Source organism: Paraburkholderia aspalathi, assembly GCF_900116445.1.
Lineage (GTDB): Bacteria > Pseudomonadota > Gammaproteobacteria > Burkholderiales > Burkholderiaceae > Paraburkholderia > Paraburkholderia aspalathi.
Map to the genome: position 1 here is coordinate 115,343 of NZ_FPBH01000019.1, position 57,671 is coordinate 173,013.

The window sequence follows — 57,671 nt, forward strand, 5'->3', positions numbered from 1 at the left end:
TAGTCACGAGCAACGCACATTGGGTGTATCGGTTGCCGATCAGTTGGGTGTACTCGCAGCGGGTGTCTTTGATCGAGCTGCCATGCACGTACCGGTCGAACTGGTCACGGAGGTACGCACGGTTGCCACGTCGCTGGATGCCGACTGCCTCATCGCCGTGGGCGGCGGCTCCGCAATCGGCCTCGCGAAGGGCCTTGCTCTCGAGACAGGTCTGCCCATTCTCGCCGTGCCGACCACTTACGCCGGCAGTGAGATGACGCCCATTTTCGGGTTGACCGAATCGGGCCTGAAACGGACCGGCACCGATCTGCGCGTATTACCGAAGACGGTTGTCTACGATCCGGACCTGACCCTGACGCTGCCAGTCAGCATGTCCGTAACCAGCGGCATCAACGCAATCGCACACGCGGCAGAAGGTCTGTATTCACGCGATGCCAATCCGCTTACCAGCCTGATGGCCGAAGAAGGCATCGCAGCGCTCGCGCGCAGCTTACCCAAAATCGTCGCACAGCCGAACGACCCATCCGCACGCGCCGATGCGCTTTATGGCGCCTGGCTTTGCGGCGCCGTGCTCGGAAGCGTCGGCATGGCATTGCACCACAAGCTATGTCATACGCTCGGCGGCAGTTTCAATCTGCCGCATGCGCCCACCCATACAATCGTGCTGCCGCACGCCCTGGCGTACAACGCAGGCGCAGTGCCGGATGCGATGAAACGGATCGCACGGGCGCTCGGGCACGACAGCGCGGCGCAAGGTCTGTACGAACTCGCGCGCGCAAACGGTGCACCCGTTGCACTCAAGGAGATCGGCATGCGCGAAGAGCAACTCGACCAGGCCGCCGACATTGCGTGCAACAACGCCTACTGGAATCCCCGTCCGCTAGAACGCGAAGCAATTCGCGCTTTACTGCAGCGGGCATTCGACGGTAGCGCACCCATTGATGGCTTGTAGAACGAGTTTCTTTTCAACGTGCCGCAAGGTATTCGCACATGGCGTCACCTACCCTTCCTGAGGCAAGAGATATCCGGGCACGTCGACCGGTTGAACTGAAGCGTACTGAACAGTTGCGCGCGCAGGAAACGCGTTCGGCCATCCTGAATGCGGCTCTTACGGAATTTTCATCGAAGGGTTTCGAGGCCGCGAGCATTCGTAGCATTGCAGACCGGATTGGGATGCAACACCCGCTCGTCACCTACCACTTTCGTTCCAAAGAAATTCTGTGGCAGGCGGTGGCCGAATATGTATTCGAGCGCGTCCGGCAAGAACGCGATGCAAGTCTGTCTGGTTTCGGTCCAGCTAGCGCAGTCGATCGGCTCAAGCTGGCATATAGGGCGCTATTTCGCTTCACGGTAGCGTTTCCCGAGTTCCACCGTTTCATACTTCAGGAATCGCTAGGTTCCAGCTCGCGGCTGCAATGGCTCGCCGATGCTTTTCTGAAACCGTTAATCGGCTGGTTGCTACCGCAAATCCGCGCCGCCCAGGAGGAACACGCGTTACCCAACGTCGAGCCGATTGTTTTCCACTACATGCTGATTAGTCTGACGTCGACCCTCTCGGGCTTCGGTCCGGAATTTTCGGCGACCAGCGATCTATCACCATCCGATCCGGCGCTGGCCGAAGAATATTGGCGCACCGTCGAGCAGCTCGTGTTCGGAGCATTTGCATCACGCTAGAGGGGCCGTATCCCGCAACGCGATATTTGCCGACGCCCACTCAAACGGTCGATCTCCGCTGACACAACAACATCAGTTGAGTGCCTTGCGCGCTGTCAATGCCTTACCCGCGCGCGCACCATTCTCCCTGCCCATTTGCTGACTCACCCAATCGCCAATCGAAACGACGGCGTCCAGATCAATGCCTGTTTCGATGCCGAGGCCATCCAGAAGGTAGAGCAGATCTTCGGTCGCAACATTGCCGGTGGCGCCTTTGGCATAGGGGCAACCGCCCAGTCCACCAACAGACGCGTGGAACGTTGTCATTCCAACCTGAAGGGCGCCGAAGATATTGGCCAACGCCTGTCCATAGGTATCGTGAAAGTGACCAGCGAGACTCGCCAACGGAAACTCCCTGGAAGCGGCCTCAACCACTCGCTGAACCTGGCGCGCCGTACCCACCCCAATGGTGTCGGCAATGTCGATTTCGTCACACCCCAGATCGCGAAAACGCCTGACCATATCGACGACGGCATCGACACTCACCGCCCCCTGATACGGACATCCGAACGAGCATGAAATGCTGGCGCGCAATCGCAATCCCGTTTCTTTCGCCGCACGCGCAACCGGCGCAAATCGTTCGAGCGACTCCGCGACAGAACAATTGATGTTGCGAATGGAAAATGCTTCGCTCGCCGCACCGAAAATGACGACCTCGTCGACCTTACTGTCAATCGCGGCCTCAAGCCCTCTCATGTTGGGTGTCAGCGCGGCATACGAGACCCCCGCTGCGCGATCGATCCCAGCCATAACTTCCGCACCGTCGGCCATTTGCGGAATCCATTTTGGCGAGACGAAGGACGCCGCTTCGATTCGTTGTACGCCGGCGCCAACGAGCCGATTGACCAGTTCAATCTTGGTGTCCGTTGGGATGAACGTGCTTTCCGCCTGCAGACCGTCTCTAGGCCCGACTTCGACAACGTGTACGCGCTTTGGAAGGCCGCTATTCATGCCCTCTCTCCAACGTTCCTGCTGATTCATTGAAAACTCCATTTCGTGGCGAGGGTCGCCTCTCCAGGCGAGACCCTCGTTTCCACTATTTACTTCGAGAGCACTTGCCCCAGTGCCCGGCGAAGTTCGACAACCGGATCACCAGGCAACGCAAGGCTACGCCAGGCAACATGATGGTCCGGGCGGGTCAATACGCAACCACTGTCGCCGATCTCACGCACGCGAGCCCAGTCGCCCGTGTGGTCCGCATAGGCCTGACGCGGACCAATAACGTGTACGTCAATCTTCAACCCCAGTTCCTCACCGACCTTCGCGGCAGCCTCAACCCAGGCTTCGCCGCCCAGACCTGTGAACAGTACGAATCGCCCATGTCCCGCGAGGTCAAGCGTCGAGTGTTGGCGTCCACGGGCGTCAAAAACCCAGGCATGCGGCAGACGCGCGCCGGGCCAGGTCGTCGCCTGGTAATACAGCTCACGGTCACGCGTGAATTCCGGTTCGGCTTGCCCATCGGTCACCGCAGCGCTCGATTGGTAGCGTTGATTCATCTCCACGCCCTGGGCGTCCAGTTCATATCGCTTGAACGCCAATGCTTCCCGAATTTCGTCCCGCTGTTTTTCGGCGGCCGCCGTGGATCCGCTTCGAGCATGCATATTCGCTTGCAGGACTTCCCCGTCATTCGATTTGTCGATGCCAAGCGCGCTATAAAGCGGAGCAAATTCGGCAATCGACTGGTTCGCGCGGGTGACGACCTGCTTGGCGATCGGTGCGCGCTCGACCGAATAGGTATCCAGAAGCGCTGCACCCGCGCGCCCCTTGATGACTTCCGCGAGCTTCCATGCGAGGTTGAACGCGTCCTGAATCGACGTGTTGGAGCCCAGGCCGCCGGATGGCGGGTGCCGGTGGGTCGCGTCGCCCATGCAGAACACTCGCCCCTCCTGCATGCGGGTCGCGTACATGTTGTTCACTGTCCACGTATTCGCGCCCAGCAGTTCGATCTCGAGATCCGGCTTACCCACGAGTTGGCGTGCGATCGTGGTGGCCTTTGCCTCGTCCACAACCGGCGCAGGCTCGTTGATGTCATAGCCCCAAACGATCAACCACTCGTGCCACGGCCGAACCATCCGGATCAGGCCCATTCCGATACCGCCCACTTCCGCGCCCGGTTGCATGATTGGGTACAACACTGCCGGGCGATGCGCGACGAATTCAGACAGGTCCGCGCGGAACCAGATGTTCATCGATCCCCGCACCCCCATCTGCCCTTCGAAAGGCAGACCTGCATCTTTTGCGACCTTGGAGTTCCCGCCGTCCGCGCCGATCAGGTACTTGGATTTGACCGTAAACTCCTCGCCCGACAATCGGTCACGGCAGCGCGTGAGAACACCCTCGTCGGTTTGCGTATGACTCAGATATTCCGTGCTCATCCGCGCTTCAGTGCCTCGCGAGCAAGCCGTTTTAAAAAGCAGCGGCTCCATGAACGTCTGCGGCAAATCGTTCATCTTCGTCGGACTCGACAATTGACGCTCCGCTCTGGAGAGCGGATGCAGTCCCCAACTGGGCACCCGGCCAATCTCCTCACCGGTCAGGCTTTCGCAGAAAACCGTTCCGCCCATCAGATCCTGATCCGTCGCGTGCAGGTAGGCTTCCTGCTCCACCTGCTGGCCGAGGTCACGCAGGACCTCCATGGTGCGCAGGTTCGTGATGTGCGCTCGCGGCGTGTTGGCCAGCCAACGATACTGGTTGACGACCATGTTGTTGATACCGTACGTCGAAAGCAGCGCGGCGCTGGCGGAGCCGGCAGGCCCCGTTCCGACGATGAGTACGTCTGTGGTTATTTCATACATTCGACACCTCCAATTGTCATGCCTTCGTGCCTCGCCGCTTCCATATACTTTGGATAACTAACTCAAGGCGAGTGTACGAGTCTCTGTTTTTACGATCCCGTCCGGTTTTCGCTAACCTGTCAGGCGGTCTTGTGCTCGGTCAGATTGAGATAGCGGATCATCTCCTCACGCATTGCGAACTTCTGTACTTTTCCCGTAACCGTCATGGGCAGTTCGCTCACGAAGCGAATATATTTGGGCACCTTATAGTGCGCGATCTGCCCTCGGCAAAAGTCTCTGATGTCCTCCTCAGTCGAACCTTCGCCTTTTCGGAGCACGATCCAGGCGCACAACTCCTCGCCGTTTTTCTCATCCGGTACGCCAAACACCTGCACATTCTGGATTTTTGGATGCCTGAAAAGGTATTCCTCGACTTCGCGGGGATAGATGTTCTCTCCTCCTCGAATCACCATGTCCTTCAGCCTTCCCACGATGTTGCAATATCCATCGGCGTCGATCGTGGCGAGATCGCCTGTATGCATCCATCCGTCAACGATGCTTTCGCGTGTTTTTGTCTCGTCTTCCCAGTACCCCTGCATCACCGAGTACCCTCGTGTGCAGAGTTCTCCCGTCTCGCCGACAGATACAGTCTTACCGTCGAAATCAACGATCTTCACTTCGAGATGAGGCTGGATCCGCCCGACCGTTGTCGTGCGCTTATCGAGCGGATCCGTGGTTCCGCTCTGAAACGACACAGGGCTGGTCTCCGTCATGCCGTACGCAATGGTGACCTCTCGCATATTCATCTTTGTCACGACCTGATTCATTGTCTCGACCGGGCAAGGCGATCCGGCCATGATGCCGGTGCGCAGACTGCTCAGATCAAACGATGAAAAGTCCGCATGCCCCAGTTCAGCGATAAACATGGTCGGCACGCCGTGAAGTGCCGTGCAACGCTCTTCCGAGACAGCTGCGAGAGTCGCGCCGGCGTCGAATCCTTCGCCCGGGAATACCATCTGAGCGCCAACCGACACGCACGCCAGTACGCCGAGCACCATGCCGAAACAGTGATACAGCGGCACAGGAATACACAGCGAGTCGGCTTCGGACAGCTTCATGGCCATACCGACAAAGCGTGCGTTGTTGACAATGTTCCGGTGCGTCAGCGTTGCACCCTTGGGGCTGCCGGTGGTGCCGCTCGTGAACTGGATATTGATCGGATCCTGGGAAAAAAGTGTTTGCTCGACGGCTTCGATTACCTCACGCCCTTCGTCACGAAGCATCCCCTCTCCGCGCTGCATGACCGCGTGGAACGACATGACACCGGATACGCGCCAGTCACCCACGGAGATCACCGTGCGAAGGTCCGGCAGACGTTCGACCTTCAACTCGTCCGGCTGCTGCGACGCGAGTTCAGGCGCAATGTCGAGCAACATCGAAATGTAGTTCGACGTTTTGAAGCTCTCGGCGGTGACGAGCGCCTTGCATTTCACTTTCCGCAGGGCGTACTCGAGTTCCGACACACGATAGGCGGGATTGATGTTGACCAGCACAGCACCGATGCGCGCTGTCGCGAACTGCGTGAGCAACCATTCGAACCGGTTGGGAGACCAGATGCCGACGCGATCCCCTTTTCCTATGCCCAACGACAGAAGCCCAGCGGCAAGCTGATCGACGTGATCATCAAATTCGCTCCACGTCCACCGTACACCTTGCTCCCGGAATACCACAGCTTGCTGATCAGGAAATCTGCGCGCGGTTTCCCTCAGAAACTGGCCGACTGTAGACTCGCTCAACGGAACGTCCGTCGAACCCCGTACGTAGGCAACGCCATCGGCAGGCGCTTCGAGCGTAAGGGAACCGGGTAAAGTGTGCATGAAGCCCTCCTCCATCGTTACTGCGCGTTTCCGCCAAAAATTCCGCTGTATGGCGTTATGTAGCGGTTGCAATGCCGCCGGCCTCTGTCGCAGGCCGACATCGAAAACGCTTTATTTCCCGTGAAAAACCATCTCGCCCGGTTCTTCATCGCGATCGAACGCCTCGGCTGTGTTCGCGAAACCTCGCGTGGCGTCCTCCGTGTTGTACAGGTCCATGCACACATCCAGCATGACGGCATCGGCGCCGGGGATACCGCCGCTTGACCACACCTTGAGCAAGGTGCGCGTCGCTGCGTACGACAGCGTCGGACCGTCGGAGAGCTGCGCGACCAGCTCGGCAGCAACACCTTCGAGCGCATCGGGTTCGGCCACGTGCGTCACAATCCCGAGGTCACGGGCCACGCTGCCGGGAATCCCTTCACCCAGCATCGCGAAACGGGACGCGTTGCTACGCCCCACGCGCTCGGCCAGCCGCTGCAGCGCTCCCGCAATGGGAAGCATCGCCGTCGTGACCTCGACGCACCGGAACACGGCGTCGGTTGACGCCACAATGAAGTCGCAGTTCAACGCGAGTTCAAAGCCGCCGCCAAAAGCCAGACCTTGCACCACCGCCACCGTCGGGACGCGGAGCGCTTCGATGGCGCGATACGAAGTGTTGACCTCTGCGACGAAGGTGCGAAACCAGTTCAGGTCCTTTCCTGGCCATTCGCGCACTTCGCCACCGAGACTGAAATTCGGCCCTTCCGCACGAACGACCAGTACCCGGATGTCGCTTTCGCTAGCTTCGTGAACCGCCTGCCGGAGACACTCTGCAAACCGTGCATCGAGACGGTTGTACGGCGGATTCGCCAGAACGATATTCCCGACCTTCCCGTCGCGCTCAAAACGTATGCTTTTCATCGCCTAACCTCACTATTCAGTCAGATTCACCAAGCGTCCGTGACGCTCGGGAATGTTTCGCAATTCAGGAGTTTTCTTGATTCAACGGAATGATTGGAAGAAGCAGATGTGAAGGACGATCCGCGTCACGGTAAATCTTGTGAGTAACCGTGTTGCTGCTGGTGACGTGATACGGAATGTATTCAACGTCGGTCATCGCGCCCGTTCCTGTCGGTGCATCCATGCTGCAGATCTCGATACAGATGCGATGGCCGGCCTTGAACTGGTTTGCCGTTGCGAGCACCTGGATTTCATACTTGACGATCTCGCCCGGCGTGACCGGCGCGATCGACTCTTTCGTCAACTTGTGGAACGGCTCCGCAGGCGTGGATCGGGCAGGATCCGTTGCGCGGTATGACGCTTTCAGCCAGCCACGGGTGAGTTCGCGCTCAGGCAGTGTGTCGGGAACCGACCGTTCGCCGACACGTGCAGTAACCACCGATACGTCCGGGCCCACGTCCTTGAGTACGACAATCCAGTTCGTGTCGGTCTGGTCGATCTCAGCGTAGAGCGTCAGTGAAATGGGACCCGCCACCAGTACGTCCTGCGCAAGCGGCTCAGTCATGTAACGCAGGCGCTCAACTTTGGAGGTCTTCTTGAGCGGCATTTGCGTGAAGACATCGGGTTCCCGATGCGCGTCACCAACTTCCGCCGCAGGACGAGGGACGTCTGTGGATAGCTGCTCCCAGCCTGACAGGTAGTACTTCGCCCATTGCGTCTCAGGTAAAGGCCAGTCACTCCCCGTGCGCCATTCGTTGGCGCCCATCACCCAGTAACGAACCGGCGCTTCGTTCATGATGCCGGTATCGATACCCTTCAACCAGTAGTCGTACCAGCGAATAACTTCGTCGTGGTACTGATGGAATGGCCGCTCCAGATGCGCCGGGCCTGTAAAGATCAGCTTGCGCGGCTGTTTGACGTTGCTGAAGTAATGCTGCGCGCCAAGCCAGTGCAATTTGTACGTGTAAGCGTAGGCGCCAGAGCCGGTATAGAACGGCACCTTGATCGACTTGAAAATCTCCTCGGCTCGCTCGACCGTCCCTTCCGGCTCCCAGGGGTTCGTCATGATGTGATACATCACCCCTGTGCGCTGCCCCTTCTGCGTCAGGATGTTGTACAGGTTGATGTACATCTTGTAGTCGGGATTGCGCATGGCTGCGCGCCAGAGTTCCTCTTGTGCTTCAGGCAACGTACCCGGCACGCCGCGCGGCTCATGCACCGTGCTGAAAACGTCAAGCAGGTACGGAAACGTGTGAATAACGCCACCGGGATTGAAGTCCCGGAACCCGAACATCCCGCCGTATGCGCTACAGGCGTCGTACGGAAAGATTGCCTTGAGCGCGGGGTGGCCCTGCGCCGCCGCACGCCATTGTTCGCCGGCAAAACCCGAGATCCCTACCATGCCGACCTTGCCGTCGGACCACGGTTGCTGCGTGATCCATTCGATCATGTCGTAGTGGTCGGTATTCTCCTCGCCGTAGTGGCCTTCCGACTTTGCGGAGCCGCGCGGTTGCGCAATGACGTGCACATAACCATTGGCGATGAAACGGCGAGTGTCCCCGGCTTCTATCGGCCCGAACCAGAGCGGCGCATGCGCGGGCTGTGGGGGCAAGACGTCCGCAATATCCGGACCCTGAAGATCCTTGTTGTGCAGCGCCGAAGCGTACAGCACGGGATACTTGCCATCCGCATCCGGTCGATAGACGTCTACCGCAAGACGGGTTCCGTCCCGCATCGTTACGACGATGTCGCGTTCTTCAATCATGTCTCCTCCTTCGTTGGCCTGTTCGGCGTCAACAGACGGCCGTCTCAAAGCCGAAAATTTGCTTTACCCACCGACATGCGCATTTGCGTTCACTCATCAAGAGCCGCACGACCAGGCAGATTCCGTAATTCACTATACTTCACGTCCGTAAAGTATGCAAGACGAACGACGTGCCAAAAAATAAAAGTTTGAATCCCAAATGAATTGCGAGCCTGGAGCGACTACCTACCCATAACCTCGGGTGCTAATGCCATACCGTCACTGCGTGGTGCTGTTCGGCAACGGTGGATCATCTGTCGATCCAGCACTGATGTCCGCCACGTGCTCGGTCAGCAATCGCCGTTGTGCAGAGAGCACTCGGGCCATGACGGTCATGCATACGCAAGCCATCAGAAGCGGTATCGACAACAACGCACATGTGAGCAGGTACGGAAAACCCGATATGACGATCAGGCCAATCAACGACGAACCGACAATAGACCCCAGCCGTCCAATCGCAACGTTCCAGCCACCGCCGGACGCACGCAGCGCAGTTGGATAGAAGATGCCTGGAATGGTGTTGACACAGATAAGCGGTCCGCCAACGGCTATACCGGACAGGAAGACCACGCCCGCGTGCCACTGAGTGGTTTCGGAGATGCCCAACGCGATGACAAGCAGCGAGCCCGCGCCGAATGCCACAGAAACGACTGACGCCACGTTAAAGCGACGAACAAGGATGGCGAAAAGAACCGCGCCGCCAAGCGCACCGAACTGGAACATTGACGATACTTGCGAGGCGTCGTGCATCGATAGCCCCGCCTGCTTCAGATGGGTCGGCATCCAGCTTCCAATCAGAAAGAACACCAGATAACCTGCAAACTCCGCAAGCCACGTCAACACGGTACCGAGCCGGTATTTCGCGCTCAACAGCGCCCTGCTTCCGCTTATCGATTCACGCGTTTCCGCGATGAATAGATGCATTCCGGTGCAGTCTAAAGACGGAAACACTTTGGCAAGAATTCGCTGCGCCTCATCATTGGACCTTCGACTGGCCACGACGTAGAGCGGCGACTCGGGCACTTGCCATGCAAATAGAGCAACGACCCCAAGCGGCAAAAGACCGCTCAGTACCAGCATGCCTCGCCACCCCAGTGTCCCGATAGCGAGAGACGTCACCAAACCAGCGGCTGCCGCACCGAAGAGAAATCCACAGTAAGTCGACGCGAGCATCGCTGAGCGTGAACGGTCGGGGCTATATTCCGCGACGATCGCCGACGTAGCCGGCATGGCTGCTCCGATGCCGAGGCCGGTTATGAAACGCAACGCAATGAGCTGAAATATCGACTGTGCTTCGCTCGACATCGCACCCGCGATTCCAAACCATGCGATTGCCACGATGCTCACGGTTCGACGGCCGACACGGTCGGCCAGCGTTCCTCCAACAATCGATCCAATCAGTAAGCCGGTGAGTCCGAAAGCCACCAGAGGTGAAAGAGCAGCGCTCGATAGATGCCAATGCTGACTTATCGCAGGCGCGATAAAACTGATCACAATGGTATCGAAACCTTCGATCGCTGTTGCTGCGAAGCAGATGAGGAACACAGTCCACTGCTTACGCCCCATCGGCATATCGTTGAAAATCTCGCGCACGTCCCGCTGGGCATAGCCTGTGCTATTCATCGCATTGTCCTTGATGATCGATCACCTGATTCCGGTGTCAATCTGGGTTCACCTGCTTCTCGACACCACCGACATCACACATTCGTTAAAACCGGTGACGAATCCCAACTCTCAACAAGCCCTGAGTCTGTCCACTCGACGGTGATGGAATCAACGTGATCTGCGCCTGAGTCGCCGAACCCGCGGCCTTCAGCAGTTCGGCCGCAAAGTAAACGTCCGTTCGCTTCGAGAGGAAATAGTTGGTGTAGAGATCGATTGCCCGATAGATGGGCGTCGAGGAAGTTGCATCCACTTTGCCGTGCGTGTAGATGTACGCCGCACCGGCGAACAGAAACGGTGTAATGAAGTAGCCGACGCTGGCCTCGTAGTTGTCGAAGCGCACGTTACTGGCAAGAAAACCTTTCTTGAAATGCGTCGACGTGTACTGGAAAGCAATGGAAGCGCTGCCGAGCTTGTACGATGCACCTACCCCTGCGATGGATTCGCTTTCCGCGCTCTGAACGTACCGGGAATAAATGATGTTTCGCGGTGCGATGCTATCGAATGCGGCCGCATACGGATTCTTGATGATCGTATAGGCAGCTGCAACATACAGCGGGAAGCTGATTCCGTTGTAACTCAGTCCCACCGACGTCACGCTATTCGTTGAGAATTGTCCGGGCTGCCCACCAAAGCTATAGAGCGCACCCAATGTGAAGCCTGCAATTTTCGGGCTGGCGTACTTGACCGAATTGTTGATGCGTATGCTTCCGCCAACGTTGTCGACGTCGCCGGCGTGAGCGAAGTAGACCGCCCAGTTCAAACCGGCCGCGATGGGAGAGAGCATTTCGGCTACTTCTTCGTATTGACGTCCAACCGTGAACGTTCCATACGGGCTCGAGATTCCAACGTACGCCTGACGGCCGAACAAACGTCCATTGTTCGACAGGTTTCCGCTCGACACGTCAAAGCCGTTTTCCAACGTGAAGACCGCTTTGTAACCGCCACCCAGATCTTCAGCGCCACGCAGCCCCCATCTGGACAGTGATCCACCTCCGCTCTGAACCAACCAGGCTGAATGTCCGTTCTGATTGCTCGTGTAAGTCAGGCCTTCATCCAGCAGACCGTACAGCGTCACTGAACTTTGCGCATACACCACCGCGGGCGTGGCACAACACAGCGCCGCGGCCAAGGACAATCTCTTCATCTCCAGTCTCCTATGTCGTTTTTAACGCACTGCTAACTGGCACATCAGGGTTACTGGAAAGAAGGATATGTCTAAATTTTCCGTTCGTATAGTTTAATTTGGATAGGAGTATCCCCAGGTATGTTCACCTGACGAATGAAGGGAACGGGTCCCTGAATTCGCGCGGAGGTGTGAATGGGATTGAACGAGGCAGTCGATGGGGACGCCGCGCAGTAGCGACTTTACGAAGACGCCAACTGGCAAAGAAGATGGGGATGTGTGGACCGTGCGAAATAACAGCGTCTCAGTTCAGGACTTTTTGGACCTTCCTTGAGATGAGATTTTTATCTTCAGGTCGATGTGCTTCTTCGGGGCGACTCAGAGTTTGCGATGAACTGTGCGACTCGCTCGGAAAACTCCTTCGTCGACGCGCATCGCAGGAACGCTTGTTTTTCCTGTTCAAGATGGCGCTCGAGGTTATCTTCGGCCACCATCCCCACAAGCGATTTCATTTCTCTAACCGCTGCGACGGGTACGTCGATGACTTTCCGCGCAAGCGCCAGCGTGGCGTCCTGCAAGGAAGCGGGTTCGGCAATAGTCTGGATGAGCCCTAACTGCCTGGCCTCGTCCGCAGTCAACGAGTCACGCGTCAACAGGATCTCTAGTGCCCTCGCCGCTCCCAATCGACGCGCGAGATGAAACGACAGACCACCGTCGCTGGATGTCCCCAGCTTGGCGTAGCCGACAACAAAGCGCGCCGTGTTCGATGCGACCACCAGGTCGCACGCCATTGCCAGCGAAAAGCCCGCGCCTGCTGCCGCCCCTTGAACGCTGGCGATCACAGGGATCGGCAGGCGCCGCATCGTCACAATCGCGGCGTGCAGTGCGGTAATTAGCGATTCGAGGTAGGAATCGGAACGCTGCACGCCGTCGAAGATCTGGCGAAGCTCTCCGCCCGCTGAAAATATCCTGCCCCTGGCTTGAAGTATCACCGCGCGATACTTCGACGCCCCCTCAACCTCGCGGAGGACGCCCAGCAGTTCATCGCAGAACGTCTTGTCGATCGAGTTCGCGCGTGCTTCATTCACCATCGTAACGAAGGCGATGTCGTCACTTGATGTCAGCGTGATTTTGCTTTCCATCTGTCCTTGATCCGTGAATTGCATTTGAACCCCTGGACCAACCAGGTCATCTTCATTATACTTTACGATATGTCAATTTAAAAGGAAATTGAACGGCAGAGGGCAACGGATCGACTGAGCACGCGGCATGCGCGACGCAATTTTTGTCTGACGATTTGGAACCGCTTTAGTCTTGTGATTTTTCGCCGAACCAACGGCATGCCTTGCTTCGCTCGAAGCTGTCGGCGCATCAAGCCGGCGGTCGTTAGATAGTGTGTTACTGTGCCGGCCAAATCGACTGTGCTCAGCGGGTTCAGCGCAGCCAGGCTTCGGCGGTGAGTGTGTGATACCGTTGTGGCGCCTGCCTTCGTTGACGGTCGCGGCCTGCCAGGCCTACTCGGCGTTGGTCGGTCTGAAGGCGGAAGGCACCGGAGCACAGAAGCAACGCAATAACGAATTTCCCAATCGAGAAACCAAATGGCGGACAGCGCAGGTTCCAAGAACGTTGGTAACAAAAGCAGACCAACCGAGCTCAAACGTGCAGAGCAGCAGCGGGCGCAGGAAACCCGCTCCGCGATCCTGAACGCGGCACTTGCCGAATTCGCCACGAAGGGCTTTGAGGCTGCGAGTATTCGTAGCATCGCGGATCGCATCGGCCTGCAACATCCGCTTATCACCTACCACTACCGATCCAAAGACGTTCTCTGGCAGGCGGTGGCGGAGTTTGTGTTCGAACGCATTCGCCAGGAATGGGACATCAATCTGACGGATACGCCCCCTGCCATGGCGGCGGACCGGGTAAAACTCGTGTATCGCTCGTTGTTCCGGTTCACGGTGGATTTTCCCCAGTTTCACCGCTTCATGCTGCAAGAGTTCCTCGTGTACAGCCCGCGTTTGCAGTGGCTCGCGGACACAGTGCTCAAGCCGTTGATCAACTGGCTCATTCCACAGATTCGCGCGGCGCAAGATGAAAACACCTTGCCCAAAGTCGAACCGATCCTCCTGCATTACCTCATGATCAGCCTGACATCCACGCTCTCCGGATTCGGCCCGGAGATGCTTGCGACCAGCAATGTCTCGGCGTCCGATCCAGCCGTTGTCGATGCGTATTGGCAGATGGTCGAGACACTCGTCTTCAGCAAACAGCCGGAGACGCCCTGTGCGGACAAGGCCGAACCACGTTCGGGCAAGTCCGGTAGTCAGCCCCGCGCATCCACGCGCGTGAAGAGTAGCTAAGGTATCTCGCGCTACTGCCGGGTTACCCCTCTCACTGGCAACGACTCGCGCATCCACGAGTCGTTCGCGCCCTCAACTGATCTGTCGTCACGCCGTCAGGCATACATCTACTTAAACGATGGGTTTCATCTGAAAATATAGGCTATCCAGATTGCAGGTCGGAGCCTATCGTGCGGATTTCCGGCAGACGCTTCGTCTGCCACTTCGGAGATCACTTTCATGAAACTGCTACACGTAGATTCCAGCATCCTCGGACAAGGCTCTGTCAGCCGCGATCTGTCTGCGGAGGTTGTTGCGACCTTCCAGGCCAGCCGTTCCGACCTTACCGTCACTCGTCTTGACCTCGCCGCCACGCCGATCGGCCATCTGACGGGAGCCCACCTTGCGGCCGCGCAAGGCGCTCCGGTCGACGAGGCATTGAAGGCCGACGTCGCCCTGGGACAGGTCGCGCTCGAGGAGTTCCTGGCCGCCGACATCGTGGTCATCGGCTCGCCGATGTACAACTTTGGTGTGCCCTCCCAACTGAAGGCCTGGATTGACCGCATCTCGGTCGCTGGGAAGACGTTCAGCTACGGTGAGCACGGCCCGGTCGGACTGGCCGGCGGCAAGAAGCTGGTCATCGCCTCGTCGCGCGGTGGTGTTTACAGCGAAGGCTCGCCCGCCGCTTTCTTCGATCATCAGGAAACCTATCTGAAGGCAGCGTTCGGCTTCCTCGGCATCACGGATATCACCTTCATTCGCGCGGAAGGCGTGGCGATGGGTGAAGAGGCACGCAGTGGGGCCATTGCCTCGGCGAAGAAAGAAACCGCAGCGCTTGCCGCGTGAGGTAGCTGCGCCATCGACGGGTTGCCAGTCGGGTTTCCGAACAGCGCCGGCTGATGGCGCGTCCGGTATCCGCTTGCACCCGCTTGGTCAAAAGCACACGCAGCCCCTGCATGACCCACTCCATCCACAACAAAAGCGCATTCATCAGCAACACGCTCACCCACACCGCACCCGCGTAACAGTTACGGATTGAGATCGCCGACACTGGCTGCCCGCAAACGATCGAAATCGAGAATCGTAATTTCCCCCGATTTCAGGCTCACTATGCGTTGACTTTCGAGGTTCCTGAGCAATTGATTGATGGTCTGCCGCGACAGCGAAACCATCGAAGCCAGGCTGTCTTGCGAGACCCTGATCCTGCTCTGCGAGGCGTTGAGACCGCCATAACCGCTGGCGATCATCAGCAAACGGTTCGCCACGCGCTGTGCCGCGGGTAAGAGCGTCATCGCTTCGGCGTTCTCGAACGAAACCCGAAGTCTTTGCGCCATCAACAAAGCAAAATCGCGCCAGTAACGCGGCGTGGAATCGAGCAGGTCCTGCAGGGCGGCCCCGGGCACGTGCAGCAGCAAGGTCCTGCTGACGGCCGTGGCGTCGTTCGGCCGCGGCAGCCCGTCGAACATTGATATCTCCCCCACCCATGCGGTCGGTCCTAGCACCGCGAGCAACGCCTCTTTCCCATCCATCCCGACTGTCCCGATAGCGAGCGCGCCGCCTAACACGGCGTACAGGCCATAAGACTGTTCGCCACGCCGATACAGGGATTGGCCCTTTTCCAGCGTGAGCAGGCTGGCATGGCCGATCAGATAGTCCCGCAACTCGACAGGCAGGCCCCGGAACCATGGGGTCGTTTCGAGTTGTGACCGGTAGCGGTGCAGGCTGGATTCCATGGGCGCGTCGACCTGTCGGGTATCCGACAGATTTTAGGCGGGTTCGCGAACATCATGTGGATTCGCATCTGACGACGCAATGACTTTGGTCTCTGCTGCATCTGCAGCACCTGCTGCGTCGCAGGCGCAAAATGAACGAATTCGCAGGGTGCTATTCAGTGCTGTTCCGGGTTATTCCAGGTTGTTCCATTGCTTGAACCATCGAATAAGGAGTGTCGACGTGGCCTCATCTGCTGTCAGTCTGAAGAACGACGTTTCGCCCGCCGAATGGGAAGCGCGAGTCAATCTCGCGGCCGCGTACCGTCTCACGGCGCTGTTCGGGTGGGACGATCTGGTGTTTACCCATATCTCGGCGCGAGTGCCGGGCCCCGAACACCATTTCCTGATCAACCCGTACGGCATGATGTTCGACGAAATCACCGCGTCTTCGCTGGTCAAGATCGACCTCGACGGCCGCAAGGTCGTCGAATCGCCGTACGACGTCAACCCGGCCGGCTTCACGATCCACAGCGCCGTGCATGCGGCACGCGAGGACGCCCATTGCGTGATGCACACTCACTCGGTCAACGGCGTTGCCGTGTCGGCGCAGGAGGCGGGATTGCTGCCGCTCTCCCAGCAGTCACTTGGTGTGCTGGCGTCGCTCGGCTACCACGACTATGAAGGCATTGCCCTCAATGAAGCCGAGAAGCCCCGCCTCGTTCAAGACCTCGGAAGCAACACTTACCTGATGCTGCGCAACCACGGCCTGCTGACGGTTGGCGCGGCGCCGGCGGACGCCTTCGTCGCCATGTACTTCTTTGAAGCAGCCTGCATGATTCAGGTGCGCGCCCAGTCAGGTGGCGGCAAGCTCACGCCCATCCCGCAGCAGATTCTCGCCGGCATCAAGGAACAGATCCGGATGGCCACGCGGGGCCTTACACCCGGAGCGCTGGTATGGCCTGGGCTGTTGCGTCGGCTCGACCGCCGCAACCCTGGATATGCGGACTAACATGGTCCGCTCGCAAGATGTCCGGCGCACGATGGCCTATGCCGGGCAAACAGCGTAAGCATGTATTAAGCGTCATAGGCCGCGTTTGCCGATTCAACGCAACGCGGATGTAATCTGGTAAGTCACGTGAGAACCTGTATGGCAAAGATTTTTATCTACGGTGCCGGCTCAATTGGTTGCTATGTCGGCGGACGGCTTCTTGCCGGAGGGAGCGACGTCAGTTTCATTGGACGTGCACGCGTGGCCGACCAGTTGCGCAATCAAGGCATCACGCTGTCGCGGCACGACGATAGCCGCTGGCATGCTCCGTCGGAACGCATCGACGTATCGACGGACGCGGCCAGCGCCGCTGCAGCCGATCTCGTGCTCGTCACCGTCAAGTCGGCAGCGACGCCCGCCGCCGCTGCCGAACTGGCGAACGTGTTACGGCCCGGCACGATCGTCGTGAGCTTCCAGAACGGCATTGGCAATGCGGACGTGCTGCGCGCCGCGCTGCCGCAGCACACGGTTCTGGAAGGGATGGTGCCATTCAATGTCGTCGAACGCGGTCCGGGTGCGTTTCACCAAGGTTCAGCGGGAGAGTTGGAGATCCGACATGCGCCGGCCATGCAGCCGTTCGTCGACGAGTTCAGGAGAGCGGGTCTGCCGCTGATCCAGCACGCCGATATGTTGCCGGTGCAGTGGGCGAAGCTGTTGCTCAACCTCAACAACGCCATCAATGCGCTGGCGAACCGGCCTTTGAAGGAGGAGCTCTCGCAACGCGCCTACCGGCTTTGTCTCGCGATGGCGCAGAAAGAAGCGCTCGCGCTTCTGAAGCAGGCCGGCATACGGCCAGCCAGAGTGACACCGCTTCCAAGCACCTGGATACCACGTGTTCTCAGCGTACCCGATGCGTTGTTCGAACGGCTGGGCCGCGCGATGCTGACGATCGATCCGCTCGCGCGCTCGTCGATGTCCGACGACCTGGCGGCCGGGCGCGCCACGGAAATCGACTGGATCAACGGCGAAGTCGTGCGCCTCGCCCAACGCCTTGGACAAACGGCGCCGGTCAACGCACGGCTATGCGAACTCGTGCGGCAAGCCGAGCGAGCCGACGTGCGCCCTTCATGGTCCGGCAAAGCATTGCTGGGTGAGATGCGGGCTGCAGCGCATATCGCTTTGCCATTGCCCGCAAAAATCTGAACATCACCTAACGCAGCCGCACGATCGTCGACTTCAACTCCGTATACTTCTCGAGCGCGTGCAGAGACTTGTCGCGACCATTACCCGACTGCTTGTAACCGCCGAACGGAAAATTCATGTCGTCGGCCCCTTCGTTGTAGCCGTTGATCCAGACTGTTCCGGCCCGCAGACGCCTCGCCACCTCGTACGCAGTCGCCAGATCGCCAGACCATACGGCAGCCGCGAGGCCGTATTCGGTGTCGTTCGCGATGTGCACCGCTTCGTCGACGTGATCGAACTCGATCACGGAAAGAACCGGCCCAAAGATTTCTTCGCGGGCAATCTGCGCATCCGGCTTGACCTCGAACACGGTCGGTTCGACATAGAAGCCGCCGGTTTCCTCCCTGACTCGCGCGCCGCCCGTCACAAGCCGGCCTTCCCGGCGACCTGCATCGATATAAGCCGCCACGCGCTCGAACTGGATACGATCCACGATGGGCCCCATCGTCACAGACGGATCGAGCGGATGACCGGGTTCATAGGCACGCGCAGCGGCAGCCACCTTTGCGACGAATGCGTCCTTGATATCCCTGTGCACGAGAAGCCGCGAACCCGCCGTGCACACCTCGCCCATGTTGAAGAAAATCCCATCGGCGGCCGCCTTCGCTGCGCGATCGAGATTGGGGTAATCAGGCAGCACGATGTTCGCTGACTTACCGCCGAGTTCGAGCCACACGCGCTTCAGGTTGGATTGCGCCGCGCATTCCATGATCTGCCTTCCGGTCCTCGTCGAGCCGGTGAACGCGATGCAGTCGACGCCGTGATGCAGCGCAAGCAACCTGCCCGGTTCTGCGCCACCCGGCACGACGTTGAACACACCGGGTGGCAGGCCTGCTTCGTGCGCCAGGCGGGCGACGCGAATCGCGGTGAGAGACGATTTCTCCGATGGCTTGAGAACCACACTGTTACCGACAGCAAGCGCCGGGGCAAATTTCCACGCCGCCATCAGCAGCGGGAAGTTCCACGGCACCACCGCAGCGACGACACCCACGGGCTCGCGTGTCACGAGACCAAGCAGATGATGGTCGGCCGGCACGACCTCGCCGCCCATCTTGTCGATCGCCTCGGCATACCATTCGACGCAATGCGCTGCAGCCGGTATGTCGATGGTCGTCGTGTCGCCGATCGGCTTGCCCGCGTCGAGCGTTTCGAGCAAAGCCAGTTCCTCGAGGTGCTCGCGCATCAATGCTGCCCAGCGCAATAGCACAGCCTTGCGATTGCGCGGATTCATGCCTGCCCATACCTGCGTATCGAAGGCCCGCCGGGCCGCCGTCACGGCCGCGTCGACATCTGCTTCACCGCAATCAGCGACCTGGACCAGAACGCGGCCATCAATCGGACTGACACAGGCAAATGTCCTTTCGCTTTGCGCGTCGCGCAGCGCGCCGTCGATGAATGCACGCCCTTCGATTTCAACGGCAGCGGCTTTATCTTGCCAATCTGAGAAAGTTTGCTTATTCATCAGGATGCCTATATTCAATATTGTTTGATAGACACGCCATGTCTCTCGTCGCTTACTCTCGGCTCAACCCGCGCGGCGCACAGCAGAACCGACCGGATCAATTGGCGTACAAGTTCCCGCACGTGCCTCGATCGCTTCACCCGCAGCGAGACACAGCGCCTCCTGAAAGCGGCCGGCGACAAGCTGAACGCCCATCGGCACGCCATCGCGCACGCCTGTCGGCACGGAGAGCCCCGGCAATCCGAGCAACGCAGTCGCGAGCAGGGGACTTTGCATGTCGATGATGTGCCGCATCGCCTCGTCGCCACGCTGGTCCTCATCGATCGGGAACGGCTGCGCGCATGAGACCGGCATCAGCAGCAACGGATAGCGCTCGAAGAAACGCTGCCATTCCCGTAACAGGCCGGTGCGCCGCGCCAGGCCATTCATGTAGCCGGCCAGGTCGAGCGGCGCGGCAAGGCGGCGCTGGCTGCCGAACGCCGTACGAATCGTGTCGTCGCCATGCTGCATGATGACGTCGCCGAGCCCACTCCTCGCTTCGTTGGTGACGAGATCCAGCCACAGCGCGCTCGCTTCGGCCATCTGCGGCGGCACGGCTTCTTCGACGATGCAACCCGCCTCCTCGAGCCAGCCTGCCGCCTGCCGGATCGCGTCGACGACCGCGGCATCGGAACGAACGCCCGGCAGTTCCGCACAGACGGCGACACGCGCAGGAAACGCCGCGCGCTGGCCGAGTGGCTCTACCGGCATCCACCATGCGTCGCGCGGATCGCCGCCCGCCATCGCCGCAAGAGCAATGCGCAGGTCGCCGACAGTTCGTGCCAGCGGCCCCTGCACCGACGCGAGCTGGACTGCAAGCGTCCGGTCCTTTACCTGCGTCGGGTTGTACGCGGATACACGGCCAGTGCTCGGCCGCAGTCCCGCGACGCCGCACGCGTAGGCCGGATAGCGGATCGAGCCGCCCAGGTCGTTGCCGTGCGCGATCGCGCCGATGCCGGCGGCGACCGCAGCCGATGCCCCACCACTTGAGCCCCCGGGTGTCAGCTGCGAATTCCACGGATTCAGCGTGCGGCCATGCAGGTCGTTGTCGGTGAACCAGCGATAGGAAAACGCCGGTGCGTTACTGCGGCCGATCACGATCGCGCCGGCTTTGCGCAGGTTCGCGACCACGGGGCTGTCCTCGCTTGCGACGAGATCCTTGAACGCGCTCACACCGTTGGTGGTCGCGTAGCCGGCCATGTCGACATTGATCTTGACCGTCACCGGCACGCCGTGGAGCGGTCCGACCGGTTCGCGCCGCGCGATCGCCGCGTCGGCCTGCGACGCCGCATGCAGCGCGCTGTCAGCCAGTACGTCGACAATCGCGTTGATGCGCGGATTCACATCCTCGAGCCGCTGCAGACAACTCTGCGTGAGTTCCGTCGACGACACGTCGCGACGCGCGACGCGTTCCACCATTTCCGTAGCGCTCAGACGCCACAAATCCTGACTCATGCCCTGCTCCTGGTTGATTCCGATGATTGACGTTGCAAGTCGAACGGTCGCGCTATGCGTCGGATAGCTCGACTTGCGGGGCGTGCGACGCGTAGATCTTCCTGCACGCCTCCACGACCTCCCATGTGCCGCGAAAGCCGGAAGGAATCACGAAGCGATCCCCGGCGCGCAGCACCTTTTCGCTCCCCTGCATGTCACGCACGATCACCACGCCACTTAACATCTCACAGTACTCGGATTCGTCGTACTCGATCGTCCAATGGCCGGGCGTGCTCTCCCAGATGCCGGAGCTGAACTGTCCGCACGGACTGATGTAGTGATGCGTGAGCGTCTGCATCGGATTGCCGGCCAGCAGCAGCCCGCGCGGCACGCGGGATTGGGTGAGCTCCGCGGGGTCCCGCATCAGGTCTACGATATGGGTGATGTCTGTCATAAGCGCCTCGAAGGTGTGCAATGTTCGATTCAGGTGAGTTGTCGCGCGGCCGGACGCGCGTTAGGCCAACGCGGCTCAAAACGCGTCCATCATCCGGTGCCAGGTCATCGCGAGCATCAGCATCGGCGAGCGCAGCAGCCGTCCGCCCGGAAAGTCGCGGTGCCGGATCTTGCCGAACAGGTCGAAGCGGGCGGCCTGCGCATCGATCGCTTCCGCGATGAGCCGTCCCGCGAGCCCCGTGACGTTCACGCCGTGCCCGGAGAACCCCTGCGCGAAATACACGGTCGGCTCGAGTCGGCCGAAATGTGGCGCGCGATTCATCGTCGCGTCGACGAAGCCGCCCCACGCGTAGTCGATCTTTGCGTCGGCAAGTTGCGGAAACGTCTTCAACATATCCCGCCGCATGGCCGCGGCGAGCTCGCGCGGCGTACGCGTCGAGCTACTCGCCTTGCCGCCCCACAGCATGCGGCGATCCTTCGTCAAGCGGAAATAGTCGAGCGCCGCGTTGCAGTCGCTGATCGCCGCGTCCGTTGGCATCGTGTCACTCGCCCTCGCCTCACCGAGCGGCTCGGTCGCAATCAGGTAGGTCGCCACCGGCATGATCTTGCGCGCAAGCGCCGGCGCGAGACGGCCAAGGTAGGCGTTACCCGCGAGCACGACGTAGCGCGCGTCCAGCTGTCCGCGCGCGCTCGTCACGCGATGGCCTTGCGCGGTCTTGCCGATTGCCTGCGCGCTCGTGTCCTCGTGGATCGACACCCCGGCGTCGCGTGCCGCGCGCGCCAGACCGAGCGTGTAGTTGAGCGGATGCAGATGACCGCTGCCGTCATAGTGGAGCCCACCCAGGTAGCGATCCGAAGCGACGACCTGGCGCATCTCGTCACGCTCGACATACCGGTACCCCTGATAGCCGAAGCGCGACTCGGCGGCTTCCCGCCAGGCGCGCAGCGCGTCGACATGGCGCGGCTTGTTTGCCGCGGTTAGATAGCCCAACGTCAGGTCGCAATCGATCCGATGCTTCGCGACCCGCTCCTTGACGAGCTCCACCGACTCGAGCCCCATCGCCCAGATACGCCGCACGTCCTCTTCCGGCATGCAGGACGAGAACGTATCGATGTCACACGAATACCCCGCGATAAGCTGGCCGCCGTTGCGTCCGCTCGCACCCCAGCCGATCTTCGACGCCTCGAGCAGCACGACCGAGTAGCCGCGTTCGGCGAGATTGAGCGCGGTGGAAAGGCCGGTGAGTCCACCGCCGATCACGCAGACGTCGGCAGACACCGATGCATCGAGCGGTTGATGACACGTCCGGTCGTTCGCGGTAGCCGCGTAATACGATGGGACGTGTGCCTGATTTTCAAACTTGAGCATGACAAAGCCTCGCGGTCGGCGGCGCCCCTGTTTCCTCGGGCGAGTGCCGGCATCGCATCAGAAAGAGTAGAGGAATTGCGCGGCAAGCAGGTCGTTCGACTTCGCATACGTACCGTCATTGCGCAGGAACACCTGACGATTTGCCCAATCGTGCCGGTATTCGACCTTCACCGTGATCTGTTGGGTCGGATAGAACAGCAGGTCGAGCGCCACATCCTGGTGCGTCGCGCCCTTGCATTCGAAGCCGTGATTGCTCGATGCCGCGAGGCAATTCACGTCGATGCCGAAGCCGTTATACGGATCCATCCCGTTGCCGTTGAGGGCGATCCCACCGCCCCCGCCGCCGTTCTTGCTGTCGACCAGAAGGTCGTAGCGGGCCGTCACGCCCATCCGTCCCACCACCGGCAGCCTGAACTTCCGGTGCGCGAGCAGTGACAGTCCGTACCACTGCGCCTGGCCGCCGTTCCACGCGGCATTCTGCTGCTGGCCGTAGTCGATTTCGGCGTTGTACTGGACGTCGGCCAGCGCATATGTCATATCGGCTTCCGTGAAGAAGAACGTGCCGTAGCCATTTGGCGCCACGCCACCCCAGCCGTAGCTGACCGAGCCTGTCGACGGGTCGATCGCGCTCGGCAGCGTCTGCCGGCCGATGGCGAACGAGCCGCCGACGTCGAGCTGACTGCCACGGAAATAGTCGACCCGCGCGCTGAACGTCGGCATGCGGTTGCTCGTCGTGATCGGATCCCCAAACGCGTTTGTGCCGGTCTGCGTCACCGAGCCGGCGGTGCGGAACTGCTCATTGCCGAGCAGGAACTTCCATGCCCACTGGTCGCCGGTGTAGTTAACGCCAGCGCCGATCGAGCTACCCGGATCCGAGAAGTCATACAGCAGGTTGTGCGTGAGCGTCAGCATCTGGTTCGACTGCTGCATCTCGTAGCCGCTCAGCCCCGGCATCAGGCCGGCGACGACGGACGTCGTCGGCGTCAACGGCACCGTCGCGATCGCCGTGTTCAGAATGTTGAGCCCGCTGTCGCCGTGTTCGTTCATCAGATACATGCCGGCGCCACGGTTCGGCGCCAGGGTCACCTCGACGGAGGGCGCCATCGGACCGACGCCGAACATCTTCTTGATGTCGAGGTACAGATCGCCGAACGTGCTGTTGTAGTACTGGTACGCGTTTTCGTGGTTCGCAAACTGGAACGACGACGAGCTCGCCGCACGGTTATACAGATAGGTGGGATCGATGTAGCCGGTCACCGACAGTCCCGCAATCGGGCCGGTCTGAGCGGCGTCGGTCAGCGCGTCGACTTTCAGCTGCTGGTTCGCGGTCTGCTGCTTCAACTCGGCAAGGTCGTCGTTAGTCAGCACCGCTGGCGCCTGGCCGTAGTCCGCCGACGACGGATCTGCAGCGGCCGCATTCGCCGGCGCCGGCTTGGACACGGGCTTCGCGGCAAGCTGCGACTGCAGCCCCTTTACCTCCTGCTGCAGCGCGGCGAGTTGCTGCTGTAGCGCCTTGATCTGATCGCCGGTCGGACTCGCTGCGGCCAGCCCCGGCAGCACCCCGGCCACCAGCACGCTGATTAACCTCTTCCTCATGAAACGTCTCCCTGTTGTTATTTGATTTGGAATCCTTAACCGCCTGATTTCAAGCGCAACCACAAACGGTTCTGTAGCCGCGTGAGCTCCGCGCTTATCGGCATCGCGAGCGACATTCTGGCGAGCACGCTGTCAGACAGGTAGACGTCCGGATCCTGGGAGATCTCCGGCTTCACGAACGGGCGCGCGGCCTTGTTCGCGCTCGGGTAGGCAATCTCGTTCGTGATTGCCGCGTTGGTCTTCGGGTCCTCGATGTAGTTGATCCACTTCAACGCCGCCTCGGGATTCGGCGCATCCTTCGGAATCGCCATCGCATCGAACCACAGCAGGCCGCCTTCCTTCGGATTCACGTAGCGGATCTGATATGCGTGTTTCGCCTCCGCCGAACGCCGCCCCGCGAGGCTGACGTCGCCGGACCAGCCGAGCACCACGCACACGTCGCCATTCGCGAGATCGTCCGCGTAGCCCACTGAATTGAATTGCGTGATGTACGGACGAATCGTCTTCAGCAACTCGTAGGCCGCCTGATAGTCCGCCGGGTTCTTGCTCTCCGGATCCCGGCCCATGTACTGGAGCACCGCTGCGAATGCCGCATCAGGCGCGTCGAGCAGCGACACGCCACAGCCCTTCAGCTTCGACACATTCGCCGGATCGAACAGCAACGCCCAGCTGTCGGTCGGTGCATTGTCGCCAAGCCGCTTCCTGACGGCCTCAACGTTGTAGCCAACCCCTGTCGTGCCCCACGCCCACGGCACGCCGTACTGGTTGCCCGGATCGGCCTTCGCCATCATTTTCATCAGCGCCGGGTCGAGGTTCACGAGGTTCGGGATCTTCGATTTGTCGAGCTTCTGGTAGACGCCCGCCTGGATCTGCCGCGCGAGGTAGTTCGACGTCGGCACGACGATGTCGTAGCCGGAACTGCCGGTGAGCAGCTTGGTCTGCAGCGTGTCGTCGCTGTCATAACTGTCGTAGCGCACCTTGATGCCGCTCTGCTTCTCGAAGTTCGGCACCGTGTCCTTCGCGATGTACTCGGACCAGTTGTAAACGTTCAGATTGGTGTCGCCGGCCAGCGCGGACTGGCTAGCCGCGAACGCGAGGCTGGCTGAGGCGGCGAACACGATCCTGATGACCGGACAGCGACGGAAACGGGCACGCATAGGAATCTCCAGATAGTGTGAGTCGGCCGCTCCGATCCATGCGGATGCCGCCGGCAAGCAAACTCGTCAATGCCTCGCGAGGCGATCGTCGACGTTGGGACTGAACGCCGGGTCTCCTTCGTTTCAGCTTGTAGAGCACTGTAAAGATCGCCATACGGGTCGTCTGTCCCGGGAACAAAGGACAAGCGTCATCATCGATAACAGTGGTTTGGGTGCATTCCCGTGTAGGCACCGGGAATTTGTCGTGATACGAGTAACGCTACCCAGAATTAATCGAGAACAGAAGTGATGAACGCCGCGCCCTCTTCCCCGGATCTCCAGCTCAGTCAAGTCGCGTTCGTGACCGAGACCTTGGGCGACATCGCGCAGGCCGTCGGCGCTCCGCAGTTCATTGAGGTCGTGTATGACAGTCTCGTGCGCTTCGTCGACTTCGACGCGGTGCATCTGGACTACGAGCGTGTGTCGCCGTCCGGCCAGCGCAGCGTCGGCTGGATCGGGAGCTTCGGTCGCGATCGTGAGCTCGTCGAACAGGTGATGCGGGACTACTACCGCAGCTATGCGAGCGAGGACGCGACCTATGAGGGAATCGGCGACAAGCGCGATGTGCAGGTGATCCAGATCTCCGCGCAGAAAGTGGCGAGCGAGCTCCGGCATCTGTTCTTCGACATCGGCAACATCCACGATGAATGCGTGGTCTTCGGCGTGACGAACGGCACGCGATACTCGATATCGATGGCGCGCTCACGGCGCCTGCCGTCGTTTTCGCTGAAGGAGTTGAGCCTGCTGAAGCAGTTCGCGCACGTCGTGCTGCCGCTCGCGGCGGTGCACAAGCGGCTGATCGGCGCGATCTCGCCCGACGACGGCCGCCCGGATACGTCGGATAACAATCTGCTCGCGCAGTGGCTACCGCATTTGCACGGCAAACTGACGTCGCGCGAAACGCACGTGTGCTCGTCGTTTATTCAGGGAATGACGACACCGGCGATCGCGCAATCGATGGGACTGAAGCCTTCGACCGTCGAGACCTATGCGAAGCGGGCGTTTGCGAAGCTAGGTGTCGACTCGCGGCGGCAGTTGATGGCGCTCGTGCTGAAGAACGCACCACTGCGGTATGGCAGCGATGGGGCGTAATGGAGGCCTCCATAGGACCCTACCCCGCCTCGTCAAACGCAGTACTTCGTGAGAGCGTCTCCCACGCATCAAAATCCTTGCGCAGGGCAGCAAGCTGTTTGTGCGCAAGGTCAAGCGCGTCGGCGCCCAGCAGCAGATGCAAGGGTGGCCGCTCCGCCTTTAATGCTTCAATGATTGCGAGCGCGCCTTTCGCCGGATCATTGTGTTGCTTTCCATGCGAGTCGAGCAGCGCGTCACGTTGCTTGCCCAATGTCCCGGCAAACTCGGGAATGCGAATTCTGGATTGCCGCATCGAACGGCCGCGAAAATCAGTCCTGAACGCGCCGGGCTCGACCACCGTCACGCCGATGCCGAACGGCGCCATCTCTTTCGCGAGGGTCTCCGAAAGGCCCTCAAGCGCGTACTTGCTCGCATGGTAGTAGCCGACGTTCGGAAAAGTGGTGAGCCCACCGATCGAGCTCACGTTGACAATATGACCTTTGCCACGGTGACGCATCCCCGGTAGCACAGCCTGCATCAAGGCAATGACACCATGGACATTGGTATCGAACTGCGCGCGAATCTCGGCATCCTCGCCCTCTTCTATGGCTCCAATATAGCCATAGCCCGCATTGTTCACGAGTACGTCGATCCGCCCGAACCTCTCATGCGCCGCTTTCACCGAAGCGCTGACCTGTGCGGACTGGGTTACATCGAGGCCGACAGCCATCGCCCGGTCGCCGTAATGCTCGACAAGGTCGCGTACGGCAGCGGGCCTGCGAGCAGTAACAACAGCACGATAGCCGTGTTCAAGCACCTTTTCGGCCAGCGCCCGACCCAGACCGGAAGAGCTACCGGTAATCAGCCATACGGAATTATCGTTAATCATCCTTCCTCCGCTTCATTTCAGATTATCGACACCGCCTGGCGCACGATGTCTTGACCTCCAGAAAGGATAGATGCGACGATTCATTCAATCATCACGGATAATTCGCATGAGTCATGCAAGCAGATAAAACGATCTCGCATGGGGTCCTGGATGACCTCTCGGCCTTCGCCGTCGTCGCGCGGCTGCGCAGCTTTTCCCGTGCGGCCGCTGAACTGAACGTGTCCAATTCAATGCTGAGCTATACGATCAAGCGACTTGAAGACCGCCTCGGCTACCCACTCCTTCGACGAACCAGCCGCAGCGTTGCACCCACCGCTGAGGGGCAAACGCTCCTACTGACGCTCGAACCTGCTCTCGGTGCGATCGACGGCGCCTTGGGAGACCTCAGTCGAATCCGCGATCGCATTTCAGGCACACTCCGAGTCACCGCCACTCGGCAAGGGTATGAGGCCGTGATCCGTCCGGTGCTAGCCGACTTCTGCACGACCTATCCGGAAGCGACCGTCGAGGTCATCATCGACTATGCGTTCAGGGATCTTGTTGCCGGGTGTTTCGACGCCGGCATCCGGCTGGGCGAGAAACTCGAACAGGATATGGTGGCTCTGCCGGTCGGGCCGGCCCTCAGGATGGCTGCGGTCGCCTCACCGGAATATTTGTCGCGACACTCTGCTCCCAGTACGCCGGACGATCTTCAGCATCACCGATGCATCAACTACCGGATGGAAACGGCAGGCAGCCTCTATTCATGGGAGTTTGAAAACGGCGGCCGGAAATTGAAGGTAGCGCTGTCGGGACCGCTGACATTCAATGAGCCGGATCTGATGCTCGAGGCGGCGATAGATGGTCTTGGCGTAGCGTACGTGTTGGAGCACGAAGCAGCGGTCCATATCGGGACTGGGCGTCTGGTCCGGGTGTTGGAGGACTGGTGCCCTCCCTTCCCCGGATTCTTCCTCTACTACCCATCGCGCAAGCAGGTTTCTCCTGTGTTGGCGGCGTTGTTAAAGCACTTGCGTTACTCAGAGACACGGCATGGTCAGCAGGCGACATCCGCTTAGGCCGCGCGCGAATCGTCCAGACGCTCGCCGATTGCTCTTAGCCTCGCCCGATCCACTTTGCCTAACGAATTACGCGGCAACTGATCAACTACGATGAGCCGCTCCGGCATCTTGTAGCGCGCCACTCTGGTGGACAGATCGTGCAACACGTCCTCGACCTGAGTCGCGGCTTCGGTCAGTTTGACGAAACCGATCACGCGTTGACCGAGGACGGCATCCGGCACGCCGATAATCGCTGCCTCGCTCACGCCGCGATGGACAGTAAGGGCGTGTTCGATTTCGGTCGGCGAGATGTTCGACCCGCCGCGAATGATCAGGTTTTTCTTTCTGGCGACGTACCAGAAATCGCCGGCCTCATCCTGGCGCATCACATCGCCGGTAGCCCACCAGCCGTCCTTGCGCGCATCGTCGATGCGCCCCGGGCCGAGCCAATAGCCGATGAACACGTTCGGACCGCGCAGCAACAACTCGCCCGCTTCGCCGCGTCTGACGGTGTTGCCTTCTTCATCGACGAGGCGAACCCGGTCCATATCGACCGCGCGGCACACCGGCCCGGTATCGAATCCATAAGTGAACGTGCCCGCGCTTTCGCTCATCCCAAGGAAGTTGCGCATCCTGACGCCGAACACGCGCAAAAACGCCTCCTGCAAACTCGGCGGCGTCGTGTCGCCTCCGACGAGACAGGTGCCCAGTGACGCGACGTTGCGTGGCCGCGCAACCTGCTGGGCCATCGCTTCCGAATACATGAACGGCAGCCACATCAGCATCGTGCAGCGCTGCTGTTCTATCAGGTCAAGCGCGGCCGCAGGCTCGAATCGATCCATCAGGACGCAGGTGCCGTTAGTGGCAAGCGTCGCCAGCGTAGTGAACAGCCCCGCCCCGTGCATCATGGGCGTGGCAATCAACGCGACCTCGTACGGCTTTAGCGCGATGTCCTGGCATGCTTGCGTCATCGCGCACATCGTCCGCGGCGTATGCGTGACGAACTTCGGTTCGCCCGTCGTGCCGGACGTTGACAGCAGAAGCGCAGGTTCATCCAAGCGCACTGGTGCGAGCGGCACCTCGTCTGCATGGTGTTCGATCAACTCGCTCCATGCTCTGGCGCGTGTATCCAGCGACGAGCCGTCAACGAGAAAGCACTTGTCCGCATCGAGAATCGAAGCATCCATGCCGGCGATCGCGCCGTATAGTTCAATCTGGCCCAGGTACAGCGAAACCTGAAGCCGTCGCAGTTGCGGCTCGAGTTCCGCGCGTGTGAGCCGGGTGTTCAGCGGTACAGCAATCACGCCTGTCAACATGCACGCGTAAAACGCGGCGACGGTTTCAGGTCTGTTCGTCAGGTGCAGTGCGACTCGATCGCCCGGTTTCACACCCTGAATGAGCAGACCTTGCGAAAGTCTTCTGACGTACCGCGTCAGACGATCGTAGGTCCATGCATCATCGCCAGCGATCAGCGCGATGGCGTGAGGGCGCGCTGTGGCAGATTCGATCAGAAGTTCGTACAACGTAACGAGTTGCGGCGTACTTATTGATTTGGGGCGTGTTCCGGGACAAGACATGGCGCGTTCTCTAAAGGTCGATTGGCTGTCGACGACAGGCCTATCCTGACAACAGGTAACGCTGGCAAATTATTCCGGCAGCTGCGCTGCGGCCAATTACCTTTCCCGCACCATCCCCCCCACCAATCACAACAGCGTATCTATCCGTAGCGCCATCATCTAATCTAACGGCACTGTAATAACAGCACGCCCTGCGGCGCGTTTCACAAGCTCCGTGTGGTTGGATGGCTGGCTCCACCACCTTGCCAGTCCGCGCGGATTGCGGTGACCCAGCACAAGCAGGTCCGCGTTGAGCAAGCCTGCGTACCTGGCCATGCTATCGACCACGTTACCCGCTACAACATATCCGCGCGCAACCGTTCCGCTCTCTCTTAGATGGTCCAGCGCTTCCTCCAGAACCTGCTTCGCCGCGCCTTCCATTTGCGAACACGCCATGTCCGACAGGTATCCAACACTGCAGCCGACAGCCGAGCCAATATCCACCACAGAGAGGACATGAACAGTAGCGGTCAACGCACATCCCAAACGGGTCACGCGCAGTAAGGCCAATCTGGATTCCGGCGATCCGTCGTAGTAGACGAGCAGATTGAAGTGGTCAGGCATAGGGTCCTCGAATCGTGTGATGAAGGGCGTTGCGGCGGTTCTGCCTTTTCCACAACACCGTTGACCGATGAGGTATTCCAGAACAACGCAAGGTTTCTTCTCGCCTGAGAGACTGTTTTCCGTCGTGGAATAAAAACGCAAGCCCAGACGTTCGGAGAGGGACGATTCAGAGCCAACGAGATCGGGCAATTCAATCTGTGGAATTCCTATTCCCTGGTTGTACGCCCATTCCATTGCGCGCTCCCGGATCGTTCGTTCGCGTGCATCGCAGGTGGAGAGAGACGATTGCGGCGGGCGCCACTCCGAATACAAGAGGAATCCGCGAAAATGAAACTGCGTCAAAAGACATTTATTGCCTGGTCATTCGCCGCTTGCACGGCAACGCTCACCGCATGCGGTGGCAGCAGCGACAATTCCACGCCGCCGGCTCCGGTCACTGGGCCTTTCAAAGCCACCGTGCTGGTTTCCGACGGCAGTGTGAGCGCACCGAACACAGACGCCAATCTCAAGAACGGCTGGGGCATCGCCTTCAACCCAACCGGCGTCATGTGGGTATCCGACAACAATACGAAAAAGTCGACGCTCTATGACGGCAACGGCGTCGTGCAGTCGCTCGTCGTGACGATCCCGCCCGCGGCAAGTGGGCAAGCTGCCGGTCCGACGGGCATCGTGTTCAATACCAGCACCGACTTTGCAATTAGCGCAAACGGCGCCACAAGCAACGCGCTCTTCCTCTGGGCCACCGACGCGGGCACGATCGCCGGCTGGTCGCCGAAGGTGTTGCCGACGCAAGCGGTTAACGCGCACGACGACGGCACTGGCGGCGCGGTCTACAAGGGTCTCGCCATTGGCACGAATGCCGGTCAGAACCTGCTCTACGCGGCGGACTTCCATAACGGCAAGGTCGATGTGTTCGACAAGTCGTTCAACAAGATCCAACTCGATGGGCAATTCAAGGATCCCAGCCTGCCTGCCGGCTTGTCCCCTTTCGGAATACGTGTGGTCGGTACAACCGTATATGTGACGTTTGCGAAGCTCGGTCCCGATGGACACACGCAGGTGAACGGCCCGGGCAACGGCGCCGTCGACTCGTTCGACACGGCCGGGCATCTCACGAAGCGCATTGCCCAGGGCGGTTCGTTGAATTCGCCCTGGGGTCTTGCGGTGGCGCCGGCTAATTTCGGTGCACTGAGCAACGATCTGCTGGTCGGGAATTTTGGCGATGGCACCATCGACGCGTTCGACCCGAATTCCGGTTCGTTCATCGGCGCCATGACACAAACGGACGGATCGACATTCAAACAGCCGGGTATCTGGGGCATCTCGTTCGGCAACAACGCTGCCAATCAGCCGCTCAATACCTTGTTCTTCGCTGCCGGCCCGACACCGACGACTGGCGTCTATGGTCGGATCGACGTCAGCCAATAACGAACAGGCGGAGGCGGCGGACGCTCTGACCACCGACCTCAGCCGCGATCTTCTCATTGAAGCCGTTTTATTCCGCGACGAGGTGACAGGATCCACGGCTCACGGCGAATAGATTCCATTGGGCGGCCAGGCGGCGAAACGTACCCTGCTCTATACTCGTCAGCTTTCTGGATCGGCGAGTTTCGCTTTCACGCTGCATCATGTCCCGCCCCCAGCCATCGTGGCTTGTTCCCCGATACGCCCTCATCGTGATCGTCATTGCGGCTATCGCGGGAGCGTTCGCGTGGACCGCGGACTGGATTCAATGGCCGGGCAGCGAGCCCGCACTGACGCCCGCCCGGATGATCGACGCCTTCGAGGACAGCATGGGCAGGCATGCCGGCTTTCGCCGTAATCATGCCAAGGGAGTCTGCGTGAGGGGCTATTTCGACAGCAACGGAAACGGCGCCGCGCTCTCTCGCGCGAGCGTGTTCGAGCGCGGCCGCACCCCTGTGATCGGCCGCCTCTCCGCACCGGGCGGCAATCCCGCCCAGGACGACGCCAACACGTCCGTGCGCAGCTTTGCGCTGCTCCTCTCGCTGCGCAACGGAGAACAATGGCGCACCGCAATGAACTCCGTGCCGGTTTTCCAGGTCGCCACGCCACAGGCACTGTACGAGCAACTGGTGGCGCTGCGCCCGGATGCGCGGACCGGCCAGCCCGATCCCGCGAAATTGAGCGCGTTTTTTTCGCAGCATCCCGAAACGACGGCCTTTCGCGAGTGGGTCGATACCCATCCACCTTCCTCGGCTTTCTATAACGCAAGCTACTTCGGCATCGACGCGTTCCGTTTCGTCGATGCCAATGGCAACACGCGTTTCGTCCGCTGGAGCGTCGTTCCAGACACGCCCTATGCGGCGTCGAACGAGCGTACTAACCCGGCCCGCGACCCCGACTTTCTCGCGCACGATCTTGACCTGCGCCTGCAAGCCGGCCCCGTTTCCTGGCACCTCATGCTGACGCCGGCAGGCCCGGGCGACCCGGTCGACGACGCGACGCGCGCATGGCCATCCGAGCGCGAATTACAACGGGTGGACGCCGGCACGATCGTGATCGAGCGCGCCGAGAGCCAGATCGACGGCGCCTGCCGGGACATCAATTTCGATCCGCTGATCCTCCCCGATGGCATCGCGCCCTCAGACGATCCGCTGCTCGCCGCGCGCTCGGCGGCCTACTCGGTTTCGTTCGAACGGCGAACGCGCGAAGAGGTGGGAGCCGGCACGCGTCGCCGCTAGAAAAGACGGCATCGAGACTTTGTCGATGCATTAAGGACCACTTTCACGCGTTGTTCAGTCTCAAGTTAAACTAGGCTGTTCGAACTTCGTGGCGAAAAAACGGTGGCGAACGATAGTCCAAATATTGGTGCGAGGTTGACGTGCTCGCAGTGCTTTCGAACACGTCTCGGGGAACATGGGAGATTTTCGTTCAATGAACGCTGCAGATTTACCAGACATGCTTCCCGAAATGCTGCCGCGCTTGTGGGCGTTCGCGCTTCGCCTGTCGGGGGACCAGCATGATGCGGAAGACCTCGTGCAGCGCGCCTGCCTGCGCGGGCTCGAACGCGCTCATCAATTGCAGCCCGACACGGCTCCGTTGAGCTGGATGTTCTCGATTGTCCATTCGACCTGGATCAACGAGCTGCGCGCCCGCAGCGTGCGCAAACGCTCCAGTTTCGATTGGGACGACGACTTCCTCGAAAATCTTCCCGACCCCGTCGACAGGGGTCCTGAAACGCAATTGATGCATGGGCAGATCATCGAGGCCGTCGAACGCTTGCCGGAAGCGCAGCGCGTCGTGATGCTGCTCGTCGCCGTGGAAGGCCTGAGCTATCAGCAAGCCGCCGACGTGCTCGAGGTACCCATCGGCACGGTCATGAGCCGCCTGTCGCGCGCCCGCCAGGCGGTCGGCGCACTGCTTGGCGGCGAGACGCCGAAAGTGCGGCCCGCGAAGATACAAAAGGATTCAATCGCATGATGGCTGACGACGCTCAACTGCTCGCTTACGTGGATGGCGGCCTGTCGCCCGAGGATCGCAGCGCGGTCGAAGCGCAACTGCGCGAGTCCGCCGAAGCAAGGGCAAAGGTCGCGCTGTTGCGCGCTTCGCGGCTCGATTTCGAGGGTGCCTTCGCGCAACAGAAGCTCCCGCCGGTGCCCGATTCGCTGAAGCTCAAGGTCGACGAGATGGTCCGCGCGCATCGCGCCCGGGAATCGAACGACCCGGTCCTGCCTCCCGGCGAAAAAGCGCCCTCCGAACCCGTGCGCTCGCGCCTGCGCGCCATGCCGGTCTGGCTTGCCGCCGCTTGCGTCGCCGGCGCTTTCGCCTGCGGCCTGTTCGTGCGGCTCGGCCCGCTTGCAAGCGGCGGCACGCAGCTGACCGCCAACGCCGACGTGTCTCCGTGGGTGGCGGCGGCGGTCGGCTATCAGAAGCTGTACACGCGCGATACCGTCGCGTACACGCAGGAAGATCCGGAGGCCGCCGCAAAGGCCGTCAGGGATATTCGCAGCGACGACCGGCTCGCCCTGCGCGTTCCGGACCTGACAAGCGCCGGGCTGACCTTCAAGTCGGTGCAACGCCTGCGCTTCAACAACAAGCCACTCGTGCAGATCGTCTATCTGCCAAAAAATGGCCCGCCCATTGCGCTGTGCGTGATGAAAGACTCGAAACCGGACCAGCCGGTCGCGACGAAGACGGTCGATGCAATGGACGTCGCGACGTGGCGGCAAGCGGAGTTGAGCTATGCGCTGATCGGGAAGTCGGGCGACGTCGATCTCGGCGCGCTCGGCAAGCGCATCTCCAACCTCGACATGGCTCCGCTTTTCAGCGATGCCTCGCCGATCGCAGCCGCCACCTCCGGGTGACGGCATGCCCGATGGAATAGTCTCAAGCCACGAGTGTTGTGTTAATAGCCCTTAAGGCGTCATGCAGGTTTGGGCAAGGCGTCCCATTCCGCGAAGAGTGAAAGACAGGCCTTATGAATCCGGACGACATCGAACTGATGGCCTACGTGGACGGCACACTGCCCGCCCACGCACGCGAAGCCGTGGAGCGCGCGCTGAACGGCTCAGCCGACGCCATGCTACGCGTCGAGAGGCTCAGGGCGTCGCGTCTTCCCTACGCGGAAGCGTTCGCGCGGCAGACTCTGCCGCCGGTGCCCGAAAGCCTGAGCGCGCGGATTGCCGGGATGGCACGCGAGGCAAAACAGTCTGCGCAAGATGCCGCCCGGAACGACGAAGCGCCGGGCCGGCAGGACGCGGTCGCGCCGGCCGGACGCGATGCGAGCGTCAACGATGCCGTCGTGCCGCATCCTGCCGGCGCCGAGGCGTCCGCGGCGGTCCGCTCGCGCTTGCGCATCGCGCCAGCGTGGCTCGCCGTCGCGTTCGTCGCGGGGGCGTTCACCTGTGGGTTCGTGCTGCGCCTCGGAAGCGGCACCGGGCCTGCGTCGATGGCCGGCGCATCGGTGGCGTCAGTTGGAAGCGGAGTGTCGCCTTGGGTCATGGCCGCCGCCAGCTATCAACAACTCTATTCTCGTGACACGCTCGCAAACGTCGAAGCCGACCCTGCATTGGTGGCGAAAACCACCGCGCAGATTCGCGACGACGATGGCCTCGCCATTCGCATTCCGGACCTGAGCGCTTACGGCCTTACGTTCAAGCGCGTGCAGCGCCTGCGTTTCAACGACAAACCGCTCATTCAGATCGTCTATCTGCCCAAACAGGGCGCGCCCGTCGCCTTGTGCGTGACGAAGGAGGCCAAGCCCGACGCGGGCACGGCAACGCAGCGGGTTGCGTCGATGACGGTCGTCACCTGGCGTCAGTCCGAACTCGGCTACGCACTGATCGGGCCGCCCCGCGGTCTCGATCTGAATGCGCTGGGCAATAGCATTTCCACCCGCCGCACCGCGCCGCTCTTCGGGACCTAGCCCGCGCCCTTTTCGCGCGCTGTCCTCGATACGCCGTTCCTCCCTTCCCTGTTGTGTTGAAGAGGCCGGCGTTGACCGGCATCGTCAACATTCGAGCAACACACGTGGCTTGGCGCGGCGACAGATCTGACTGTGTCGCCGCGCCAAGGTGTCGTGCAGATTCAGGACGACAACGGCAAGCTCGTCGCTCTCGCTGTGCAGTCACGGATGCTGCAAGCAGATGAGCGACTAGTCACGCATCTTATGGGGTGCCGTCCGCCGCCGCTTACTACTTGAAAAAAGTATAGGTGGCGATATACGGCGAGCTGCCTGTCGCGTGTTCGACGGTGCAAGGCGCTGTCGGCGCAGCGCCACCTGCGGTCATCGTGCGTTGCACGTAGCGCACCTCGCTCAACAGGCCCTTCTCGCCTGTCGAGCGCGTCCCCAGCAGCAGTTGCAGCACGCCGTTCGGCGTTTCGCTCGGCGTCTGCGCGAGGACATGGCCTACGATCCGGCTGCCGTCGCGAGCTTCCCAGGAGGGTCCCGCCGAATGCTCGATCACCGCGGCCCCTGCCGTATCGAACAACGTGGCGCGCGGACTGCGAAACACCCAGCCGAGCGTGTGGTTCGCATCGTATTCGCAGGAATAAATCTGGACGCCGGATGCGGCGGTGCTTAATAGCACTCGCGCATCGGGCGGGTCGATCGGCGCAGCGCCAGCCGGCGTGCCGACTACTGCCAACAACCATACGGCGCTGATTGAATGGCGCATTTTGCGTGGCAAGCGAATCATGGCGATGCTCCTTTTGACCCGATACGATGAAAGCGTGAAACTGCCCCGCGTCCTGTCAGACACGGTCAAGATTGGCTGAGGCGAACGCCCAGTTCAGGTGACGCGAGACCGTCGCGACCAGATAGTCCGGTCGACGGTTCTGATAGTCCAGGTAGTACGCGTGCTCCCATACATCCACGGTTAGCAACGGTACGAGTCCACGCGTAAACGGCGTTTCCGCGTTGCTCGTCTTGACGACCGCGAGTTCTCCGCGATCGAGCACGAGCCATCCCCAGCCACTGCCGAACTGCGATGCCGACGTTGCGACGAGCGCCTTCGCGAGTGCGTCGACTGAACCGAACTTGCGGGTGATCGCCGCCTGAAGTTTCTCGCTCGGCGCGCTCGGCGCGCTCGGCGCCGGGCTCAGCGAGTTCCAGTAGAAGTTGTGGTTCCATGCCTGCGCGGCGTTGTTGAAAATGTCTGCGAGCGCGGGCTGGTCATGCGACTGCATGATGATCTGTTCGAGCGATGCCTGTTCGAGCGGCGTGCCGGCAAGAAGCTTGTGCAGATTGTCGAAATAGGCCCGGTGGTGCTTGCCATAATGAATGCCGATGGTGCGCGCCGAAATGGTCGGCTCAAGCGCATTGTCAGCCCATGGCAGCGGCGGCAGTGTTTGCGGCGACGAGCCGAGAAATGCCGGAACGACGCTCGTCGCCGTGCTTGCGGCGGGCCCGGCGTCGCCTGTGACCGCGCCGTAGGCAAGCTTCGAAAACAGTACGCTGAATGAGGCCATGGACCCCGCGGCCATCAGACGTCGCCGGGAAATAAGGGAATTGAGCATGTCCGAACCTGTTGTTGTGTGGGCGACCGGTTCACCCGGGCTGCTCATACAACAGTTCGTCCTTGCGATCTATTCCACTTCGCGTTGAAATTTCCCCCACGCGGCCAGCGCTCGTTGATCCGCCAGCACGGCCCGGAATTTCAACCGCACCTCCAACTGGAAAGCACGCAGCACGTTGTCAGTCAGGCGAACGTCTCGTCGAGCGCCGCCTCGATATCCGCAATCAGATCGGCTGGGTCTATGTTGAGGATGGGAAGGCAATCCCGGAAACGCTACGAAGGCAACACGCGGATCCTTGTCGAGGAATTCGGCGACCCTCTGCGCCGTAGCCACGTGCTGAGCCAAACGCAGTGGCAAGGTCACCGAACCCCGCATGATCAGCCACGCATTGAAAGGCGAGATTGAAGCGCCCACATCGACAAGCGCATCGGCCTTCAGACGGCGAATCAGCTCCGCGCGCCCGATCACGGCACCGCCCATCGCATCGCCATGCCCGTTGATGTACTTCGTCAGCGCATGAACCACGAAATCCGCGTCATGTTCAAGGCCGCGAAACATTGGCGGGGGCGTGAACGTTGCGTCGATCGACAGCATGGCGCCGGCATCGTGCGCGATCTTTGCAAGCGCCCGGACATCCGCCACCTTCGTGGGACGATCGGCGTACGGATCGCGCCCGTCGTGGCGTCAATGACGTTCCCGGCATGCACGGCCTGGCTGGCGAAAGAAAGGCTTGCCGGTTCGTCCTTATCAGGCCGTTTCTGACTGTTCATGGTTGTCATATACCGCCTTCCTGATGCACACGACCTTCGGTTGAGTCATTTCCTCGTACGCAAATCTGACACCTTCGCGGCCGAGGCTTCCGTACTTGAATCCCCCGAACGGCATGGCGTCGAATCGGTAGTCCGACGAGTCGTTGATCATGACGCCGCCGGCCTCCAGCCTGTCGGCTGCCTTGAGCGCGGCATGCAGATCATTGGTGAAGATGCCGGCATGCAGACTGTATTCGGAGCTGTTGGCGAGCGAAAGCGCCTCATCCAGTGTCTCAATCCGCTGAAGAACGACAACCGGGCTGAATATTTCCTGCTTCCACAGGTCGCATTCGAAGCTGACGTCCTCAAGTACCGTCGGCGAGTAAAGCGAACCGTCCTGAGTATTGCCGCACAGCAGTGTGGCTCCCTGACTGAGCGCGGCATCCACCACGCGTCTCGTGCGAGCCGCTGACTGAGCCGTGATCATCGGCCCGACGTCCGTATCAGGCAACGCGGGATTGCCCGTCTTGAGCACTTTGGTGCCGGCAACGAAACGCGTCCTGAACGCGTCATAGATGGACGACTGAACCAGAATGCGTTGCGTGCCAATACAGTTCTGGCCTGCGGCCCAGAACGCTCCTGACACACACGACGTAGCAGCGTCCTCAAGGTCGCAGTCGTTCAGAACGATGACGGGTGCATTACCGCCCAGATCCATCGCAAGCTTTTTGAGGCCTGCGGAGCTGGCTATTCTCTCTCCGGTTGCGAATCCACCGGTAAACGAAATCATTCTGACGTCCCGGGACGAGACGAGTGCTTCGCCGAGCGCTGCGCCACCTGTCGCAACCGACACGACGTTCGGCGGCATGCCGGCCGCCACCAGATATCCAACAAGCTTGATCGCCGACAGCGGCGTGAGTTCGGAGGGCTTGAGAACGACGGCATTGCCGCCGGCGATTGCCGGCCCGAGCTTATGCGCAACCAGGTTGAGTGGATCGTTGTACGGCGTGATCGCAACGATAATGCCGAGCGGTTCCCGAGTGAACCACCCCTGGCGGTTTTCCGATCCGCCGTACGCGTCGAACGGCACGACCTCACCTGCGTTTCGACGTGCCTCATCGGCGGATAGCTTGAGCGTGTTCACGCAACGTAGCACTTCTTTCCGGGCCTGCTTGATCGTCTTACCCGCTTCCGCGACGATGAGATTCGCAAAGGCGTCGCTATCGCGTTCCACGAGCGATGCGCAGGTTTCGAGCACGCGAGAGCGTTCGTGGCGGGACAGGTTACGGCAAACGCGCGCGCCCTCCTTCGCGGTCTGTATCAGCACTTGCGCGCCTTCCGGTGGAATGTTCACGACCGTGCCGACTTCGACGCCATCGAAGGGATTGGTGACCGAGATGAAGCCGGGCGATGAGTCAATGGGGAATGCGGAATTCATTTCGAAGCGCCTGCGTCCTTTCTTGCGAATGCGGAAAATTTCAGAAGCCAACGCGCAAGCTGTTTCAGCGCGTCTCGCGTCCGGTCCCTGTCTAGAGCGTAAGCGAGCCCTCCACAGATGTGACGCAGGAACCGCCCACGCGCACATTCCCGTTCGCATCCACGCTTACCTTGATTCGCCCGTCTCGACCGACACACCGTCCCTGAGCAGCCACGTAATCTGTTCCGCCTCGCGGCAACAGGCCGCGTTGCCACTGGAAGGCCGCCACGCTGCCGTTGCCGCTTCCGCAGACAGGATCCTCCTCCACCCCACAGGATGGCGCGAAGGTACGCACTTCGATTGCCGCATCGTCTCCATGCTCGCGCGTGCCGAATACGGTCAGGCCCGTGACACCGAGGCGGCGCTCGAGGTCCGCCAACCTCGCGAAATCCGGCTGAAGATTGAGCACGGAAGCGGCATCGTTCAGATGCGCCACAATCCAGATGGCGCCGACATTCACGACACCTGGCGCAGTCTTGAGGTCCACTTTGCACCCGAGGATCAGCTCCAGCTCCGCCACATCTTCCGCGTGCAACGGCTCCAGCTTCGCAGGTGGCAGGTTGAACGTGAGCAGGCGATCTTCGCCTCGCTCCTCGAGCGTCAATTCAACGAGGCCGATGCCGCATTGTTGAATCAATCGACCGCCTTCGCGCGGTGCGACACGCCCCGCTTCCACGATTGCGTGAGCACTACCCAGAGTCGGATGTCCCGCGAAGGGAAGCTCGCTACGCGGCGTGAAGATCCTCAAGAGATAGTCGGCCCCGGCTGTTGTGGGCGGAAGGACAAAGGTCGTTTCTGACAGGTTGGTCCAGCGCGCGACAGCTTGCATCGCGTCAGTGGTCAGGCCCTCAGCGTCCAATACCACGGCCACCGGATTGCCCAGAAGCGGCCTCGCGGTGAAGACGTCAACCACTTTATAAGATCGTTTCATGTTCGCCTCGTCTGACTCCAGTGGACATCTGGGCATTCTTTAGATGCAAGTGCAACACATGCATCGTAGCGCGTGCCGCCCAAGCGTAACAGTCACAGTTTTTCGCCTATGCAACCATTACAATTTCGCCTGACCAGAATGGCAAGCGCTCACCGGTTGACGACCCGCTTCGGCATTGCCAGCGCCAGCACGCAACCCAGCAGCAGGCAGATACCGAACGTGATGACACCCGTGCCCACGCTATGTGTCCGGTCTTTCAGCCAGCCAAGGAAATAGGTACTCGCGAAGCCTCCAAGATTGGCAATCGAGCACGCGAATGCAATACCGGCTGCTGCTGCCGTGCCGCGAAGAAACGTTGACGGAAGCGCCCAGATCACCGGCATCGCCGCCGCGGCCCCGGCGTTAGCCACCGAGAGAAGGATGACGATGGCGGGCACGCTGCCCGGGAAAAAGGCGCTTGCGATCAGGCCAAACGCTGAGCACAGCAAGGGCACGGCAACATGCCAGCGACGTTCCCGGAACCGGTCGGAACTGATCCCGGTTAGCAGAACCATGACAACCGCCAGGCCATTGGGGATTGCCATCAGCGCGCCAATCTCGATCGCACTTCTCGCGCCGGCATCGCGCAGCATCGTGGGCATCCAGAAACTGATCGAATAGAAGCAGAGCAGTACGCAGAGGTCGAGATAACCCACCACCCATACTTTCGGATTGGCAAAGGCCTGAGCCAGCCGATGCTCCTTCTTCTCCTCCCGATCGATTCCGATGTCCCGTTTTAGCCTCGCGAGTTCGGCAGCGCTGAGAAAACGCGCACCCTGGTGCGTTTTCGGCAGGAAGATATAAACGAGCACACCAAGCAGCACGGAAGGCATTGCTTCCAGCGCGAACAGCCACTGCCAGCCTCGCAAGCCATGCACGCCGTCAAAGACCGACAGTATCCAGCCTGAGAGCGGCGCGCCGATCAGACTCGACAGCGGCAAGCCCACCATGAAGAGTGCGACGATCCGGCCGCGCCGCGCGTCGGGAAACCAGTAGGTGAGGTAAAGCAGTGCGCCGGGCAGGAACCCGGCTTCCGCCACGCCCAGCAGGAAACGCACGAGATAGAACTGCCCGGGCGTCTTCACGAACATCGTCAGCCCTGAAAGCACGCCCCATGTAACCATGATGCGCGCGATCCAGAAGCGGGCGCCGACTTTCTCGAGTATCAGGTTGCTGGGCACTTCAAACAGGATATAGCCGACGAAAAACAGTCCGGCGCCGAGCCCGTACACCGTTTCGCTAAATCCAAGTGAATCGAGCATCTGCAGCTTGGCAATGCCTACATTCACGCGGTCCAGAAACGCGGCAAAGAAGCATAGACCCAGGAATGGGGCGAGCCGCCATGTGAGCTTGCGATAGAGACTGCGCCCGGTCGGGGCGTCATCTTCGAGGTCGCAGGAGGGGATGTTCAGGGGAGACGTCGACATGTTGGATCCTGGAAGAGGACATGGAAGACGCGTTTCGCAGCGTTCAGCGAAACGCGCGACCTGGCTTCACGAATAGTTGATCACGAGCAGCTTGATTTCCGACATCTCGTCCATCGCGTAACGTGTGCCCTCGCGGCCGGTGCCGGATTCCTTCCAGCCGCCGAAAGGCATGTTGTCGATGCGATAGATCGGCACGTCATTGATCATCAGGCCGCCCACATCCCATTTCTCCAGCGCCCGGAACGCGCGCTGCAGGTCCCGTGTGAACAGGCCGCCCTGCAAGCCATAGCGTGAATCGTTGGCACGCTCTACAGCTTCATCGAATGTGCGATAGCTATTGAGCGTGAGTACGGGTCCGAAGATTTCCTCGTCCTCGACCAGCATTCCGCGTTGGGTATCCGCCAGCACGGTCGGCTGCACGACTGCGCCGACACGCGGGCCACCGGCCAGCAGACGCGCGCCGCCGGTCAGCGCTGCGTCTATCCAGCCCTGAATGCGGATAGCCGACTTCTCGTCGATCACCGGACCCACGTCGACGCCCTCTTCCATCGGATCGCCGACCTTGCACGCACGCACCTTGTCAAGCAGCCTGGTCTCGAACTGGGCGCGTACATTCTCGTGTACGAGAATGCGCTGTACGCCAATGCAATACTGTCCACCGAACACCACGCCGCCGCGAACACACCGCGCCGCTGCAAGATCAAGGTCCGCGTCTTCCGCCACGATCACCGTGCCATTGCCACCAAGCTCAAGCGCGACTTTCTTGTGGCCTGCGATCGATTTGATATGCCAGCCGACCTTGGCGCTGCCGGTGAAGGTCACCATGGCGAAGCGGTCGTCACGGACCATCGACTCCGCAAGAGGAATACTGCAGTGACACACTTCCAGCGCGCCATCGGGCAGACCCGCATCGCGCATAACTTCCTGCAGCAGAAGGCTCGTGAGCGGTGTTTGCGGTGCAGGCTTCAGCACGACTGCATTGCCTACCGCAATCGCCGGCGCGACTTTGTGCAGGACAAGATTGAGCGGAAAATTGAACGGCGAGATCGCCAGGATGAGACCAATCGGAAAACGCCTTGCAATACCCACACGACGGCGCATGTCTGCCAGTTTGTCGAGATCGAGACGAGACAATTCCGTAGCGCTGCCGCTGGCATCGGTGGTCTGGTATTCGAAAACGCCCGCGTCGACATCGAGCGGTACTTCTTCACCATGACTGCGCCGTGCTTCGGCAGCCGCGTTATGCAAGTTGAAGATGCCACGCGAAACCTCGCCGCGCGCATCGTACAAGGGCTTGCCCGACTCCGCCGCGATCGTGCGCACGAACTCGTCGCGCCGTGATTCGATCAGGTCCGCCGCGCGTTGCAGAATATCCGCGCGGGTGAATCGAGGCAGTTGGCGCATGATCTCGAACGCGGCTTGTGCGCGTTCGATCGATCGTTCGACAGCGTCCGCATCGGCAATCGGCATATAACCGACCACAGCGCCGTCATAGGGGCTGCGCACGGCGTCGGTGGGTTGGGTTTGCGTCTCAATGTCATATTTCATTTGGCATCCTTATCTATGATCGGTGTTTTTATTTTTGGCCGCTCACTGCGAATCCTCGTGGGGATCCGACGAGAAGCGCTCTCGCCGGCTATGCGACGACCAGGGTCTGGTTGAGGTCTGCGATCGCACGTACGAGACTGCACGGCGCCAGCATCGAGGTTTTGGGATTGCTCGGCAGGGTCTTGCCCGTGACCGCAATATCGATGTGGCCAAAATCGCCTTCGGCCTTGATCCGGTGCGTGTTGCCGGTGGCAAGCGGATCGACATACAGCACCACCCTGGTCCGATCGAAGCCGACGCCGGCCAGCGCGACCGCAGCGGCCACGTTGGCGTTCTGTGGAAAGAGGCGCGCCGCATCTCGCGCCGTGCCTTCATAGAAGGCGGTCGGCCGCTCGATGTCGTCGAGCACAACCAGCGCTTCGGCGGGCGTGCCCCGCCAGGCGCCCGGCGCCTTGTGCGATTCGTAGCGCACCTCGCGCAGGCCGGCGAACTTCGCCGCGCCAAGCGCGTCGAGTCCGCCCAGCGCGCCGGAGGGAATGCGCAAACGCGCCCCTGCAGCGGTCGCGCTATCGATCAATAGCGTCTCGAGCGTCGGATCCGCCAACGCACCGACGGAGGCGACGAGCATGTCGTGCCCTGCCGCCAGGGCGGACGGCCCCAGGTTGCGCAACGCTTCGTGGCCTGCACATTCGACGACGAGGTCGAGATCACTCTCAAGGAAGTCGCCAACGCTATCGACAATCGGGGCGCCAGCGTCGAGCGCCTTGCGCGCGCCCTCGCGATGTGTGTCCCGTTCATAGATAGCCACGACACGGACGGCGGGCACGTACCGGCTCAACAAGTCGTACAGCAGGCTGCCGATGGCGCCGCATCCTATCAATCCAACATTCATCATGTCCCTCACTCGGTTCGTGGTGCCCGGGCTCGGCCCCACGTGATGAATGCATTAGATGGGATACAAATTTCCCGGGGAAGGCGTTCGAAGTGACGTCTATCGTCACAAAAACAGAACACTGGGGGGTGATTGGTCAGGGAGACTGGTGGCTTGTCCTGAGACGCCGGATAAGAAGGTCGAGAAAACGCTGTGCCGCGACCGACAGTTGCCGCCCGCGAAAGCTGATCACGTCGATGGTCGCCGACCCGGAATCGCGCTCGTCCAGCGGTACTGCCCGTAACCATCCGTGAGCCGTCTCCTGCTCGAGGGTGAGCGGCGGCATGAAGCTGACAAGATCCGATTGCCTGACGAGATTCTTGATAACCTGCAGTGAGTTGGCTTCGATCGCAACCTGAAGCGCGACGTTTGCCCGCTCGGCAGATTTTTCGATCAGATAGCGAATGCCGAATGTCCGCGTCGGCAACGCAACCCTCACGTTACCCAGTTCAGACATTGACACTGTTTTCCGGCCGGCGAGTGGATGCGCCGGCCGGCATATCATCTGCAGCGGCTGGATCGAGCGGCCATGAAGATTGATGTCGTCGCGATTGAGGACATTGAAGGCCATGCCGATCTCGGCACGATGATCGACGAGTGCGTCGACAATCTGAGCGGTTCCGCAAACCTCGAGATGCACCGCAATGCCCGGGTGGTCACGCGAGAACTCCGTGATCAGGTCGGGCATGAAGCTATGGACGGCAGCTTCGACCAGCGCAATCCGCACCACGCCATGGCGCAATGAGCTCAGGTCGTCCATTGCAGCGTGCAACTGCTCGACGTGGCGCGAGTTGGCGTTCACGTAGTTGAGCAGTAGCTGGCCGGCTGCGGTTAGCGTCGCGCCGCGCGGTGAGCGGTCGAACAACGCCGCGCCGAGTTCCTTTTCCAGATTGCTAATCTGTTTGCTGATCGCGCTGGGTGCAACGAAGAACGTCTCCGAAGCATGTCTTAGCGAACCCGTGCGCGCGACTTCGGCGAAATACCTGAGTGACTGGGGCTGGATCATTCCGCACAGGCTGCGCTGACGTTGCGTTCAGGTTGTGCTGACGCTGTCGAGCTCCGTCTGCGTGAGCCCGTACTTCGCCATGCGGGCACGGTGATCAGCCGAACCGAGGTACTTGCGAAGTTGCTCATTCACCGCCTGCAGAAGGTCAGGATTGCTCTTGCTGAACGAGAACGCGCCGACAGGTGCTCTACCATCCTTGCTCGATTCGTGCGCCACCACTTCCAGTTCCTGATTGGCATTGGCAAGGACACGGCTGCCCACTGCCGTACTCGCGTAGGCGTCGATTTTTCCCGCAAGCAGCGCGTCGATCGCTTCGGTTTGGCCCTTGAACGCCACTATCTGGCTATCCCTCACGCCGACCGACTTTGCAGAGTCGAGCTGAACCGTCCCGGCGACGATTCCAAGCCGCGCGTCGTTGCGCGCTGCAACGGCCGCATAGCTCGTCAGCGCTTTCGGATTGCCCTGACAAAGCAGGAAGCCGTCGCCCAGCGCCCAGACCGGCACGCTGAACGCAACGCGCTCGGCGCGCTCAGCGGTCACGAAAATGGGTACGTTCATGTCCCACCGGCCTTCCTGCACACCAGGCAGAAGTTCTTCGAACGAGGTCAACTGATGTTCGATGGAGGTCACACCGATCGCCCGAAGCACCACCTCGGCCAGTTCGATGTCGGCGCCCGTCGCCGAATGATCTTCACCCGTCCAGTAGAACGGCGGTTCCTCGAGATATGCGATTCTTACTTTCATAGCTGTGCTCCACATGTCCAGTAGTTAAGATTCCGCTCGCCCGCCCTTGGGCGTGGCGATTCATTCCAGCCTATGCCGACAAGTCACGCCGTAGCGGCGTCCATGACCGTTGAAAGTGCCGACAGTGCGGGTCCGAGACGCGCGGGCGGCAGGTAGCCAAAACCCAGCCGGAATACACGGCTGCTTTCGCCAAACCACGCGCCGGATGCGAGTTGCAAATCATGACCCGGCAGCAGATCCCAGAAACGCGCGACAGCAATGTCGTCGAATGCGTCGGCACGCAGCCGCAGGCAGCACAACGCGCCGGCATCAGGGCGCACCCACTCGATACGCTCGTGCTCGCTCTCGCACCAAAGCGCCAGTTCCTGAAGCGCAGCGGCGAGCAAGCGGCGTCGCGGTGCGAGCACGCCTTCCCTGTTGCGCAGAAGCGCTGCGGCGAGCGTCTCGTCAAGAACCGATCCCGAGATCACGGTGTTCATTTTGGCGACGGCCAGACGCTCCCGCAGATCCGAGTTCGCCACCGTGAGCCAACCCGTGCGCAAACCCGGCGCGCCGAGCGCCTTCGACACCGACGCGCCAGTGACGATACGTGGATCGAGTCCCGCGAAACTTTCGAGCGCCGCATTGTCGCCATACGAGGCCTCCCGATAGGTCTCGTCGATGAAAAGTATCGCGTCAGGAGCGCGCTTTTCCATCAGGACAAGGAGCTTCTCGACGTCGGCACGGGACGTCTGGATACCCGCCGGATTCTGTGGCGAAGCGATACTGACCAGCTTCGTTTTCGGCGACACATTTGCCTCGATCTGCTCCAGGTCTAGCCGATAGCCATGCTCGAATGACAGCTTGATCTCGCGGACGCTAACGCCGGCGCCGAGCAGGCAATCACGGCTCGGCGGAAAGCAGGGTGTCGCAAGGACAGCCTCGTCGCCGGACCGGCAAACTTCGAAAGCGAGAAGAAACAGACCCAGCGCGGTACCTTGTGTCGTGATGATCTGCTCGGCTGGAACCCTGCAGCCCTCGGCAATTGCCTCGCGAAGCGCGACCGAACCGGCTGATGTGCCATAGCCGAGCTTCAGATTGCGGATATCCTCGAGACCCGGCAGAGACAGCAGTTCGCCGAGCGTCAAGTCCTGCGACGTGCTCTCCGCCAGGTTGAACGGCCGGTTCACATTGAGAAGTGAAATGATCTCGTTGCGAGGAAATCGCCCGCGCCACGCCTCTAGATCCGATTCGCTGAGGTCGGCCTGCTGTCGTCCGTCGACGTTCTGTTGAATACCCTGCATGCTTTTGCCTTGCGTTTGCTGTGAATTGTTTGTCAGACGATCCGTTGCAAGCAGCCAGACAGCCGTTCCAGCCTGGTTCCGACAGCATTTATCGCTGTACGCAGCACCCCGGCTCCTTCAGACGCGATCGCAACGCCTGCATCGTAGCGCCCACCGGTCGACCATAACAGTCACAATTTTCCGCAAAATTGACCATCACAATTCCTCTTGGCGAGCCGCGGCGCCGGGTCGATAATCGTGGATTACACCGATTACACTGTTATGAGCCCTTCCATGGACATGGACACGCCCACTCCGTACCGCTACGAGCGCCTGGCTGAGCTCATCGTCGGCATGATCGACAATGGCGCGCTCGCGGCGGGCACGCGTCTGCCATCCGTGCGCGCCGTCAGCGAACAGCACAGCATCAGCATCTCCACGGTGTTACAGGCGTATCGCCTGCTCGAAGATCGCGGCATTCTGGTCGCGCGGCCGCAGTCAGGCTTTTATGTCGCGGGCTCGCGCCGCGGCGCGCTCGCGTTGCCATCGATCTCGCGGCCGCGCGCGAAAGCGTCGACGGTGTCGATCAGCGGCGCGGTCGCGGGACTGCTCGAGCACGTATCGAATCCGGGGCTGGTGCCGCTCGGCTGCGCCGTACCCGACGCGGCGCTGCTGCAGTCGAAGCGGCTCGACCTCGCGCTCGCGCGTGCCGCACGTCAACACGGCACGCGCTACAACATCTATTGCGCGCCGCAAGGCGACCCGCGCCTGCGCCGCGAAATCGCGAAACGGGCGATGCACTTCGGACATGCGCTGTCGCCCGACGACCTGCTCATCACGAACGGCTGCACCGAGGCATTGACACTCGCGCTGACCGCAGTCGCGAAGCGTGGTGATTCGATTGCGATCGAATCACCCACTTACTTTGGCCTCCTCCATACTCTCGAAGTGCTGGGCCTGAAGGCCTTCGAGCTGCCCACCGACCCGACGCGCGGCATCGACGTTGACGCGCTCGCCCGCCTGCTCGATACGGAACCGGTGGCCGCCTGCGTACTGTCGTCGAATTTCAACAACCCGCTAGGCTGTGCGATGGCCGAAGCCGACAAGCGCTCGCTCCTTGCGCTGCTCGCACGGCATGCCGTGCCGCTGATCGAAGACGACGTCTATGGCGATATCCACTTCAGTCGCGAACGGCCCAAGCCGTTCATCGCGCTCGACGGCGGCGCCAATACGATCTACTGCAGCTCGTTTTCGAAGAGCCTCGCACCCGGGTACCGGGTCGGATGGATCGTGGCGGGTGCTTACGCACAGCAGGTGATGGAACGCAAACTGGCGTTCAGCCTCTGCTGCCCTGTTCTGCCTCAGGTCGCGCTCGCGGACTTTCTGGAGAGCGGCGCATACGATGCACACTTGCGCGGCGTGCGGCGCATCTTCGAAGAGAACCTCGGGCGCATGACGCGTGCGATCGAGACAAGCTTCCCGACCGACACAAAAGTGAGCCGGCCGGCAGGCGGCTTCATGCTCTGGCTGGAACTGCCGAGGCGCTTCGACTCGCGCGCGCTCTTCGACGAAGCACTCGAACAAGGCATTTGCTTCGCGCCTGGTGACGTCTTCTCCGCAAGCCGGCGCTTTCGCAACTGCCTCAGGCTGAGCGCCGGGCATGCGTGGGACCATCGCATCGAAGACGGCGTCCGTCGGCTGGGAGGGCTCGCGCAAGCGTTGCTCGAGGGTTGAGTGGCTTTAGTGCGTGGACACCCGAACTCAGTTCTCCCGTGCATCGCTGGCACAATGCTCCATCACTTCGAAGAGCGCCCGTTTTGCCGGACTATCGAGCCGCGTATACGCAAGACCGATACCGGTCCGGTGACCAGGAAGATCGAGCGGACGCGCCACGACCTTGGGCGGCAAAGCCAGCGCCGCCTCGGCCGGAATGACGCCGATACCGAGCCCTGCCGCCACCAGCGCCAGCATGGTGGGGAATTCGCCCAGTTCCTGAGCGATGTCGAGCACCGCGCCCTGCTGGGTCAACGCGACGAGCATCTCGTCATAGAAACCGGGCGCGTATCGCCGCGAGAGCACGAAAGCGGGCGAGCCGCTCAGGTCAGTCGGATGAATCAGGGGCTTCGCGGCTAGTGCGTGATCTTCGGGTACCGCCACCACGAACGATTCTTCCAGCACGACGCGCGTTTCGAGTCCTGAGCCGCTCACGGGCATGCGCAGCAGGCCGAAGTCGAGCTTGTTGTCATGCAGGGCCGCGATCTGGTCCGGCGTCGGCAGGTCCTTCAACTCCAGCGTGATGAGCGGATAGCGCGCGTGCATGCTGCGGATCAGATCGGGCAGCAACTTGGGCAGGACCGACGACACGAACGCAATGCGCAACGCGCCAATTTCCCCGCGCGCGGAAAGCCTCGCGGTCTGCTCCGCGCGCGTCGCCTGATGAAGCGTGGCGCGCGCTTCGGGCAGAAAGAGCCGCCCGGTGTCGCTCAATGCGACTTTGTGCCGGTCGCGCTCGAAGAGCCGCACCTCCAGTTCTTCTTCCAGTGCCTTGATCTGCATGCTCAGCGCAGGCTGCACGATACATAGGCGCTGCGCCGCGCGGCCGAAATGCAGCTCTTCAGCCAGCGCTACGAAGGCGCGCAGATGCTTCAATTCCATGGTGTCTCTCCGCAAGCGGGCGCTTGTCATCACGAATCATGATAACAACGTCATGAAAGACTATTGGCGCGTTTGCTGCACTTGCGTTGAACTGGTGGGCATTCGAGGCAAGCGGGGCGCATCATTGGATGCGCGGCGCAGCCTGAGGGCCTGAGAGACGCCGTCCACCACGGCAGCACGCCACAAAACACAAGATCGGAGACATCGACATGCATTCATTGATCTCGAGCCGGACGCGCGGCGCGCAGACGCTCGCCGGTTTGACAATCGCCTTCGCGGCATGCGCCGCGCACGCCGCGGACTGGATCGTCTCGGGCAACGACGGCAAGTATCAGCGCGTCGAGGGACGCGATACCTATCCGGCCAATCCTCAACCCGACACGCTCACGCTCCTCGACGCCAGCCAATTTCCGCCGCAGGTCAAGGTTCAGGTCGAGGTAGAGAACGGCATCCAGGGACCACCGCAAGCAGTCGCGGTCACGCCGGACGCCGCCGTAGCGCTGGTCGGCGCGCCCACCCGCTACGATCAGGCCGCCGGCAAGCTGCTGATGGATTCCTTTGTTCAGGTGATCGATCTGCGGGCATCGCCGCCCGCCGTTAGCCGGCTCGAGATCGGCAGCCATCCGCAGGGCATCGCCATCGACCGTAGCGGCAAGCTGGCGCTCGTTGCGTGCGTCGACGGCAGCGTGGTGGTGCTCAGCATCGACGGAAACCGCGTGACGCCGGTGGATACGCTAAAGATCGGCCAGAAGCGTCTGGCCGGTGTGAGCTTCACGCACGACGGCAAGCATGCGTTAGTGGCACTGCGCGACGAGCAAGGCGTTGCCGTGCTGAACATCGCGGACGGCCACGTCACCGATAGTGGCGTGCGCCTCTCAAGCGGCGTGGCGCCCTACACCGTCGACGTATCGAGCGACGGCAAGTGGGCCGTCGTGAGCGACGTCGGCCTCTCCGGCCTGCCCGCCTACGCCGGCAAACTCGCGGGGGATGCCGACACCATCACGCTCATCGACATATCGCACGAGCCGTTCCGCGCGGTTCAACACATCACGGTGCCCTCGTTGCCCGAAGGCGTGGCGATCTCGCCCGACGGCAAATGGATCGGCGTACAGGCCATGGACGGCTCAAACCTCACACCGGACAACCCCGGACGCCATGCGCGCGGCAAAGTTCTGCTCTTCGCGATCCGCAACGGCCAGGCCGTGAAGATGTCCGAGGCGCCGGGTGGAGAAGCCGCGCAAGGCATCGTGTTTACCGCTGACAGCAAGCATCTGATCGTGCAGTTCAACGTCGAGAAGCAGCTCGCCATGTTCGCGGTAAACGGCGGCCATTTGCAGGACACCGGACAGCGCATCGCGCTAACGGGCGGCCCTTCGTCGCTTCGTACAACCCCGCGCTGATCATCGTCAACTGAATACCACACGGAAACAGTCCATGCCCTTCATGCCTCACTCGATTCCGACGCTATGCGGCTCGCTCGCCGGCCAGCCGTTTACGTTCAACGTCAAGGTGCACAACGCGGCTTATCGGGCGCTAGGCGTCGACTACACCTTCGTGAGCTTCGGTGTGGATGATATTGCCGGCGCGATAAACGCGATGCGCACGCTCGGCATTCGCGGCCTGAATGTGACGATGCCGCACAAACAGGCCGTGATTCCCTACCTCGACGCACTCGACGAAACGGCGCGCGAAATCGGCGCAGTCAACACGATCGACAATCGCGACGGCCACCTGACCGGCTACAACACCGACTGCATGGGCGCCGTGCGTGCGCTCGAAGAAGTGACCTCGCTGCCGGGCCGCCGCATCGCGCTGCTCGGCGCGGGCGGCGCGGCGCGCGCGATCGCCTGGGGCGTGCAGCGCGCCGGCGCGGAGCTCACCGTGTTCAACCGCACCGCGTCGCGTGGCGAAGAACTGGCCCGCCACTTCGGTCTCGCTTTCGGCGGCGATCTGAATGATTTCGCTGCGGCCGGTTTTGACGGCGTGGTCAATGCGACGGCTGCCGGCTTCCGCGCGCCCGACGTCAATCCGCTGAAGCCCGAACAACTTGCGCCGCATCTGTTCGTGATGGACGCGGCGTTTATCCCGGTGCGCACCAGGCTGATTCGCGAAGCCGAAGAGCTTGGGTGCCGCGTCGTCGATGGCACGCGGATGCTGCTGCATCAATTCTGCGGCCAGATCGAACTGTACACAGGCAAACCCGCGCCGCTCGAGACGATGAGCACGGCTCTGCTCGACGAGATTGCACGCGTGGGCTAGCGGACCGTTCAGGTCATGAGTGAAATGACCTGCATGGCATCCCGATTGGAGGAGACGACAAGATGAAACATCAGCACACCGTTGCGATAGACCCGCGCGACACGGGCCATGCCGCCGGCTCCGGCGCCGGCAAGCACGAAGTCACGAACGCCGACCTGTATCGCGCCGCATGGGCGGCGTCGCTCGGCAGCGCGCTCGAATACTATGACTTCGCGCTGTACAACCTCGCCTCGGCGCTGATCTTCGGGCCGCTCTTCTTTCCGTCGAGCACGCCGGCCATCGGACTGATCGCGAGCTTCGGCGCGTACTTTCTGGGCTTCGCCATCCGGCCGGTGGGCGGCATCATCTTCGGCACGCTCGGCGACCGTTATGGGCGCAAGTTCGTCCTGATGGCGACGATCCTGCTGATGGGCATCGCGAGCACGCTCATCGGCTTTTTGCCCACCTATGCCTCCGCAGGCATCTGGGCGCCGATACTGCTCGTAGGGTGCCGCCTGCTGCAGGGCCTGGGCGCCGGCGCTGAACAGGCAGGCGCTGCCGTGTTGATGGCGGAGTACGCACCGGCCAAACGTCGCGGCTATTTCGCTGCGTTGCCGTTCATGGGCGTGCTGCTGGGCACCGTCATGGCCGCTGCGATCTACTTCGCGCTGGTCCGCGTCGAGGATCTTTCGCAAAGCTGGCTGTGGCGTGTGCCGTTCCTGTTGAGCGCCGTGATCATCGCGGTGGCGATCTGGATACGATTGAAGCTCAAGGAGTCGCCCTCGTTTACCAAACTCGAAGCGCGCAGCGAGGTCAACGAGAATCCGTTGAGGCATCTCATCCAGCATTCGAAGCCGACGCTTCTCAAGGTCATCGGCCTGCGCATGGCCGAGAACGGCGGCTCGTCGATCTATCAGTCGCTCGCGATCAGCTATATCGCAACCGCAACCGGTCTCAAAGGCCAGATCGGCCCAATCGCCCTGCTGCTCGCCGGCGCGTCGGGGGCGATCATTATTCCCCTGGCGGGCATGGCGAGCGACCGGTTCGGGCGCATCCCCGTCTATCGCGCATTCGCGGTCTATCAATTGCTGCTGGCCTATCCGACCTGGTGGGTGTTGAGCCTCGGCAACGCCACGGCAAGCATTGCGATGTTATGCGTCGCGTTGGCCGGCGTCTGGGGCATGTTCGCGACGCAGGGCGCACTGCTGCCGGAACTCTTTGGCGCGCAGCATCGCTATGCCGGCGTGGCGGTGGGACGCGAAGTGTCGGCCGTCATCGCAGGCGGCGTGGCGCCGCTCGTCGGCGCGTCCATGATCGCCTGGGCGACGCTGCACTGGGGTGGACACGAGGGCACGATTCTGGCGTGGATTCCGCTTGCCAGTTACGTCGCCATTCTCAGCCTGATCGGCGTGGTGACAACCTACTTCACACCGGAAACACGCGGCCGTGATCTCGACGATTTGCGTGATGCTGCTGACACGCCGATCAAGCCACTCAACCGGCCGATCACTCAACATTCCTGATCGCAGCGATCCGATAAGCCCGGCAGGGCTTATCGCGAAGATTGTGCCGTCAGGCGACGGCTGCGCCGCTTACCCCATAGAAACCCGAACGCCAGTATGGCGAGCACCGCAATGCCGGCGACCGGGAGGAACGGCTGCACCCATGCGAGAAACGGCAATTGACCGCCCTTGCGCGCCACGGCGACGTCATTCGCCGAGACAGTCAAATTCGAATTGCCGAAGCGTTGCAGTACGTAGTTCGAGATCGCGGCAATCTGTTCGTCGGTCAGCGGCTGAACAAAGGAATCGTCACCGAAATTCGGCATCAGCACATGCTGGTCACCAACCTTGCGATCGACGCCGTGCAGAATCGCGGCGATCAGATTCGACGGATTCAGGCCACCGGTCGCCGTGTTGTGGAACAGCGAGGGATAGCTCTGGTCTGTGCTGCCCGCGCCGTCCGGACGATGGCAACTCGCGCAGTAGCCGCTAAAAAGCGCAGCACCGGAACGTGGTGCTTCGACGTTATTCTGGCTTGACGTGCCGCGCAGCGACGCCTCATCGCCGCCGCGCCCGGCGATGCCAAATGCCGGCCGGCTCTCGCCTGATGTTCGGATCGGCGCCGTGCTCTTCAGGTAGACCGCAATAGAGTGCAGATCGTCGGCGGACAGAAACTGCAGACTGTTCTGGACCGCTTCGGCCATGCCGCCGGCCGCCTGGTTCTTGCCGATAACGTGCCCGGTCTTCAGATAGTCGACGATTTCCGCATCGCTCCATGCACCGATTCCGCTTACTGGATCGGACGTAATGTTCGGTGCGTACCACGGACCGAGTTGCGCACCGCTAAAGCCCCGGTCCAGATCCTCGGCCATCAGCATATTGCGTGGCGTATGGCATGCGCTGCAATGCGCAAGCACATTGGTCAGATAGGCGCCACGATTCCATTCCTCGCTCTTTTGCGGGTCCACCGCAAAGCGGCGGTCTTTCAGGAACAGCAGGTTCCAGACGATCATCGACTGCCGGATGCTGAATGGAAACGGCAACGCGGTCTGCGGCGGGACCTCGTCGACCGGCTCGACGCCCTTCATGAAGTAGGTGTAAAGGGCGTGCACGTCCCGATCGGTCATGCCCGTGTAGGCGGTGTACGGCATCGCCGGATAGAGATGCGCGCCATCGGCTCGAACGCCCTCGCGCAACGCGCGGGCGAATTGCGCTTCGGTATAGTTGCCGATGCCCGCGCGTCTGGATGGCGTGATGTTGGTCGAATAGATCGTCCCCATCGGCGAGACGATGCCGTAGCCGCCCGCAAACTCACGGCCTTTGTCGGTGACCGTATGGCAGGCCATGCAGTCCGATGCGATCGCCAGCAAACGCCCCTGCTTAATGAGCGCTGCTTCACTGTTTGGCGCGGGCGCCGGCGTCACCGAATTGGCGACCTGCTGCGCCATGGCCGTCGTGACGTGCGTGCCCACAGCGCCTGCCAGACCCAGCGCCGCACATGCGATCAGCGCGCGGCTATTTTTCGCCACCGAGTCGAACGCATGACGAATGCTGAAAAATCGCTGATTCATCTCAGGCCTGCCGCAAGGTCTTCTGGATCGAATCAGCAGCCTTGATGCCGAGCGCCACCATCGACAACGTCGTGTTCACCACCGAGGCCGAGGCCATCGCGCCGCCGCCCGGCAACCATAGGTTCGCGTGATCGTGAGCGCGGCAGTCGCCGTCGACCACCGAGTCTTTCGGATCGGAACCCATGATCGTGCCACCCATGATGTGGTTATTCGCATTCAGGCTCGTCGTGATCTCGAACTCCACCGCGTCGAACAGCTTACCGATATGTTCGAGTTGCGCATGCGCCGCGGTTGCACCGTCGCGCACGTAGTCGCCGACGTCGTAATGGATGTCGGGACAGGCAAGTCCGAGCGGGTCACGCCGCGTCTTGCTCAACGTAAGACGGTTGTTCGGATCGGGCAGCGGTTCGAGACTGATCGACAGATCGACACCGAAAATCGCGCGACGGCGAATTTCGTCATCGAGCTCCTTGCCTACGAGGCCAAGCTTGAGCGCCTGATCGGTGGCCGGTCCCACGCGCGAGATGTTATTCAGGATCATCTTGTTCGACGAATACTTCGAGCGGAACGCACCGTCGCGTGGACCGACGATGCAACTGCTCTGCGCGGGCCCTCGGCCGAACCATAGCGGCTCGTTGGCGAGGAACGTGCAGTGAAAGCCCGAGTGATCCATCATGTTCCGCCCCACCTGGTCGGACGCGTTCGCAATCCCGTTCGGATTGCGCGCATTCGCGGCGAGCAGCAACAGGCGCGGTGTCTCGATACCGTTGCATGCGAGCACGAACGCACGCCCTTTGGCTTCATGAGATTGACGCTTCGCGTCGTAGAAATGCACAGCGGTGACGTTATTGCGTTCGTCGGTATCGATCTTGTAGACGACCGACTCCGCGAGCACCCTGGCGCCGTGATGCTCCGCGCTTTGCACGTGATGGATGCCGTTATACATCGCACCAATCGGACAGATCGGCTGACAATTGTTGTTGCCGCAACAGGTTGGCCGGCCGTTCCATGGCCGCGTGCTGCGCGCCTGCGGAATCGGAATCGAGTGATAGCCGTATGCATTGACGACTTCAGCAAAGCGCGTATCGCCGTATGCCCACGGCACCATGTCCATTGGGTAGGGACGGCTGCGTTCAGTCGGCGACTGACGCGACGGGTCGTTCGGACCCGCAACGCCGAGTTCTTCTTCAGCGCGGCAGTAGTAGGGTTCGAGGTCGTCGTAGGAAATCGGCCAATCGCGGCCGACACCATAGGTCGACTTCATGCGGAAATCCACCGGCAGATGGCGCCAGCATGACGCGGCCCAGTGCCACGTGGTGCCGCCCACCGTGCGCAGGTAGCCTTGCTTGAAACTTCCTCCGCTCGGGCCGCTCAAGGCTACGTAGTCGTTGGGAGGGAAATACAGCGGCGCGGGCGCGGCCTTCGCCTGCGGATAAAGACCTTGAAAATCCGAGCCGACCCGATTCGGGAACGGCATGTTGCGCCAATTCTCGACCGCGGTTGCACGCTCGATGCGCAAGCCCGCCTCGAGAATCACAACCGAATACCCCTGGCGAACCAGCTGGTCGGCCATGAGCGCGCCGACCACGCCGGAACCGACGATGACGACATCCGCGGCGACATCGCCATTAGCAGAAATGGTGGGCGTTCTCATCTTCAGGCCTGCTTGTTCGTGACGGGCGCAGGCGCCGGTGCGAGACGCGCTTTAGCGGCC

50 protein-coding genes (2 of these 50 running past the window's edge) are annotated in these 57,671 nt (G+C 61.1%); 17 read left to right on the top strand and 33 right to left on the bottom strand.

Annotated elements, in window-relative coordinates:
• Together BM438_RS26190 and BM438_RS26195 are read left to right on the top strand one after the other, a co-directional pair.
• Nucleotides 1-952: the 3' portion of a maleylacetate reductase gene (locus BM438_RS26190; RefSeq protein WP_093640025.1), read on the top strand. The gene continues 122 nt to the left of window position 1, outside the view; the window shows 952 of its 1,074 coding nt (coding positions 123-1,074); the start codon falls outside the window, past its left edge; it ends in the stop codon at nt 950-952.
• 113 nt (nt 953-1,065) lie between these two features.
• Nucleotides 1,066-1,674: a TetR/AcrR family transcriptional regulator gene (locus tag BM438_RS26195; RefSeq protein ID WP_167378459.1), complete on the top strand. Its 609-nt coding sequence runs from the start codon at nt 1,066-1,068 to the stop codon at nt 1,672-1,674.
• Between the two features lie 72 nt (nt 1,675-1,746).
• On the opposite strand, the gene BM438_RS26200 is transcribed toward BM438_RS26195, so the two are convergent.
• From BM438_RS26200 to BM438_RS26235, 8 genes are all read right to left on the bottom strand, one after another.
• On the bottom strand, nt 1,747-2,664 hold the full coding sequence (locus tag BM438_RS26200; protein WP_093640222.1) for a hydroxymethylglutaryl-CoA lyase: 918 nt from the start codon (nt 2,662-2,664) through the stop codon (nt 1,747-1,749).
• 89 nt (nt 2,665-2,753) lie between these two features.
• Complete coding sequence (locus BM438_RS26205) at nt 2,754-4,508, bottom strand: FAD-dependent oxidoreductase (protein ID WP_093640030.1); 1,755 nt, start codon at nt 4,506-4,508, stop codon at nt 2,754-2,756.
• 119 nt (nt 4,509-4,627) lie between these two features.
• Entirely contained in the window at nt 4,628-6,379 is a 1,752-nt protein-coding gene (locus BM438_RS26210) for an AMP-binding protein (protein WP_372450136.1), read from the bottom strand.
• Between the two features lie 96 nt (nt 6,380-6,475).
• Nucleotides 6,476-7,264, bottom strand: coding sequence for an enoyl-CoA hydratase/isomerase family protein (locus tag BM438_RS26215; protein ID WP_093640033.1), 789 nt, complete (start codon nt 7,262-7,264; stop codon nt 6,476-6,478).
• Nucleotides 7,265-7,328: 64 nt separating this feature from the next.
• Entirely contained in the window at nt 7,329-9,068 is a 1,740-nt protein-coding gene (locus BM438_RS26220; protein ID WP_093640036.1) for a CocE/NonD family hydrolase, read from the bottom strand.
• 258 nt (nt 9,069-9,326) lie between these two features.
• The gene (locus BM438_RS26225; protein ID WP_167378460.1) at nt 9,327-10,700 is read right to left on the bottom strand and encodes an MFS transporter; all 1,374 of its coding nucleotides are present in this window, start codon (nt 10,698-10,700) and stop codon (nt 9,327-9,329) included.
• A gap of 115 nt (nt 10,701-10,815) precedes the next feature.
• Entirely contained in the window at nt 10,816-11,916 is a 1,101-nt protein-coding gene (locus tag BM438_RS26230; RefSeq protein WP_093640042.1) for a porin, read from the bottom strand.
• 329 nt (nt 11,917-12,245) lie between these two features.
• Nucleotides 12,246-13,037 carry an enoyl-CoA hydratase/isomerase family protein gene (locus BM438_RS26235; protein WP_167378461.1) on the bottom strand — a complete coding sequence of 264 codons (792 nt, stop codon included), beginning with the start codon at nt 13,035-13,037 and terminating at the stop codon, nt 12,246-12,248.
• A 456-nt stretch (nt 13,038-13,493) separates the two neighbouring features.
• On the opposite strand from BM438_RS26235, the gene BM438_RS26240 reads away from it, so the two are divergent.
• Together BM438_RS26240 and BM438_RS26245 are read left to right on the top strand one after the other, a co-directional pair.
• A complete protein-coding gene (locus BM438_RS26240; RefSeq protein WP_093640048.1) occupies nt 13,494-14,252 on the top strand; it encodes a TetR/AcrR family transcriptional regulator in 759 nt (252 codons plus the stop codon).
• Between the two features lie 219 nt (nt 14,253-14,471).
• The gene (locus BM438_RS26245) at nt 14,472-15,077 is read left to right on the top strand and encodes an FMN-dependent NADH-azoreductase (protein WP_093640051.1); all 606 of its coding nucleotides are present in this window, start codon (nt 14,472-14,474) and stop codon (nt 15,075-15,077) included.
• Between the two features lie 182 nt (nt 15,078-15,259).
• On the opposite strand, the gene BM438_RS26250 is transcribed toward BM438_RS26245, so the two are convergent.
• Nucleotides 15,260-15,964: a Crp/Fnr family transcriptional regulator gene (locus BM438_RS26250; RefSeq protein WP_093640054.1), complete on the bottom strand. Its 705-nt coding sequence runs from the start codon at nt 15,962-15,964 to the stop codon at nt 15,260-15,262.
• Nucleotides 15,965-16,184: 220 nt separating this feature from the next.
• On the opposite strand from BM438_RS26250, the gene BM438_RS26255 reads away from it, so the two are divergent.
• Both BM438_RS26255 and BM438_RS26260 read left to right on the top strand, forming a co-directional pair.
• Complete coding sequence (locus BM438_RS26255; RefSeq protein ID WP_093640057.1) at nt 16,185-16,952, top strand: class II aldolase/adducin family protein; 768 nt, start codon at nt 16,185-16,187, stop codon at nt 16,950-16,952.
• 138 nt (nt 16,953-17,090) lie between these two features.
• Nucleotides 17,091-18,134 (top strand): 2-dehydropantoate 2-reductase, encoded by a 1,044-nt coding sequence (locus tag BM438_RS26260; protein ID WP_093640061.1) that lies wholly within the window; start codon nt 17,091-17,093, stop codon nt 18,132-18,134.
• A gap of 7 nt (nt 18,135-18,141) precedes the next feature.
• On the opposite strand, the gene BM438_RS26265 is transcribed toward BM438_RS26260, so the two are convergent.
• From BM438_RS26265 to BM438_RS26290, 6 genes are all read right to left on the bottom strand, one after another.
• Complete coding sequence (locus BM438_RS26265) at nt 18,142-19,635, bottom strand: aldehyde dehydrogenase family protein (RefSeq protein WP_093640064.1); 1,494 nt, start codon at nt 19,633-19,635, stop codon at nt 18,142-18,144.
• Between the two features lie 63 nt (nt 19,636-19,698).
• Nucleotides 19,699-21,129: an amidase family protein gene (locus BM438_RS26270; RefSeq protein WP_093640067.1), complete on the bottom strand. Its 1,431-nt coding sequence runs from the start codon at nt 21,127-21,129 to the stop codon at nt 19,699-19,701.
• 52 nt (nt 21,130-21,181) lie between these two features.
• Complete coding sequence (locus BM438_RS26275) at nt 21,182-21,562, bottom strand: cupin domain-containing protein (RefSeq protein WP_093640070.1); 381 nt, start codon at nt 21,560-21,562, stop codon at nt 21,182-21,184.
• Nucleotides 21,563-21,637: 75 nt separating this feature from the next.
• Nucleotides 21,638-22,930 (bottom strand): NAD(P)/FAD-dependent oxidoreductase, encoded by a 1,293-nt coding sequence (locus BM438_RS26280; RefSeq protein WP_093640073.1) that lies wholly within the window; start codon nt 22,928-22,930, stop codon nt 21,638-21,640.
• Nucleotides 22,931-22,987: 57 nt separating this feature from the next.
• Nucleotides 22,988-24,526 carry a DUF3138 family protein gene (locus BM438_RS26285; RefSeq protein WP_093640076.1) on the bottom strand — a complete coding sequence of 513 codons (1,539 nt, stop codon included), beginning with the start codon at nt 24,524-24,526 and terminating at the stop codon, nt 22,988-22,990.
• A gap of 35 nt (nt 24,527-24,561) precedes the next feature.
• On the bottom strand, nt 24,562-25,683 hold the full coding sequence (locus BM438_RS26290) for a polyamine ABC transporter substrate-binding protein (RefSeq protein WP_093640079.1): 1,122 nt from the start codon (nt 25,681-25,683) through the stop codon (nt 24,562-24,564).
• 288 nt (nt 25,684-25,971) lie between these two features.
• On the opposite strand from BM438_RS26290, the gene BM438_RS26295 reads away from it, so the two are divergent.
• On the top strand, nt 25,972-26,814 hold the full coding sequence (locus tag BM438_RS26295; RefSeq protein ID WP_093640082.1) for a helix-turn-helix transcriptional regulator: 843 nt from the start codon (nt 25,972-25,974) through the stop codon (nt 26,812-26,814).
• A gap of 19 nt (nt 26,815-26,833) precedes the next feature.
• On the opposite strand, the gene BM438_RS26300 is transcribed toward BM438_RS26295, so the two are convergent.
• Entirely contained in the window at nt 26,834-27,682 is an 849-nt protein-coding gene (locus tag BM438_RS26300) for an oxidoreductase (RefSeq protein WP_093640084.1), read from the bottom strand.
• Between the two features lie 113 nt (nt 27,683-27,795).
• Between BM438_RS26300 and BM438_RS26305 the strand changes: the two genes are divergently transcribed.
• Nucleotides 27,796-28,737 (top strand): LysR family transcriptional regulator, encoded by a 942-nt coding sequence (locus BM438_RS26305; protein WP_093640087.1) that lies wholly within the window; start codon nt 27,796-27,798, stop codon nt 28,735-28,737.
• On the opposite strand, the gene BM438_RS26310 is transcribed toward BM438_RS26305, so the two are convergent.
• Both BM438_RS26310 and BM438_RS26315 read right to left on the bottom strand, forming a co-directional pair.
• On the bottom strand, nt 28,734-30,296 hold the full coding sequence (locus tag BM438_RS26310) for a class I adenylate-forming enzyme family protein (RefSeq protein ID WP_093640090.1): 1,563 nt from the start codon (nt 30,294-30,296) through the stop codon (nt 28,734-28,736). The genes BM438_RS26305 and BM438_RS26310 overlap by 4 nt on opposite strands.
• A gap of 159 nt (nt 30,297-30,455) precedes the next feature.
• Nucleotides 30,456-31,133, bottom strand: coding sequence for a universal stress protein (locus BM438_RS26315; RefSeq protein ID WP_093640093.1), 678 nt, complete (start codon nt 31,131-31,133; stop codon nt 30,456-30,458).
• A 93-nt stretch (nt 31,134-31,226) separates the two neighbouring features.
• Here BM438_RS26315 and BM438_RS26320 point away from each other — a divergent pair, with 93 nt between their 5' ends.
• The 5 genes from BM438_RS26320 (at nt 31,227) to BM438_RS26340 (ending at nt 36,285) form a co-directional block, all read left to right on the top strand.
• On the top strand, nt 31,227-32,327 hold the full coding sequence (locus BM438_RS26320) for a TIGR03118 family protein (protein WP_093640096.1): 1,101 nt from the start codon (nt 31,227-31,229) through the stop codon (nt 32,325-32,327).
• Between the two features lie 200 nt (nt 32,328-32,527).
• The gene (locus BM438_RS26325; protein WP_093640099.1) at nt 32,528-33,601 is read left to right on the top strand and encodes a catalase family peroxidase; all 1,074 of its coding nucleotides are present in this window, start codon (nt 32,528-32,530) and stop codon (nt 33,599-33,601) included.
• A gap of 193 nt (nt 33,602-33,794) precedes the next feature.
• Complete coding sequence (locus BM438_RS26330; protein WP_093640102.1) at nt 33,795-34,340, top strand: RNA polymerase sigma factor; 546 nt, start codon at nt 33,795-33,797, stop codon at nt 34,338-34,340.
• Nucleotides 34,337-35,224 carry an anti-sigma factor family protein gene (locus BM438_RS26335; RefSeq protein ID WP_093640105.1) on the top strand — a complete coding sequence of 296 codons (888 nt, stop codon included), beginning with the start codon at nt 34,337-34,339 and terminating at the stop codon, nt 35,222-35,224. Before BM438_RS26330 ends, BM438_RS26335 begins: the two co-directional genes overlap by 4 nt.
• Before the next feature lie 113 nt (nt 35,225-35,337).
• Nucleotides 35,338-36,285 carry an anti-sigma factor family protein gene (locus BM438_RS26340; RefSeq protein ID WP_093640108.1) on the top strand — a complete coding sequence of 316 codons (948 nt, stop codon included), beginning with the start codon at nt 35,338-35,340 and terminating at the stop codon, nt 36,283-36,285.
• A gap of 268 nt (nt 36,286-36,553) precedes the next feature.
• Here the strand turns inward: BM438_RS26340 and BM438_RS26345 are convergent, their stop codons facing one another.
• From BM438_RS26345 to BM438_RS26395, 11 genes are all read right to left on the bottom strand, one after another.
• On the bottom strand, nt 36,554-37,057 hold the full coding sequence (locus BM438_RS26345; RefSeq protein WP_093640111.1) for a DUF3455 domain-containing protein: 504 nt from the start codon (nt 37,055-37,057) through the stop codon (nt 36,554-36,556).
• Nucleotides 37,058-37,112: 55 nt separating this feature from the next.
• Nucleotides 37,113-37,706 (bottom strand): superoxide dismutase, encoded by a 594-nt coding sequence (locus BM438_RS26350; protein WP_244179458.1) that lies wholly within the window; start codon nt 37,704-37,706, stop codon nt 37,113-37,115.
• A gap of 240 nt (nt 37,707-37,946) precedes the next feature.
• Nucleotides 37,947-38,519: a PLP-dependent transferase gene (locus BM438_RS26355; RefSeq protein WP_093640114.1), complete on the bottom strand. Its 573-nt coding sequence runs from the start codon at nt 38,517-38,519 to the stop codon at nt 37,947-37,949.
• A gap of 105 nt (nt 38,520-38,624) precedes the next feature.
• Nucleotides 38,625-40,064 (bottom strand): aldehyde dehydrogenase family protein, encoded by a 1,440-nt coding sequence (locus BM438_RS26360; RefSeq protein ID WP_093640119.1) that lies wholly within the window; start codon nt 40,062-40,064, stop codon nt 38,625-38,627.
• A gap of 91 nt (nt 40,065-40,155) precedes the next feature.
• Complete coding sequence (locus tag BM438_RS26365) at nt 40,156-41,034, bottom strand: PhzF family phenazine biosynthesis protein (protein WP_093640122.1); 879 nt, start codon at nt 41,032-41,034, stop codon at nt 40,156-40,158.
• Nucleotides 41,035-41,183: 149 nt separating this feature from the next.
• The gene (locus tag BM438_RS26370) at nt 41,184-42,500 is read right to left on the bottom strand and encodes an MFS transporter (protein ID WP_093640125.1); all 1,317 of its coding nucleotides are present in this window, start codon (nt 42,498-42,500) and stop codon (nt 41,184-41,186) included.
• Nucleotides 42,501-42,566: 66 nt separating this feature from the next.
• Nucleotides 42,567-44,048, bottom strand: a complete 1,482-nt coding sequence (locus tag BM438_RS26375; RefSeq protein ID WP_093640128.1) for an aldehyde dehydrogenase family protein — start codon at nt 44,046-44,048, stop codon at nt 42,567-42,569.
• An 88-nt stretch (nt 44,049-44,136) separates the two neighbouring features.
• The gene (locus tag BM438_RS26380) at nt 44,137-44,943 is read right to left on the bottom strand and encodes an aspartate dehydrogenase (RefSeq protein WP_093640131.1); all 807 of its coding nucleotides are present in this window, start codon (nt 44,941-44,943) and stop codon (nt 44,137-44,139) included.
• Nucleotides 44,944-45,076: 133 nt separating this feature from the next.
• The gene (locus BM438_RS26385) at nt 45,077-45,985 is read right to left on the bottom strand and encodes a LysR family transcriptional regulator (protein WP_093640134.1); all 909 of its coding nucleotides are present in this window, start codon (nt 45,983-45,985) and stop codon (nt 45,077-45,079) included.
• Nucleotides 45,986-46,012: 27 nt separating this feature from the next.
• Nucleotides 46,013-46,729 (bottom strand): transporter substrate-binding domain-containing protein, encoded by a 717-nt coding sequence (locus BM438_RS26390; protein ID WP_093640137.1) that lies wholly within the window; start codon nt 46,727-46,729, stop codon nt 46,013-46,015.
• 83 nt (nt 46,730-46,812) lie between these two features.
• The gene (locus BM438_RS26395; protein WP_093640139.1) at nt 46,813-48,012 is read right to left on the bottom strand and encodes a pyridoxal phosphate-dependent aminotransferase; all 1,200 of its coding nucleotides are present in this window, start codon (nt 48,010-48,012) and stop codon (nt 46,813-46,815) included.
• A 273-nt stretch (nt 48,013-48,285) separates the two neighbouring features.
• Here BM438_RS26395 and BM438_RS26400 point away from each other — a divergent pair, with 273 nt between their 5' ends.
• The gene (locus tag BM438_RS26400; RefSeq protein WP_244179452.1) at nt 48,286-49,725 is read left to right on the top strand and encodes an aminotransferase-like domain-containing protein; all 1,440 of its coding nucleotides are present in this window, start codon (nt 48,286-48,288) and stop codon (nt 49,723-49,725) included.
• Between the two features lie 27 nt (nt 49,726-49,752).
• On the opposite strand, the gene BM438_RS26405 is transcribed toward BM438_RS26400, so the two are convergent.
• Entirely contained in the window at nt 49,753-50,646 is an 894-nt protein-coding gene (locus tag BM438_RS26405; protein ID WP_093640142.1) for a LysR family transcriptional regulator, read from the bottom strand.
• Between the two features lie 209 nt (nt 50,647-50,855).
• On the opposite strand from BM438_RS26405, the gene BM438_RS26410 reads away from it, so the two are divergent.
• From BM438_RS26410 to BM438_RS26420, 3 genes are all read left to right on the top strand, one after another.
• A complete protein-coding gene (locus BM438_RS26410; protein ID WP_093640145.1) occupies nt 50,856-52,046 on the top strand; it encodes a YncE family protein in 1,191 nt (396 codons plus the stop codon).
• A 34-nt stretch (nt 52,047-52,080) separates the two neighbouring features.
• Entirely contained in the window at nt 52,081-52,905 is an 825-nt protein-coding gene (aroE, locus tag BM438_RS26415; RefSeq protein ID WP_244179453.1) for a shikimate dehydrogenase, read from the top strand.
• A gap of 62 nt (nt 52,906-52,967) precedes the next feature.
• On the top strand, nt 52,968-54,407 hold the full coding sequence (locus BM438_RS26420; protein ID WP_093640147.1) for an MFS transporter: 1,440 nt from the start codon (nt 52,968-52,970) through the stop codon (nt 54,405-54,407).
• Nucleotides 54,408-54,436: 29 nt separating this feature from the next.
• Here the strand turns inward: BM438_RS26420 and BM438_RS26425 are convergent, their stop codons facing one another.
• The 3 genes in view from BM438_RS26425 to BM438_RS26435 are tightly spaced (at most 2 nt apart) and all read right to left on the bottom strand, a layout consistent with a single transcriptional unit that may run on beyond the window.
• Nucleotides 54,437-55,957, bottom strand: coding sequence for a cytochrome c (locus BM438_RS26425; protein WP_244179454.1), 1,521 nt, complete (start codon nt 55,955-55,957; stop codon nt 54,437-54,439).
• A gap of 1 nt (nt 55,958) precedes the next feature.
• Complete coding sequence (locus tag BM438_RS26430) at nt 55,959-57,611, bottom strand: GMC family oxidoreductase (RefSeq protein WP_093640150.1); 1,653 nt, start codon at nt 57,609-57,611, stop codon at nt 55,959-55,961.
• A gap of 2 nt (nt 57,612-57,613) precedes the next feature.
• Nucleotides 57,614-57,671 carry the end of a sugar dehydrogenase complex small subunit gene (locus tag BM438_RS26435; RefSeq protein ID WP_143131753.1) on the bottom strand. Its footprint extends 536 nt past the window's final position, so 58 of the gene's 594 nt are visible here — the last part of the coding sequence; the start codon falls outside the window, past its right edge; its stop codon occupies nt 57,614-57,616.

Bases quoted from the DNA above. Each gene is read 5' to 3' on its own strand.
- BM438_RS26200 (WP_093640222.1), bottom strand. From the start codon at position 2,664: ATGAATAGCGGCCTTCCAAAGCGCGTACACGTTGTCGAAGTCGGGCCT.
- BM438_RS26205 (WP_093640030.1), bottom strand. From the start codon at position 4,508: ATGTATGAAATAACCACAGACGTACTCATCGTCGGAACGGGGCCTGCC.
- BM438_RS26210 (WP_372450136.1), bottom strand. From the start codon at position 6,379: ATGGAGGAGGGCTTCATGCACACTTTACCCGGTTCCCTTACGCTCGAA.
- BM438_RS26215 (WP_093640033.1), bottom strand. From the start codon at position 7,264: ATGAAAAGCATACGTTTTGAGCGCGACGGGAAGGTCGGGAATATCGTT.
- BM438_RS26220 (WP_093640036.1), bottom strand. From the start codon at position 9,068: ATGATTGAAGAACGCGACATCGTCGTAACGATGCGGGACGGAACCCGT.
- BM438_RS26230 (WP_093640042.1), bottom strand. From the start codon at position 11,916: ATGAAGAGATTGTCCTTGGCCGCGGCGCTGTGTTGTGCCACGCCCGCG.
- BM438_RS26235 (WP_167378461.1), bottom strand. From the start codon at position 13,037: ATGGAAAGCAAAATCACGCTGACATCAAGTGACGACATCGCCTTCGTT.
- BM438_RS26240 (WP_093640048.1), top strand. From the start codon at position 13,494: ATGGCGGACAGCGCAGGTTCCAAGAACGTTGGTAACAAAAGCAGACCA.
- BM438_RS26245 (WP_093640051.1), top strand. From the start codon at position 14,472: ATGAAACTGCTACACGTAGATTCCAGCATCCTCGGACAAGGCTCTGTC.
- BM438_RS26250 (WP_093640054.1), bottom strand. From the start codon at position 15,964: ATGGAATCCAGCCTGCACCGCTACCGGTCACAACTCGAAACGACCCCA.
- BM438_RS26260 (WP_093640061.1), top strand. From the start codon at position 17,091: ATGGCAAAGATTTTTATCTACGGTGCCGGCTCAATTGGTTGCTATGTC.
- BM438_RS26265 (WP_093640064.1), bottom strand. From the start codon at position 19,635: ATGAATAAGCAAACTTTCTCAGATTGGCAAGATAAAGCCGCTGCCGTT.
- BM438_RS26270 (WP_093640067.1), bottom strand. From the start codon at position 21,129: ATGAGTCAGGATTTGTGGCGTCTGAGCGCTACGGAAATGGTGGAACGC.
- BM438_RS26275 (WP_093640070.1), bottom strand. From the start codon at position 21,562: ATGACAGACATCACCCATATCGTAGACCTGATGCGGGACCCCGCGGAG.
- BM438_RS26280 (WP_093640073.1), bottom strand. From the start codon at position 22,930: ATGCTCAAGTTTGAAAATCAGGCACACGTCCCATCGTATTACGCGGCT.
- BM438_RS26285 (WP_093640076.1), bottom strand. From the start codon at position 24,526: ATGAGGAAGAGGTTAATCAGCGTGCTGGTGGCCGGGGTGCTGCCGGGG.
- BM438_RS26290 (WP_093640079.1), bottom strand. From the start codon at position 25,683: ATGCGTGCCCGTTTCCGTCGCTGTCCGGTCATCAGGATCGTGTTCGCC.
- BM438_RS26295 (WP_093640082.1), top strand. From the start codon at position 25,972: ATGAACGCCGCGCCCTCTTCCCCGGATCTCCAGCTCAGTCAAGTCGCG.
- BM438_RS26300 (WP_093640084.1), bottom strand. From the start codon at position 27,682: ATGATTAACGATAATTCCGTATGGCTGATTACCGGTAGCTCTTCCGGT.
- BM438_RS26305 (WP_093640087.1), top strand. From the start codon at position 27,796: ATGCAAGCAGATAAAACGATCTCGCATGGGGTCCTGGATGACCTCTCG.
- BM438_RS26310 (WP_093640090.1), bottom strand. From the start codon at position 30,296: ATGTCTTGTCCCGGAACACGCCCCAAATCAATAAGTACGCCGCAACTC.
- BM438_RS26315 (WP_093640093.1), bottom strand. From the start codon at position 31,133: ATGGAATGGGCGTACAACCAGGGAATAGGAATTCCACAGATTGAATTG.
- BM438_RS26320 (WP_093640096.1), top strand. From the start codon at position 31,227: ATGAAACTGCGTCAAAAGACATTTATTGCCTGGTCATTCGCCGCTTGC.
- BM438_RS26325 (WP_093640099.1), top strand. From the start codon at position 32,528: ATGTCCCGCCCCCAGCCATCGTGGCTTGTTCCCCGATACGCCCTCATC.
- BM438_RS26330 (WP_093640102.1), top strand. From the start codon at position 33,795: ATGAACGCTGCAGATTTACCAGACATGCTTCCCGAAATGCTGCCGCGC.
- BM438_RS26335 (WP_093640105.1), top strand. From the start codon at position 34,337: ATGATGGCTGACGACGCTCAACTGCTCGCTTACGTGGATGGCGGCCTG.
- BM438_RS26340 (WP_093640108.1), top strand. From the start codon at position 35,338: ATGAATCCGGACGACATCGAACTGATGGCCTACGTGGACGGCACACTG.
- BM438_RS26345 (WP_093640111.1), bottom strand. From the start codon at position 37,057: ATGATTCGCTTGCCACGCAAAATGCGCCATTCAATCAGCGCCGTATGG.
- BM438_RS26360 (WP_093640119.1), bottom strand. From the start codon at position 40,064: ATGAATTCCGCATTCCCCATTGACTCATCGCCCGGCTTCATCTCGGTC.
- BM438_RS26365 (WP_093640122.1), bottom strand. From the start codon at position 41,034: ATGAAACGATCTTATAAAGTGGTTGACGTCTTCACCGCGAGGCCGCTT.
- BM438_RS26370 (WP_093640125.1), bottom strand. From the start codon at position 42,500: ATGTCGACGTCTCCCCTGAACATCCCCTCCTGCGACCTCGAAGATGAC.
- BM438_RS26375 (WP_093640128.1), bottom strand. From the start codon at position 44,048: ATGAAATATGACATTGAGACGCAAACCCAACCCACCGACGCCGTGCGC.
- BM438_RS26380 (WP_093640131.1), bottom strand. From the start codon at position 44,943: ATGATGAATGTTGGATTGATAGGATGCGGCGCCATCGGCAGCCTGCTG.
- BM438_RS26385 (WP_093640134.1), bottom strand. From the start codon at position 45,985: ATGATCCAGCCCCAGTCACTCAGGTATTTCGCCGAAGTCGCGCGCACG.
- BM438_RS26390 (WP_093640137.1), bottom strand. From the start codon at position 46,729: ATGAAAGTAAGAATCGCATATCTCGAGGAACCGCCGTTCTACTGGACG.
- BM438_RS26395 (WP_093640139.1), bottom strand. From the start codon at position 48,012: ATGCAGGGTATTCAACAGAACGTCGACGGACGACAGCAGGCCGACCTC.
- BM438_RS26400 (WP_244179452.1), top strand. From the start codon at position 48,286: ATGGACATGGACACGCCCACTCCGTACCGCTACGAGCGCCTGGCTGAG.
- BM438_RS26405 (WP_093640142.1), bottom strand. From the start codon at position 50,646: ATGGAATTGAAGCATCTGCGCGCCTTCGTAGCGCTGGCTGAAGAGCTG.
- BM438_RS26410 (WP_093640145.1), top strand. From the start codon at position 50,856: ATGCATTCATTGATCTCGAGCCGGACGCGCGGCGCGCAGACGCTCGCC.
- aroE (WP_244179453.1), top strand. From the start codon at position 52,081: ATGCCCTTCATGCCTCACTCGATTCCGACGCTATGCGGCTCGCTCGCC.
- BM438_RS26420 (WP_093640147.1), top strand. From the start codon at position 52,968: ATGAAACATCAGCACACCGTTGCGATAGACCCGCGCGACACGGGCCAT.
- BM438_RS26425 (WP_244179454.1), bottom strand. From the start codon at position 55,957: ATGAATCAGCGATTTTTCAGCATTCGTCATGCGTTCGACTCGGTGGCG.
- BM438_RS26430 (WP_093640150.1), bottom strand. From the start codon at position 57,611: ATGAGAACGCCCACCATTTCTGCTAATGGCGATGTCGCCGCGGATGTC.